At 48.1% G+C, this 57,671-nt stretch carries 52 protein-coding genes and 1 pseudogene; 18 read left to right on the top strand and 35 right to left on the bottom strand.

Annotated elements, in window-relative coordinates; all coding sequences use genetic code 11:
• Positions 1 to 18 precede the first annotated feature (18 nt).
• The 7 genes from PTE_RS12945 to PTE_RS12915 all read right to left on the bottom strand — a co-directional run bounded on the left by PTE_RS12945 (position 19) and on the right by PTE_RS12915 (position 4,180).
• Positions 19 to 930 carry a DUF1190 domain-containing protein gene (locus PTE_RS12945; RefSeq protein WP_036847153.1) on the bottom strand — a complete coding sequence of 304 codons (912 nt, stop codon included), beginning with the start codon at positions 928 to 930 and terminating at the stop codon, positions 19 to 21.
• 12 nt (positions 931 to 942) lie between these two features.
• Positions 943 to 1,380, bottom strand: a complete 438-nt coding sequence (locus PTE_RS12940; protein WP_036847152.1) for a DUF350 domain-containing protein — start codon at positions 1,378 to 1,380, stop codon at positions 943 to 945.
• Positions 1,381 to 2,043 carry a YjfK family protein gene (locus PTE_RS12935; RefSeq protein ID WP_071992981.1) on the bottom strand — a complete coding sequence of 221 codons (663 nt, stop codon included), beginning with the start codon at positions 2,041 to 2,043 and terminating at the stop codon, positions 1,381 to 1,383.
• Between the two features lie 72 nt (positions 2,044 to 2,115).
• A complete protein-coding gene (locus PTE_RS12930) occupies positions 2,116 to 2,802 on the bottom strand; it encodes a PspA/IM30 family protein (protein ID WP_036847151.1) in 687 nt (228 codons plus the stop codon).
• 19 nt (positions 2,803 to 2,821) lie between these two features.
• On the bottom strand, positions 2,822 to 3,208 hold the full coding sequence (locus PTE_RS12925) for a DUF2170 family protein (RefSeq protein WP_081738223.1): 387 nt from the start codon (positions 3,206 to 3,208) through the stop codon (positions 2,822 to 2,824).
• 176 nt (positions 3,209 to 3,384) lie between these two features.
• Complete coding sequence (locus PTE_RS12920) at positions 3,385 to 4,002, bottom strand: LysE/ArgO family amino acid transporter (protein WP_036847150.1); 618 nt, start codon at positions 4,000 to 4,002, stop codon at positions 3,385 to 3,387.
• Complete coding sequence (locus PTE_RS12915; RefSeq protein WP_036847149.1) at positions 3,986 to 4,180, bottom strand: hypothetical protein; 195 nt, start codon at positions 4,178 to 4,180, stop codon at positions 3,986 to 3,988. The genes PTE_RS12920 and PTE_RS12915 overlap by 17 nt, the downstream gene beginning before the upstream one ends.
• A 238-nt stretch (positions 4,181 to 4,418) precedes the next feature.
• Here PTE_RS12915 and tus point away from each other — a divergent pair, with 238 nt between their 5' ends.
• From tus to PTE_RS12900, 3 genes are all read left to right on the top strand, one after another.
• Positions 4,419 to 5,345, top strand: a complete 927-nt coding sequence (gene tus / locus PTE_RS12910) for a DNA replication terminus site-binding protein (protein WP_036848305.1) — start codon at positions 4,419 to 4,421, stop codon at positions 5,343 to 5,345.
• Positions 5,346 to 5,580: 235 nt separating this feature from the next.
• Positions 5,581 to 5,826, top strand: coding sequence for a type II toxin-antitoxin system Phd/YefM family antitoxin (locus PTE_RS12905; RefSeq protein ID WP_036847148.1), 246 nt, complete (start codon positions 5,581 to 5,583; stop codon positions 5,824 to 5,826).
• Positions 5,826 to 6,227 carry a type II toxin-antitoxin system VapC family toxin gene (locus PTE_RS12900; RefSeq protein ID WP_036847147.1) on the top strand — a complete coding sequence of 134 codons (402 nt, stop codon included), beginning with the start codon at positions 5,826 to 5,828 and terminating at the stop codon, positions 6,225 to 6,227. The genes PTE_RS12905 and PTE_RS12900 overlap by 1 nt, the downstream gene beginning before the upstream one ends.
• Positions 6,228 to 6,570: 343 nt before the next feature.
• Here the strand turns inward: PTE_RS12900 and fumC are convergent, their stop codons facing one another.
• Positions 6,571 to 7,965 carry a class II fumarate hydratase gene (fumC, locus tag PTE_RS12895; RefSeq protein WP_036848302.1) on the bottom strand — a complete coding sequence of 465 codons (1,395 nt, stop codon included), beginning with the start codon at positions 7,963 to 7,965 and terminating at the stop codon, positions 6,571 to 6,573.
• A gap of 179 nt (positions 7,966 to 8,144) precedes the next feature.
• On the opposite strand from fumC, the gene manA reads away from it, so the two are divergent.
• The 5 genes from manA (at position 8,145) to PTE_RS12870 (ending at position 13,330) form a co-directional block, all read left to right on the top strand.
• Positions 8,145 to 9,320 (top strand): mannose-6-phosphate isomerase, encoded by a 1,176-nt coding sequence (gene manA / locus PTE_RS12890; protein WP_036847146.1) that lies wholly within the window; start codon positions 8,145 to 8,147, stop codon positions 9,318 to 9,320.
• 137 nt (positions 9,321 to 9,457) lie between these two features.
• Positions 9,458 to 11,008 (top strand): YdgA family protein, encoded by a 1,551-nt coding sequence (locus PTE_RS12885; RefSeq protein WP_036847145.1) that lies wholly within the window; start codon positions 9,458 to 9,460, stop codon positions 11,006 to 11,008.
• Positions 11,009 to 11,085: 77 nt separating this feature from the next.
• A complete protein-coding gene (gene add, locus PTE_RS12880; RefSeq protein ID WP_036847144.1) occupies positions 11,086 to 12,087 on the top strand; it encodes an adenosine deaminase in 1,002 nt (333 codons plus the stop codon).
• A 382-nt stretch (positions 12,088 to 12,469) separates the two neighbouring features.
• Positions 12,470 to 12,739 (top strand): CCDC90 family protein, encoded by a 270-nt coding sequence (locus tag PTE_RS12875; protein ID WP_036847143.1) that lies wholly within the window; start codon positions 12,470 to 12,472, stop codon positions 12,737 to 12,739.
• Between the two features lie 123 nt (positions 12,740 to 12,862).
• On the top strand, positions 12,863 to 13,330 hold the full coding sequence (locus PTE_RS12870) for a hypothetical protein (RefSeq protein WP_131601502.1): 468 nt from the start codon (positions 12,863 to 12,865) through the stop codon (positions 13,328 to 13,330).
• A 164-nt stretch (positions 13,331 to 13,494) separates the two neighbouring features.
• Here the strand turns inward: PTE_RS12870 and PTE_RS12865 are convergent, their stop codons facing one another.
• From PTE_RS12865 to PTE_RS12855, 3 genes are read right to left on the bottom strand one after another with little or no spacing between them, the layout of a single operon-like run.
• Entirely contained in the window at positions 13,495 to 13,935 is a 441-nt protein-coding gene (locus PTE_RS12865; protein WP_071992980.1) for a VasL domain-containing protein, read from the bottom strand.
• 3 nt (positions 13,936 to 13,938) lie between these two features.
• A complete protein-coding gene (locus PTE_RS12860) occupies positions 13,939 to 16,860 on the bottom strand; it encodes a Tn3 family transposase (RefSeq protein WP_036847141.1) in 2,922 nt (973 codons plus the stop codon).
• On the bottom strand, positions 16,857 to 17,432 hold the full coding sequence (locus PTE_RS12855; RefSeq protein WP_036847139.1) for a recombinase family protein: 576 nt from the start codon (positions 17,430 to 17,432) through the stop codon (positions 16,857 to 16,859). Before PTE_RS12855 ends, PTE_RS12860 begins: the two co-directional genes overlap by 4 nt.
• Positions 17,433 to 17,673: 241 nt before the next feature.
• On the opposite strand from PTE_RS12855, the gene PTE_RS12850 reads away from it, so the two are divergent.
• Both PTE_RS12850 and PTE_RS12845 read left to right on the top strand, forming a co-directional pair.
• Positions 17,674 to 17,952, top strand: coding sequence for a type II toxin-antitoxin system TacA family antitoxin (locus PTE_RS12850; RefSeq protein ID WP_036847138.1), 279 nt, complete (start codon positions 17,674 to 17,676; stop codon positions 17,950 to 17,952).
• Positions 17,949 to 18,473, top strand: coding sequence for an N-acetyltransferase (locus PTE_RS12845; RefSeq protein WP_036847137.1), 525 nt, complete (start codon positions 17,949 to 17,951; stop codon positions 18,471 to 18,473). Before PTE_RS12850 ends, PTE_RS12845 begins: the two co-directional genes overlap by 4 nt.
• A gap of 72 nt (positions 18,474 to 18,545) precedes the next feature.
• On the opposite strand, the gene PTE_RS12840 is transcribed toward PTE_RS12845, so the two are convergent.
• The 22 genes from PTE_RS12840 to tssB all read right to left on the bottom strand — a co-directional run bounded on the left by PTE_RS12840 (position 18,546) and on the right by tssB (position 48,178).
• A complete protein-coding gene (locus PTE_RS12840; protein WP_081738222.1) occupies positions 18,546 to 19,541 on the bottom strand; it encodes a type VI secretion system ImpA family N-terminal domain-containing protein in 996 nt (331 codons plus the stop codon).
• Between the two features lie 72 nt (positions 19,542 to 19,613).
• Positions 19,614 to 20,048: a type VI secretion system baseplate subunit TssE gene (gene tssE, locus PTE_RS12835; protein WP_036847136.1), complete on the bottom strand. Its 435-nt coding sequence runs from the start codon at positions 20,046 to 20,048 to the stop codon at positions 19,614 to 19,616.
• A gap of 3 nt (positions 20,049 to 20,051) precedes the next feature.
• Entirely contained in the window at positions 20,052 to 20,588 is a 537-nt protein-coding gene (gene tssJ / locus PTE_RS12830; protein ID WP_036847135.1) for a type VI secretion system lipoprotein TssJ, read from the bottom strand.
• Positions 20,569 to 21,645, bottom strand: a complete 1,077-nt coding sequence (tssG, locus tag PTE_RS12825; RefSeq protein ID WP_036847134.1) for a type VI secretion system baseplate subunit TssG — start codon at positions 21,643 to 21,645, stop codon at positions 20,569 to 20,571. Before tssG ends, tssJ begins: the two co-directional genes overlap by 20 nt.
• The gene (tssF, locus tag PTE_RS12820) at positions 21,609 to 23,369 is read right to left on the bottom strand and encodes a type VI secretion system baseplate subunit TssF (RefSeq protein WP_036847132.1); all 1,761 of its coding nucleotides are present in this window, start codon (positions 23,367 to 23,369) and stop codon (positions 21,609 to 21,611) included. The genes tssG and tssF overlap by 37 nt, the downstream gene beginning before the upstream one ends.
• Positions 23,370 to 23,427: 58 nt before the next feature.
• Entirely contained in the window at positions 23,428 to 25,032 is a 1,605-nt protein-coding gene (gene tssA, locus PTE_RS12815) for a type VI secretion system protein TssA (protein ID WP_036847130.1), read from the bottom strand.
• Between the two features lie 3 nt (positions 25,033 to 25,035).
• Complete coding sequence (locus PTE_RS12810; protein WP_051477396.1) at positions 25,036 to 28,362, bottom strand: ImcF-related family protein; 3,327 nt, start codon at positions 28,360 to 28,362, stop codon at positions 25,036 to 25,038.
• Positions 28,359 to 29,612, bottom strand: a complete 1,254-nt coding sequence (locus PTE_RS12805) for a hypothetical protein (RefSeq protein WP_070974662.1) — start codon at positions 29,610 to 29,612, stop codon at positions 28,359 to 28,361. The genes PTE_RS12810 and PTE_RS12805 overlap by 4 nt, the downstream gene beginning before the upstream one ends.
• 3 nt (positions 29,613 to 29,615) lie before the next feature.
• Positions 29,616 to 29,873, bottom strand: a complete 258-nt coding sequence (locus PTE_RS12800) for a PAAR domain-containing protein (protein ID WP_036847123.1) — start codon at positions 29,871 to 29,873, stop codon at positions 29,616 to 29,618.
• A gap of 1 nt (position 29,874) precedes the next feature.
• Positions 29,875 to 30,489 carry a hypothetical protein gene (locus PTE_RS12795; protein WP_036847121.1) on the bottom strand — a complete coding sequence of 205 codons (615 nt, stop codon included), beginning with the start codon at positions 30,487 to 30,489 and terminating at the stop codon, positions 29,875 to 29,877.
• Positions 30,490 to 30,851: 362 nt separating this feature from the next.
• Positions 30,852 to 31,922, bottom strand: coding sequence for a DUF6708 domain-containing protein (locus PTE_RS12790; RefSeq protein ID WP_036847118.1), 1,071 nt, complete (start codon positions 31,920 to 31,922; stop codon positions 30,852 to 30,854).
• 2 nt (positions 31,923 to 31,924) lie between these two features.
• Positions 31,925 to 32,986, bottom strand: coding sequence for a DUF6708 domain-containing protein (locus PTE_RS22880; protein ID WP_051477395.1), 1,062 nt, complete (start codon positions 32,984 to 32,986; stop codon positions 31,925 to 31,927).
• Between the two features lie 2 nt (positions 32,987 to 32,988).
• Positions 32,989 to 35,547, bottom strand: coding sequence for a T6SS effector BTH_I2691 family protein (locus PTE_RS12780; RefSeq protein ID WP_036847115.1), 2,559 nt, complete (start codon positions 35,545 to 35,547; stop codon positions 32,989 to 32,991).
• Positions 35,548 to 35,698: 151 nt separating this feature from the next.
• Entirely contained in the window at positions 35,699 to 36,550 is an 852-nt protein-coding gene (locus PTE_RS12775) for a DUF4123 domain-containing protein (RefSeq protein ID WP_036847113.1), read from the bottom strand.
• 10 nt (positions 36,551 to 36,560) lie between these two features.
• A complete protein-coding gene (locus tag PTE_RS12770) occupies positions 36,561 to 38,939 on the bottom strand; it encodes a type VI secretion system Vgr family protein (protein WP_051477394.1) in 2,379 nt (792 codons plus the stop codon).
• A gap of 12 nt (positions 38,940 to 38,951) precedes the next feature.
• The gene (gene tssH, locus PTE_RS12765) at positions 38,952 to 41,615 is read right to left on the bottom strand and encodes a type VI secretion system ATPase TssH (protein ID WP_036847111.1); all 2,664 of its coding nucleotides are present in this window, start codon (positions 41,613 to 41,615) and stop codon (positions 38,952 to 38,954) included.
• A gap of 238 nt (positions 41,616 to 41,853) precedes the next feature.
• Positions 41,854 to 42,345 (bottom strand): Hcp family type VI secretion system effector, encoded by a 492-nt coding sequence (locus PTE_RS12760; protein ID WP_036847109.1) that lies wholly within the window; start codon positions 42,343 to 42,345, stop codon positions 41,854 to 41,856.
• Between the two features lie 81 nt (positions 42,346 to 42,426).
• The gene (locus PTE_RS12755; protein WP_036847107.1) at positions 42,427 to 44,085 is read right to left on the bottom strand and encodes an OmpA family protein; all 1,659 of its coding nucleotides are present in this window, start codon (positions 44,083 to 44,085) and stop codon (positions 42,427 to 42,429) included.
• 16 nt (positions 44,086 to 44,101) lie between these two features.
• The gene (tssL, locus tag PTE_RS12750) at positions 44,102 to 44,734 is read right to left on the bottom strand and encodes a type VI secretion system protein TssL, short form (RefSeq protein ID WP_239002284.1); all 633 of its coding nucleotides are present in this window, start codon (positions 44,732 to 44,734) and stop codon (positions 44,102 to 44,104) included.
• Positions 44,735 to 44,742: 8 nt separating this feature from the next.
• Positions 44,743 to 46,101, bottom strand: a complete 1,359-nt coding sequence (gene tssK, locus PTE_RS12745; RefSeq protein WP_036847103.1) for a type VI secretion system baseplate subunit TssK — start codon at positions 46,099 to 46,101, stop codon at positions 44,743 to 44,745.
• 5 nt (positions 46,102 to 46,106) lie between these two features.
• Positions 46,107 to 47,639 carry a type VI secretion system contractile sheath large subunit gene (gene tssC, locus PTE_RS12740; protein WP_036847102.1) on the bottom strand — a complete coding sequence of 511 codons (1,533 nt, stop codon included), beginning with the start codon at positions 47,637 to 47,639 and terminating at the stop codon, positions 46,107 to 46,109.
• 41 nt (positions 47,640 to 47,680) lie between these two features.
• Positions 47,681 to 48,178, bottom strand: a complete 498-nt coding sequence (tssB, locus tag PTE_RS12735) for a type VI secretion system contractile sheath small subunit (RefSeq protein ID WP_036847100.1) — start codon at positions 48,176 to 48,178, stop codon at positions 47,681 to 47,683.
• A 933-nt stretch (positions 48,179 to 49,111) separates the two neighbouring features.
• Here tssB and PTE_RS12730 point away from each other — a divergent pair.
• The 4 genes and pseudogenes from PTE_RS12730 to PTE_RS12715 form a co-directional block, all read left to right on the top strand.
• A pseudogene (locus PTE_RS12730) lies at positions 49,112 to 49,423 on the top strand (adenosine deaminase); the annotation flags it as partial.
• Positions 49,424 to 49,765: 342 nt separating this feature from the next.
• Complete coding sequence (locus PTE_RS12725) at positions 49,766 to 50,209, top strand: hypothetical protein (RefSeq protein WP_036847097.1); 444 nt, start codon at positions 49,766 to 49,768, stop codon at positions 50,207 to 50,209.
• Positions 50,210 to 50,224: 15 nt separating this feature from the next.
• Positions 50,225 to 50,782, top strand: a complete 558-nt coding sequence (locus PTE_RS12720; RefSeq protein ID WP_051477393.1) for a hypothetical protein — start codon at positions 50,225 to 50,227, stop codon at positions 50,780 to 50,782.
• 83 nt (positions 50,783 to 50,865) lie between these two features.
• Entirely contained in the window at positions 50,866 to 51,444 is a 579-nt protein-coding gene (locus PTE_RS12715) for a C39 family peptidase (protein WP_036847095.1), read from the top strand.
• 276 nt (positions 51,445 to 51,720) lie between these two features.
• On the opposite strand, the gene PTE_RS12710 is transcribed toward PTE_RS12715, so the two are convergent.
• Both PTE_RS12710 and PTE_RS12705 read right to left on the bottom strand, forming a co-directional pair.
• A complete protein-coding gene (locus tag PTE_RS12710) occupies positions 51,721 to 52,698 on the bottom strand; it encodes a bile acid:sodium symporter family protein (RefSeq protein WP_036847092.1) in 978 nt (325 codons plus the stop codon).
• Positions 52,699 to 52,763: 65 nt separating this feature from the next.
• Entirely contained in the window at positions 52,764 to 53,801 is a 1,038-nt protein-coding gene (locus PTE_RS12705; protein ID WP_036847089.1) for an oxidoreductase, read from the bottom strand.
• 161 nt (positions 53,802 to 53,962) lie between these two features.
• On the opposite strand from PTE_RS12705, the gene PTE_RS12700 reads away from it, so the two are divergent.
• The 4 genes from PTE_RS12700 to rsxC all read left to right on the top strand — a co-directional run.
• Entirely contained in the window at positions 53,963 to 54,403 is a 441-nt protein-coding gene (locus PTE_RS12700; protein ID WP_036847087.1) for a DUF2569 domain-containing protein, read from the top strand.
• Between the two features lie 106 nt (positions 54,404 to 54,509).
• Positions 54,510 to 55,091, top strand: a complete 582-nt coding sequence (gene rsxA, locus PTE_RS12695) for an electron transport complex subunit RsxA (protein WP_011146612.1) — start codon at positions 54,510 to 54,512, stop codon at positions 55,089 to 55,091.
• Positions 55,091 to 55,723, top strand: coding sequence for an electron transport complex subunit RsxB (gene rsxB / locus PTE_RS12690; RefSeq protein ID WP_036847084.1), 633 nt, complete (start codon positions 55,091 to 55,093; stop codon positions 55,721 to 55,723). Before rsxA ends, rsxB begins: the two co-directional genes overlap by 1 nt.
• A partial coding sequence (gene rsxC / locus PTE_RS12685; RefSeq protein ID WP_036847081.1) for an electron transport complex subunit RsxC occupies positions 55,716 to 57,671 on the top strand: 1,956 nt, incomplete at its 3' end. The genes rsxB and rsxC, both read left to right, overlap by 8 nt.

The following is a 57,671-nucleotide window of genomic DNA, read 5'->3' as shown; positions in this document are numbered from 1 at the left end:
ATTAGATGTCAAAGCTGATTAACCACCCCAGCTTGATCTGGCTGAGGATGTTGAGCCAAAACCACCTTTAGACTTGGTGGTTGCAATGGGTTTATTGTAGTCAGGGAACCGGATGAAACCGTCCTTAGAGCGAGTTGAAGAGCTGATACCAGCGCCACCGTAATAGCCTGTTTCAGATTGCTGTTCCCTCTCACGATTTAGGCGTTCTCTATACATTCTTTCCCTATACACATTATCTCTGTTCTTGAGCAATTCAGATGCAATATAAGCAGTCCCTATAGTGCCTAGCGTCGAGTTCATACCCGCAGAGGCATTTGCTGTTCCCGGAGAGATTTCTTGCTTAGTTGGCAAGCGGACGGTTGCCAATGGATGCAAATAACGCGGGTTCATTTCGAACTGGATATTGTCCATATCTGAGTAAGAGCCAATCACCTTACCATCAGCGAAAAACAGATTGCCGTACAGGTCGCTATAGCTTGATGTTGAAGTGAATATGGGTTGGTAGAATACATTGCGATATTTGTCAGAAATGTTGTGCTCATTGAAATGCTCAGGCTTTACATCCGCCATCATGAAGGCAGCCATCTTTGGCCGGTAACCAAGCTTGCCCGGCATTTCTTCACACTCGCCGTACTCAAGTTTGCACATGGCTTCTTGTCTGAACTTCTGCGATGTCCGATCTGCTTCACGCAATGCGGCTTTATACGTGGTTTCACATTCAGCAACAATCGTATTCTGTGGATCGTTTTGACAAGCTGCCAGGTCCTTGTAGAGCTTGATTGACAGTTCATCCGTCGATTGACCACAGCCCACTATCGAACCAACACTGAGCGCTAGCGAAGTAAGTGAAAAAGTACGCCAATATTTACGCTTACTTTCAATGTTGATGCCGGTGCTGCGCATTCTGCGCTTTTTATTCTCGTTCGTCATACAACCTCTGAATTAGTAAGTCATACAAGCTGCGTTTAGAAGGCCAACAGAGATTGAAACTGAGGCCAGAACGACAGCGGCAGGGATCTCATTGTTTTCAATGCGAGATACAATTTTTGGCATCATAAATATACGAACGATGAAGAAACCAGCAATTTGCGCCAGTAGTGCAACAACACCCCACATCACGAAATCAGTCACGCCTACCGAATTGCTTGCTGCACTTGCAATTGCGATGGTATAACCTACCATAGCGCCACCTAGCGATACTGCGGCTGCCATGTTCTTTTCTTCCTTGATCAACTTCCATTCATCCTGTGGAGTAACCATTACATAGATGAATTTGAATACAATGAAGAAAACAAGCGCCAGACCAAAACACAATCCAAAGTTGGTTATGCTGTTAATAAATTGAGTTAAAGCCTGTTCTTCATTTGCGAGTGTAATCATTTATGCCACCACTTTAAAATCTGTTTGGTTAAGTTGAATACCGGTGCTTTTTACCATCAGCCTGTCTAAGCTGCTGCCTACAATCTTCTCTTCACCTACAATCAACAGCTCTTCTGTTCTGTTATCTGAAACCTGGCGAGTGTAAAGCATCATGAATTGGTCAGTTTCAGTAACGGTACCGTTCTGATGGTAGGTTTTCTCAGTAACAACGACGGGTTTCGTGTTGTCCCACAACCGGGAAAACTTGGTACCGTCGAGGTCATATTGCCCGTTTGGTGTAACGATACCGCTTTCAATCAGCGCATCCCACTGAGTTTGGACGTCGATCGGTTTGGTTTCGTAGAAGTACCAAAGACTCACCTCTCTCACCCCATCATCACTCGCGTTTTCTTGAAGCACCTGGAGGTAACCTTCATCATCGGTGTAGTAGCGAACCAAACGTACGTTATCGCCAAGATCGACAACACCGACGGAGCATATAAGCTGAGTTGAAGCAGCGTTTTCGATGGTAAGGTCAGACTCGATCAGTTTTAGTATAAGCGGGTCTATCTCAAGTGCACCGCCAATACGCAAACCCAATACTTCCGGTACCTTCGGACCCATTGGCATCACTTCCTTGCCGTTAAATGCTCTCTTAAACGCCTTAGCGATTTTGGAAAACATAGAAATATCCTTTGAATTTATAGAAGAAGATCCTGCTTAAGAAGCAGGATCTTGATTTAACAATCAGGAGGATTACTTGCCAAGAATACGGGCAAGTTCATCTTCTGCGGACGCGGAATTTGAGGTAATGCCCGCCTCTTTAAGCTTTCTGTCCAAGTCGCTTGAAGTAGCGCTATCGTGAAGCTCTTGTTGAGCCTCAAACTGAGCCGCTTTCTCGGCCTGACGCGCTTTAATGCGTTCAAGCGAATCAAGAGCAGTAGATGTTTTTGACGACGCGCCGATTACAGAGTTATGGGTTGCAGCCTGTGCTTTCTGTACTTGTTCTGTCGCCTTAACAAGGTCAACCTGATTCTCAAGCTGAGACACTTTTTCTTTAGCTTCTTGCACAGTACGGCGGTGGGTAGCTTCAGTCGCCTTGAAAGCGTCCAGCTGTGATTGTCCTGTTTCCAGTTCGCCACGTAGGTTCGCAACTTTCTGAGCACATTCCAGAGCAAGCCCATTGTCACCTTTATTAGCAGCGGAGCGAGCGTGCCCTTCGTATTCAACGATGCTGGTTTTGAGAGCTGAAACCTTTTGCTCTGCCATTTTGCGTTTAGCGATAATACTAATCAGGCTGTCATCAGCACGGCGGATTTCTGTTTTGGCTTCACGAATTTCCTGATCAAGAATCGTCAATGCATTCCCGTCAGCCACCGTTTCTACCGCATTATTCACAGTACCTTTGATTGCTTTGAAAAGCTTCTTCCATACACTACTCATTGATATTTACCTTATACTGTTATTTCAGAAACTCAGAATATGCATCAAGAAGTTCATTGATATTAGCGAATAACATAGAGACTTCGATAACAACACTCTCTACTTTTGATTCCGAAGACAGGGCACCAAAAGCGGTATAGTAAGATTGACCATCTACTTCGGTAATTCCAACAGAGGTCAGAGGGATCATCTTATGCGTTTCTAAAATGAACTTATTTAAGGCAGAAGTATCCGAAACATGTTTTTCCGAAAATATTAACGCTTCTACTGTGATTTGTTTTCCACAAATTGCCAGATGCGCCTTAACACCATCTTCATTAGTAATGACAAGACACTCACCTGTTTGCTCTACAGTCCAGTTGTTGTCAGACTTTTTAAGAGCGGTAATTACTTGATTTAATTCCAAGCTATCTACTCCAATAATTTGCGGGGTTTCCAGTAACAATCCATATGTTACGTTCAAGTGATTATAAATTTAGCACTTATTCACTTTAATTTTAACAATTATTGCGTTTAAATAAATAGTAGATCACTTAAGGAATTCAATTTAGTTTGGTTTGAGAGATTTGAACTTTTGTCAACTCAACCACTGAAAGTACGCAATACCAGCCAACAAGCCGTAATGAACAGGATGACAGCAACAACACATTCCATAATGCAACGCTGCCAGGGTTTCGATATGCAGGCCGAAAACCAACGTGAGCTATAAGCCAGGCCGTAGAACCATATGGCCGAGGCCGCAAGCGCGCCCGCCACAAACAAAATCCGATGATTGGCCGGGTAAGGCGCTGCCGTTGATCCCAAGATGACAACAGTTTCCAGCAGCGCTAAAGGATTTAGGAAAGAAAGACCAAGCCCCCGTTTCACCATGTTGAAGGGACGGGTATTTTGTTGCTCGCCAAGGGAAACAATCGCCCCACCCTCGTTCATAGCCCGGCGCCCCGCCTGGAACGTCAGAAATAGCAGGAACATTACGGTGAGTAACGTCAAAGACACCGTAATTCCCCGATTTAATGCAATGATACTTCCAACACCCAACGCACCTGTGATAATCAGGATTACATCGCAAATCACGAAAACTGAAGCGAGCAAACCAACCCGGTCGTTCAACAAGCCAACCCTGAGGATTTCCATGTTTTGAGGGCCAATCGAAACAACAAGCCCTAAGCAAAGAAGAAAACCATTAACTAATGCTAACATAATCTTTCCAAAGTCGTGTTTCGATATTACCCGGTATGCCAAGATTTGCATTGCTGGGTGCATCATCAGGCAGGTTTTCACGAACATCGATAAAACCGGATAATTGTTCATTAATTTTTAACTGTTTCGTCGAGCTTGTTCGTAAATGCTCAGTATCCTCAATTATCAGACTGTTCATAATATTGGCCTTAAAAACACGTTGATACAGTAAATTAACTTGCGGGCAAGTCGCGATGGTACTCCTAAGCATAGGATAAGGAATGTGATTGCACTACTAATGTCATCACAATTATTAAGTAAATTTTTAGTGTTGTAAGGATATTCAGATGTAGACCTTGGAATACGACTGAGGAGCTTGATGTTTGTGTTTTTTGTTCTATAATCAAAAGTATGTTGTAACTAATTTTGTTATTTATATGAGTAAATACTTATCAATTGAAGATTTGAATCGTTGTTTTCACCAGCAAGAAAACAAATTGAGACAGCTACGTGAACTCCTTCACAGCTATTCTTTACTGGCCGCTCATGTGTTTGTTCTGCCTGATGTGGAAAAAGGCAGCGAACATGATCCAATAACAGAAATAACCGTTAATGGAATTTCAGGTAATGAAGCATTAGATTTAGGTTTAAGCCATTATCAGAGGCTGTTTATACACCACAATAATCAAAATATTAGCAGCAAAGCGGCTGTTCGCTTGCCCGGTGTATTATGTTTTTCTGTGGATCAACCGCAATATCACGCTGCTTTAAATTTGATTGAGGAGGTTAATAAGTTAAAAGCAGAACTTGAACACATCGTCACGGTGCAATCAGGTGTGAATAAAGAGCAGCGGTTTGAGTTTGTTCATAATCAATTACATGGGTTGATTACACTAAACGCTTACAGAACAATCACTCCCCTTCTCAATCCTGATTCAGTTCGTTTTGGTTGGGCAAATAAAAACATCATTAATAAAGTCACAAAAAATCAAATTTTGGCGCGTTTGGAGAAAAGCTACAATTCAGGGCGTGCTGTTTCCCCCTATTCCCGGGAACAATGGGCAGAATTTATTGCCAAAGAAATTACCGATATAAAAAAATTGCCGGATGATGTGATTTTAAAAATAAAACGTCCAGTAAAAGTACAACCTATTGCACGGGTCTGGTATACAGAGCAGCAAAAGCAAGTGCAATATGCCTGCCCTCTTCCATTAATTGCGTTTTATGTTAACTGTGGCGGAAACCCGCCAAAGCTCGGCGAATTACCTGATTATGACACCAATGCAATAGTACATCGCTATAAACCCAAAGCTAAACCCTTGGAATTGGTTATTCCAAGACTGCATTTATATCGTGAGATTTAGTACATGACTGTTATTTGACCTATATAGGGGTTTGTGGCGTAACGGAACAGTAAACGCCGTTAAGTAGTCAATTTAAATAGCCAAAACTGGTAAAATTAAACTGTTACTCCTGATTGAATTATTTGTTCTCACCCTCCGAGGCTGACTATGGTAAGCATCAATAATTAGTCTAACCAAATTGACCAGACCAACAAAAATGGTATACTTAAAAGTGTGTATAACAAGAGGTCATTTTATGGAAAAGATTAACATCTACGACGCGAAAACTAACCTGTCCAAAATTGTCCAGGAAGTCGCTCGCACTGGTGAACCAGTGATGATCGCTAAGAATGGTCATACACTGGTTAAAGTCATTGCATACAGAGAAGATAAACCGAAGCGCAAGCTGGGGTTCCTCAAAGGCAAAGGTAGCATTCCCGCCAATTTTGACGATATGAACAGCACCGAAATTGTTGATATGTTTGAAGGAAAATACTCTTAATGGATTTGCTGTTAGATACCAATATTTTGCTGTTCATGGCATATGAACCGCAAAAACTGAAAGGCGATATTGTTGATCTGCTTGAAGATACTGACAAAACTCTTTATTTTAGTGCGGCGTCAATATGGGAAGTGGTCATTAAACGCAATCTGAACAAAGCTGATTTTTCTGTCGATCCCGAACAGTTCAGGGACGGACTGTTTGAGGCTGGTTTGATTGAAATCCCCATAAAAAGCGAGCATACGCTTGTTGTAAGCGATTTACCTGAAAAACTACATAAAGACCCGTTTGATCGGTTAATTGTCGCTCAGGCGAAGCATATCAAAATTCCACTAATCACAAGTGATAGAAAGCTGATAGATTTTGTCAGTGATTACATAACCGTGATCCCTAACAAATAGCCAAAATAAGTATAGCCAACTTGGCCACCGTAAATGAGGTGGCTAAGAATGCAAATCCACGATGTAACTTAGCCGCTTGATTTTTGGCTATTTAAAATGACCGCTTAACGGCGTTTACTGTTCCGTTACTCCTCAACCCCTAGCATGGCGTTATATCGTGATCCTATACCGGCTCATACGTTCGAAATATGTAGAATCAGCGTGAATACACGGGCACGATCAAACGCCTTGATTTTGGTATTGATTCCCGACTGGCAAAAACAAAAGTTACCTAGGGCTACCTTAAAGATGAATAAAGTAAAAACCGGAACACAAGGCTCCGGTTCAAATAGCTAAACAGCGATTACTTCAAGCTGCCAACCATATCTTCAGGACGAACCCACTCATCAAACTCAGCTTCTGTCAGATAACCCAGTTTCATTGCAGATTGTTTCAAAGTCAGCCCTTCTTTATGCGCTTTCTTGGCAATTTCTGCGGCTTTGTCATAACCGATATGGGTATTCAGCGCCGTGACCAGCATCAGCGATTCATTCAGCAACTGCGTAATACGATCGCGGTTAGGCTCAATACCTACAGCGCAATGCCCATTGAAGCTGCGCATACCATCAGCCAGCAGGCGAACAGATTGCAGGAAGTTATCAATAACCATCGGACGGAACACGTTCAACTCAAAGTTGCCAGACGCACCACCAATATTGATAGCAACATCATTACCCATCACTTGGGCGCAAAGCATAGTGACCGCTTCACACTGAGTCGGGTTAACTTTGCCCGGCATGATTGAGCTGCCTGGCTCGTTTTCAGGAATTGAAATTTCACCGATGCCACAACGAGGGCCAGAAGCCAACCAGCGAACGTCGTTGGCAATTTTCATCATGGATGCAGCCAGACCTTTCAATGCACCGTGAGAATGAACCAGAGCATCACAGGTAGCCAGTGCTTCAAATTTATTTGGTGCGGTAACAAATGGATGGCGGGTAAATTCAGCCAGCTTTTTAGCAACACGCACAGCATATTCAGGATGGGTATTCAGACCAGTACCAACAGCCGTTCCGCCCAATGCCAGTTCACAAACATGTGGAATACTGTCTTCGATGTGTTTCAGGTTATGCGTCAACATAGCCACCCAACCCGAAATTTCCTGACCAAGGGTCAATGGCGTCGCGTCTTGCAGGTGAGTACGACCAATTTTAACAATATCCTTATAAGCTTCAGCTTTATCAGCCAATGTTTTTTGTAATACTTTCAGCTCAGGGATAAGGTGCTCACGCAGTGCGATAACGGCGGCAACATGCATTGCTGTTGGGAAAACGTCGTTCGAACTCTGGCTCTTATTCACATCATCATTAGGATGGATAAGGCGTTCACCGCCCCGCACCCCGCCAAGGATCTCGCTACCACGGTTCGCCAACACTTCGTTCATATTCATGTTACTTTGTGTTCCGGAACCGGTCTGCCAGATAGCAAGAGGAAATTCTGTTGGATGTTTACCTTCCAGCACTTCTTTCGCGGCAGCGATAATTGCGTCACCACGTTCTTTCGGCAGAAGGCCCAAATCCATATTCACACTGGCCGCAGCCTGTTTGGTCAACGCAAGAGCATGGATCAATGCAACAGGCATTTTCTCCTGCGAAATGCGGAAATGCTCCAGTGAACGTTGAGTTTGCGCTCCCCATAATTGGTCAGCAGGTACTTCGATAGGCCCCATTGAGTCTTTTTCAATGCGAGTGGCTGCCATTATTACTATCTCCTTAACACACAGAATAATCGAATATGCATAACCAGCCTTTGCAGATAAACTGATTGGCATTCCACTATCATGCCACATATTAGTTCCTGATTATGCCGACCAAGTCGTGTTTATCGTATTGTGGCATGAAGGAAATAGATTGATTTTTTAAAAAGAGAGCAACGACCATGTTGAAGATGATAAATCAAATCCAACACTATTCATGGGGGAGTAAAACCGCCCTGACTCATATTTATGGTGTTGAAAATCCAGATGATCTGCCAATGGCTGAATTATGGATGGGTGCCCATCCTAAAAGCAGTTCGATTGTGGTAGATCCCGAAACGGGAAAACCAGTTGCTTTAAATGAATTAATAGCCAGTGATCCGGAAAAATATCTGGGGAAAAAGGTTTCGGATAGATTTCACCGTTTACCGTTCTTATTTAAAGTGTTGTGCGCAGCTCAACCTCTCTCTATTCAGGTTCACCCTGATAAAATATCCGCCGAAGAAGGTTTTACCAAAGAGAATAGCGCCGGTATTCCACTGGACTCACCTGAAAGAAATTACAAAGATGATAACCATAAGCCCGAATTGGTTTATGCCCTGACGCCTTTTCGGGCAATGAATGGGTTCCGTCCATTAAACGAAATCACGCAATTATTGGAAGTGGTTACCGCTGCGCATCCCAAGATTCAGTTTTTCATTCAGAAACCAGACGAACAGAATCTTGCATTTTTATTTTCCCAATTACTCCATATGAGAGGTAAACAAAAACAGCTGGCGCTTGGTGTATTAAAATCAGCATTAAACAGCCGTATTGGCGAACCGTGGGATACCATTAAAAAAATGACGGAGTTTTATCCTGACGACAATGGCCTGTTTACCCCACTTTTACTCAATGTTATTGAACTTGAACCCGGCCAGGCGATGTTTTTATGCGCCCGTACACCTCACGCTTATCTGGAAGGTGTTGCCCTTGAGGTTATGGCAAATTCAGATAATGTCCTGCGGGCGGGTTTGACCAATAAACATATGGATATTCCTGAGTTAATGGCAAACCTTGATTTTGTATCAAAACCAATAAACACATTATTAACCCTGCCAAAACAACAAAAAACAGTGCAAAACTTCCCTGTTCCTGTCAATGATTTCGCATTTTCTGTTTATTCTTTATCAGAACAGCCAATTATTCTTGAAAATGATTCAGCATCGATTGTTTTTTGTATTGAAGGTCAAACAGTTATACAATCTGGAGAACACCAATTAAACATTTTCCCAGGTGAATCAGTATTTATCTCTGCGGCAGAAAAAGTTGTGATTATTCACGGTGATGGTTTTACCGCCCGGGTTTTTAATCAATAATGCGGATCTGGGTTTAAAGCTTAATTCATAGGCTGTTAAAACGCGACGTAAATTCCAAGCGGTGTTAACGGCCATTTTTATAGGAAGAGAGTGCATATTTACCTGCTAGATATGCACTAAGAGGATAGATTTACATTATGAAAAAATCGTTAGTGGCAGTAGGCGTTATTGTTGCCTTGAGTGCAGCCTGGACTGGGGCTTCATGGTATACAGGTAAACAAATCGAACAACGTATCGGCCAATCAGTTTCCCACGCAACTGCTGAATTGGAAAAAGCATTCCCTGAAACGGGTCTGGTACTACAGAGTAAAGATTTCCATCGCGGGATATTCAGTTCTGATGTGCGGCTTGTCTTGACGGTTAAAGATGGCGTTAAAAACGCAGAAATCAAGCCAGGTGAAGAGATTTCAATTAAGTCTGTGATTGATCACGGTCCTTTCCCGCTGGCACAAGTGAAGAAATTGACACTTATTCCTAGCATGGCTTCCGTTCATTCCGAACTGGAAAATAACAAAGCGTTAAAACCACTATTCGAAGTGACTAAGGGAAAATCCCTGTTCGCTGCTGATTCCCGTGTTAGTTACAGCGGTTCTGTTATTTCCGATGTGGATATCATCCCCGTCGATTTTGAACAAAATGGTGCTAAATTCAATTTTTCCGGTGCCAAATTGACTTCAGATCTCAGTCGTGATCTGAAAGAGGTATTACTGGCAATAAAGAGTGACCAACTGACCATCAATAAAAACAACGAAAATTTCGTTGTTAAAGGAATTGATTTAAACCTGTCCAACAAAAAAGGCAAATTTGATATCTATATTGGTGATCAAAACATCAACATTCGGGAAATCAGCCTGAAAGGGATCGGCAATGAAGATATGGTTCTTTCCGGTGTTAAGATAAATTCAAACATCGGTGAAGACGAAACTAATCTGAAAGGGAAAGTCACTTATAGCTTAGACAGCCTCAAACTGAAAAATACCGATTTCGGTTCAGGGAAATTTGCTATTACAGCGGATCGTCTGGATGGTGAATCTGTTCGTAAGTTTACCCAAGCATATAATGATGCTACCGCTAAATCCCTCGCGTCCGGTGATCTCTCTTCCGATGCTACAAACGCGGCCATTATTGACGCCGTTTTTTCTAACTTTCCTATCCTGCTGAAAAACAATCCACAATTTGGTATCGAGCCACTGACCTGGAAAAATACCAAAGGTGAAAGTAGCATCAATTACAAAGTAAGCCTGAAAAACTTACCAAAAGATAAAAGCAATCTGTCTTCAATGAAAACAGAAGACGCTATCCGCACTTTAATTCAGGATATGTCTTTGAATGTCACCTTACCAAAACCCATGATGACTGAGTTCGCAACCCAGGCAAGGATGATGAATGGTATGGATAAAGCGAAAGCTGAAGATGATGCGGCAAAACAGATAGAACAGTTTGAACAATTCGGCCAACTGTTTAAAATCACCACTGTTGATAAAGATGCCATCAGCATTAAATTTAACTATGCAGACGGTAATGTCGAAATGAACGGTAAGAAAATGCCCTTACATCAGTTCATGTCTGAATATAATTTAGCCGACTCTTCTGATGATGAGGCAACGCCAGAGCAAATAATGCCAGAAAGCGATACTCACAATAGTAAAAAGGTACAAATAGAAGGTACTGTGAAGCCTGCGCAATAAAACGGCTATAAACGCTTTTGTTAAATTGCCAGTCAACCAATTTGACTGGCTTTTTTATATAAAAAAGGACCTGGAATATGATTGACATACAGCTCCCGCTGACAGATTTACACCGCCATCTTGACGGAAATATCCGGCCAGAGACCATTTTAGATCTTGCCCGCCAGCATAATATCCAACTTCCGGCTAATAACCTGGAATCACTGCTTCCCCACGTGCAAATTATTGGCCATGAACCCGATCTCGTCAGCTTTTTGCAAAAATTGGATTGGGGAGTGGCGGTGCTGGCTGATTTGGATGCCTGTCGTCGTGTTGCCATCGAGAATGTTGAAGATGCTGTCAATGCCGGGTTAGATTATGCCGAGTTACGTTTCTCCCCTTATTACATGGCAATGAAGCATCAATTGCCGGTTGAGGGAGTTGTTGAGGCTGTTATTGATGGTATCCATTCTGCCCGTCAAAATAACGATATTGATATTCGTCTTATCGGTATTCTGAGCAGAACGTTTGGTGAACAAGCCTGTACTCAAGAATTGGCGGGTTTGCTGGCTCATCACCAGCATATTACCGCACTGGATCTGGCGGGTGATGAATTAGGCTTCCCCGGCCATCTTTTCCAGTCTCATTTTACCAAAGCCCGTGATACCGGCTGGCAAATAACCGTCCATGCCGGTGAAGCAGCTGGCGCTGAAAGTATCTGGCAGGCTATTCGTGAATTAGGAGCAACGCGGATTGGTCATGGTGTAAAAGCGATTACCGATCCGGCTCTGATGGATTATTTGGTTGAAAACCGTATCGGTATTGAATCCTGTTTAACCTCAAACCTTCAGACCAGTACCGTTAATTCTTTATTGGACCATCCACTGAAACAATTCCTGGAAAAAGGTATTCTTGCTTCTATTAATACAGATGATCCAGCCGTTGAAGGTATCGAAATTCGCCATGAATATGAAGTTGCCGCCCCTGCCGCAGGATTATCTATTGCTCAAATTCGCCAAGCTCAAATTAATGGGCTGGAAATCGCTTTTATCAGTGATGCAGAAAAACAGGAATTAAGAATGAAAGCAGCAAACCGTTAAACATATAAACAGTTCAGGAATGGGGTTTCCATTCCTGATTAGGGTTATTGACTTGGAGTAATCTAACGCTCAATAAAATCAGGTACCAGACTGAATGTACAAGCGATAAACTTTTTCTCATTATTCATTTTAGAATCTTAGAAAATATATCGAATTATTTAAATACAACTTTAACCAACTTATTTGTCATATTTTTAGCATAAATCATATTAATACCCAAACCCTCTAAAGCTAAAATACTAAACAAAACACCCTGCCAACGTTCTCTTCACCGGGTGATGGTGAATCTCATTTACTATCGTGTTGCATTTGTGTCCTTATGGTCTTATTCTTATCTTTAGAGGTAATCAATCGACTGTCTTATGTTTTAGAGGATGAAATAATGACTTCACTTGCAATGAATACACTTACAGCAGTTAAAGCACTCAAAGCATCGGGTTTTAACGATGAGCAGTCTGAAAAAATCGTTGAAGTTATTGCAGAACTGCAAAACACAAGCGCCGCCACCAAAGCAGATCTGACAGCTGCTACCGAAAGCATTAAAACCGATATTAATACTATAAAAACAGATTTAGATTGGATGAAAAAACTGATATTAGCCGTTGGTATTGCTGTTGTCATCGCGGCATTGAAATATATCTTTATCGGTTAAAGATGGCAAGAGTATGCGAATAGTGTAGTAATAGAAAAATTTCAGCACAACGACTATTTAGTGCTCATTATGTAGAATCCGTCGGGGCTAAAAACTACATACGCTACAGGCCTAAGTGGTTGCATGATCCATAGAGGAGGAGCAAGAGTGGGGCTATATATGGTTTTTAAATATGACAGGTTCGAAACTATGAAAAATCTATTTGTTATTATGATGCTCCTCTCCGCAATAGCCGGATGTTCCGATAAAAACAATCAAAACAGGCTAATTCAAACGAAAGAAGGGTTAAAGTATGAATTTTTATCCGGTGACAAATTTATCTTAACTCAAGCGTGTACAGATCAAATTGATTATTTAGGATCACATAATGGAATGAATAATGAGTTATCAGTCGTAATGAAAAAAGATAAACCCTGTTTTCCTCGATTTAATGCTCTAATCAATAAAAACATTGGAACCCAAATGACAGTATCATTCAACGGTATTCCTATGTTCACAACGACTATTCAAACCTCTTTATCTCCTTCGTTTAGAATGGGGGCAAATGATAAAAAACAAGCCATTAGTATTGTGAACACATTAAAAAATTAGATTGGTTGCTCTAATCTGACAGAGAGGTTTCCTGATAGTTGAGGCGTTACAACCATCCCCTACAGGAAGGATATCTTGTAACACCCGGCATTCCATTTCCGAGCCAAACAAAATGGGCAGTCATCAGCCCACTCATACAGTTTGCGTGTTCATTTTATCACCAATTAATAAAGTGCCCCCCGGTTTTTTATGCTCTCCATGAGCAGTGCATAACGATTGAGTAATTGATTAAAACGGGTGTTAATTTGCTGACACAATGACGGGGAGACCGTGCCACTTTTTTGTTGTTCGGCCAGTTGACGCAGCAACTCTTCCAAGGGCGGTGTACTGAGCAACGGCTGCCGGATGCCAAACACCATCGATTTCAGTTCAGAACCGGTGAGATAACGACCACGTTTTTCATCCAAAGCGTCGAGTCGTTCAGCCAGTTGTTGCAGACGTAATTTCGCCAGATGGTAATTTTCCAGCGCCTGCATCGGTAATGCATTGGCTTCACGCTGGTGTAACCACCCATTGTTCATCTCCTGCACCGTTTGGCTGGCCGGCCATAATGTTCGCAGTTGATGTAATAGGGGTAGTGACCGGGTAGCTGCGATAACCGCCAACTTTTAAGCGGCCACTTCAATGGGCAGTCTCGTATTCATATCCAGCTCAAATATCCCATAAGGATTCACATGGGAGTAGATCAACGGCGTCAATGCCCTAAAATCCTCCCGTTTCATCCGTGACAGCCAGTTTGGCTCGTTAAGTACCTGCTGGATCATTAAGGTGTTCACGTATACCAGAGAGATCTGCAATAAATGTAGTGCCAGCACCGATAGTTCTTGATCTTCCAGCCGGTTGGTTGCGACTTCACCGCCTTTGCCGTAGAAGATGAAAGAATTTGCACTGTTCCAGTTTTCGACGACATTCAGACCTTCGTGGATCTCCTGACGAAGTTCTTCGGAGCCAACATATCGACACAGAAAAATGGTTTTGATCACTTTGCCCAGTTCGGCAAGCGCCTTGTACGTGGGATGTTGGACATTGTTTCGAGTGAAGCGGCGTAGTAGGGCTTCTGGATCGGCGGTACCCTGCTTGAGCGCGGTCGCATATTTGATCATCTCGTCGTATTGCTGGATGATCAGTTCCCAGTTGATGGGACGTGTCAGTATTGGCTCAAGGTTTGGGTAATCACTGGGTTTATCATCGCCGGGCCGATAGAGTTTTTGGCTGGCAATGGCCTTGAGGCGTGGCAACAAATCGAATCCCAGCAAGTGAGAGAAGGCAAAGGCGACCTCACTTTGGCCATGACTATCGACATACTGCCGGTCAATCTCCATGTCCGTGCAGTGACGTAAAACGCCCTCGATCATGGCGGCCACTTCCGAAGAAGAACAACGCTTGAGCTGGGAGTAGATGCAGGTTGATTTCTTTTCCACATGCCAGTAAATCATGACGCCACGGCCACCGTAACGAATGTGCCATTCGGTCATCAAGTTTTGATCCCAGGAGCCAAACTTCTTGGAGTCCGAGGCACAGGATGTTGTGCCTTCGCCCCATATCGAGGGATTGCGGGCAGTAAAAATCGCGTTGGCAACCTGGCCAATGGCGTTGCGCAATGCGGCTTTGTGAATAAAGCGGCGACGCACATTAAGCAGTTCTTTGTAGCTGATCCCATGACGGCTGCCACTGACCCGTTTTAATCCGGTGTTGGTGCCCATACCATAGAGGCAGAGCAATATCCGCTGCTGTAAACTTTGACGGTCGAGGTTTTCCCTGTCGGCCACGGTCTTGAAATGGTCGCTGAACCCGATCCGCAAATCGGCTTCCTTCAGGACATCGAGCAGGCTGGTCATGGGCCATCGACCGGTAATCTCGCGTTTCAGGTAGGCCAGATTCATAGGCTCCTGTTGCGGGGTGAGCGGCGTAATGGATATCCGGTTTTTACCCTGGGATAAGATCCGAACCTTGCGATTTTTCGGCATCTCCCGGTCAAGGATTTCCAGTGCTGTACCCATTTCGCTACGCAGTTGCTCAACAAAGGCGGTTGCGTCGGTAGTCTGGCCGAGGTCCTGGTAATAGTTTTCGCGGTTAGTATCGAAGTCCAGCGGGAGATCGTCATCAGGGTTACGGTAACGGTCGGCATCCACCACCCAGATTTCCTTGCAGCGCAAGCGCTTCCGCAACGCCTGCAAGACGCAGATTTCGTAGTTGATCCGGTTGATGCGCTTTTCGCCCTGGTTGTCCTCAATGACAATATCGCGCCATTTGGGCTGGATAACCCCGTCCACCGGAATTGTGTCATCGAGCTTGATATACCGCTGGTTGCTGGCCTGATTTTGTTTCAGCCAATCCAGGGCATCCAGAACCGGGCGATGCTGGGTGTTGTTGGAGCAGAAGGTCAGCGCCGCCAGAATCCTGGGTAACATGCGCCGGTAATGATTGCTGTAGGATGAACGGAGGATCTTATGCACCTGCTGCTGATAAGCGGGCCCAGATGACTTGTACTCTTTCAGCAGGCTTTTCAGCGTATCTTCCCCGGCAACGGGATATACCACTTCTTTCACCAGACCGTTGGGATTATCCAGTACCGCTTCCGCTATGCGAAATAGCAGCGCTGTTTTGCCGTGTACTTTCTGAAAATCACTGAGCAATGTTTTGACCAGTTTGCGCTCGGCGCGAGCTGAGAGGCGGTGGACGATCTGAATAAACAGCTCAATCAAGTCGTCGATGATTTCCCGTTGCCGCCAATACAGGAAGATTGCGTAAAGTCCGTAGCGGATGGTTTCAGGGTGCTGCTTCACCTCCCAGGCGCTCTCGCTGTTGACGCGCTGCCGGTAGCGTTGCAGCACTTTGGCATTGAAAGCGGCGAAGGTATCGATAGGCAAGTGCAGTGATCGAATAAAGGAAAGCTTTTCGACTTCCTTCAACACACTATCCAGCCCTACGTGCCCCGGATCAGCTTTGATATCGCCGAAATTCACCGTGTCTTCAACGCCATCCAGGGATTGCTCCATTAGCATCTTGCTTGCTGGTGACAGGCAACCAGCGAAGTGCTCATACAGCTTGAGTTCAAACTGCTGATAGGCCGAGCGCACCAAGCGATCAAGCTCTTTGCCTGCCGGACATTCCACCTGGTGTTTCTGGAACCACTCGAAAGCGGATTCAGTGGCATCGGCAATATCCGCTCCATGCGGATAGAGGCTGTCGATCAGCCAGTCTGAAAAAGCGGTCTTGTCAGCGGCAGACACGCGCCGGATACCCAAGAATTCGAGAATTTCTCGCCGGTGTCGCGTACCGGAGCGTCCCAGCCAGTCGTACTCATGGGTCTGATCCACGGTGATTTCCAACTGGTCAGCCAGGTAATGCAGGGGCGTTTCCGGGATGTCGTTGGTTGAGAAAGGGAAACGTCCGGTGTTCTGGTAATACTTGAGTTGCGCAACAAACGCCAGGTGGTTCCTGGCCGGTTTGGTCTTGAGCAACTGGGTTTCCTCGAACTTTAAACTCCAATGCTCTGCAAGTTCATCGACATCCCAAATTCGTTTCATTGGCCATCATTCTCGTTATTATCGGACTTTAAATAGCGGTAAAAGGTGGAGCGGGAAATATCCAGCGTCTTGCAAATATCGCCTATTGAGTAACTTGGATCGGCGTGCATCTGCTTAAGCAACTTAATGTTTTTTGGCTGATCCAATGACTTGGGACGACCACCTTTCTTGCCTCGGGCGCGTGCCGCTTCCAATCCGGCGTTTGTCCGTTCCCGGATCAGATCACGCTCAAATTCAGCCAAGGCACTGAAAATATGAAACACCAGTTTGCCGCCGCTGGTTTGCGTGTCGATGGCTTCCTGGAGGCTGCGAAAGCCAATACCTTTTTCTTTGAGGTCGTTAATGGACTCGATCAGGTGCTGGATGGATCGGCCCAGGCGATCCAATTTCCAGACCACCAAGGCATCACCTTCCCGCAAAACCATTTCGGCATCTTTGAGACCGGGTCGCGCTGTCTTGGCACCGTTGGCGATATCCGTGAAGATTTTGTCGCAGCCAGCTTCTTTCAACGCCTTAATTTGCAGATCCAGGTTTTGAGACGGGGTTGAGACGCGAGCATAGCCAACTAGCACAAAAATTGCTCCTGAAAATGTGTCATAATCCGTTCGGAGAGATAAATATTGACATTTTGTTTTTGAGATGAGTATTGAAACACAAAAACACTTGGTTTCACAGAAAAATTAGCGGCGGTCGCAACTGTGCAAAAAACGTTCGTATTTGACATTATTAATGTACGCCTTCATTGTGTACACTTTGCTAACAGGCACACCTTGATGTACAATTTTAGTGTGTACAAATTAGGAGAGCTTAACCATGCCTCAAATCCCTGTAGAAACTAATGACCGTATGTCGCTACGTATAGCTTCAGACGAAAAGTCGCTGTTAATGCGTGCAGCTGTTTTACAGCACACCAACTTGACTGAGTTTGTGCTCCGCAATGTGATGTCAGTAGCACGGAAGATTATCGACGAGAATGAGCGACTGGCGCTGACCGAAAGAGACAGTCTGCATGTTCTGGATCTGTTAGATAATCCGCCAGCCCCCAATGATAAATTAATGGCCGCAGCATTTGCCATGCCGAAACAATCATGAAACAACCAATCTGGCACGAAGAACCCATTGGCAAACATCATGATCGCGGTGCTTTCGATTGTGGAGATGGGGCATTGAATCAATTTCTATATCGACACGCCCGGCAGAGCCATGAAAAANGTGGGGCAAGAACCTACCTTGCTATTAGCGAGCACAATGAAAAGATATTGGGTTACTACAGCCTAAGTCCCGCCTCCATTGCCTATGAACGAGCACCGGAGGTGATTAAGCGCGGCCTGGCTCGACATGATGTGCCGGTATTTCGGCTTGGCCGTCTGGCTGTAGATCTTTCAGTACAGAGTCAAGGACTCGGTGGTCAGTTATTGCTTGCAGCTGGGCGGCGTTGCTTGTTGGTGGCTGCTCAGGCAGGCGGCGTAGCATTGTTGATTGATGCCAAGAATGAACGTGTTGCCGAATGGTATGCCAGCTATGGTGCTGTTCCNCTATTGGATGCCNGTCTATCTTTACTGTTNCCATTCAAAACAATACATGCCGCGCTGACTACTGCGGGGAAACTGTAACCTATGATTGGTATCAACCACCAAATGATACCCTTAAAGTTGGCGGCTATCGCAGCTACCCGGTCACTACCCCTAATAGCTGCGCCCCATACTCAATCGCCACAACACAGGCAAGGCATCCAAACTTGCCAGTTGTGCCCGACTGGCCGCCAATGTTTCCTCCTGCAACTGATTCAGCAACACTGCGTTGTCCGGGTGGCGTAACTCGGCAAGTTGTGCGGGGAGCAAGGTCCGCGGCAAAGGCTGCGTGGTTACTTGCAATGCCTGCGCCAGCGGCGGTGCCTGTCGCATACCTTTTACCCACCCAATACCGGTCACTGTCAGCGCGCATAACACGACACCCGCCACAAAACCGTGCCCGACTTTCCAACGAGAGGAGGTTAAAGCCCGGACCACTTTAATCTGCGGTTGTACGGACGACATGGTTTCCTGTGCCACATACATCAGTTGTGGCTGAGATTGTTCTGCGGACACCAAAATAGTCGTGTCCTCAATAGACGATACAGAGGCAGGAGACAGGGATACCACCCCCTTTTCCTGCGCCAGACTCTCCAATCGCCGCGCACTGTTGTGAAACTGTACCCGGAGGTTGTCGAGTTTACTCACATGTTTCAGTTCCAGACGTTGAAGGACTTCGCTCAGATGCGCCAGCCGCTTTTCTGTACGATAAATCAGCGGCAGGTCGATATAAGAGAAAACACAGGTCCGCAATACCTGTTGCAGACGTACAACCAACCAGGCAAATATCTCAACCCGCACATGAGTCGGTTGAGGCCAGAATTGTGACCACTGATGGCTCACTAACCCGTCAATCAGTGCCAATCCTTCATCAATACCGGCTAATCCGGCACGCTGTGCGCGGGCCAATGTGTACCAGGCCGCACTTTGCAACTCGACGCCATTTAAGCGAAATAATGTTAGACACAGCTGCTCAACCCTGGCCCAGTCAACATCTGGCCGGGCCGGATGGCTCAGTTTGCTCATTTCTTCTTTCAGTGCACTAAATTCAGGCAGTGCACGCGGGTCATCCCCCGTATGTACGGTGTAACCGGATGAGATTGCGGCCATAACATGTAGCCTCTGTTGCGTGATTAATACAGGCCAGAAAGGCAACCCCAAATAGCCTGATGAAACAAAAAATTAATCTATCCGCCCTTGCTGACGTAAATGGCGGATCAAGACTTGCCCTTCCGGCACAAACTCCGTGCTAAAACGCACCAATCCCACGCCTTTCAATTCCGCCTTGATGTCATAACGCAGATGTGCCGGTTCAAGCTGCGGCAGTAATGTCACCCTGATCTGCTTCAAACGCGGTTCATAAGTCAACAGCGTCTGTTCGATAGTCGTGACCAAACGCTGTGATGAGGCCGGTAACGCTTGCAGGATGGTGTTGAGATCAGGCAGGCCATAATCCGGTAAATGGGCGAGCGAACCCGCACGACTGTTGAGGATGCGTTGCATATTGTTCAACACCGATAAAATCACCTGATCCCGCGGGCTAATCTGATCGATATCCAGCCCCCCGTTAAAGTGACGTGTCAACATTTCGTAAAGTGAGGGTCTCAACTGTTTCATCGGTTACTCCTTCATCGGATCCAGTGTCAATGTGCCGTTACCCAATTCGATAGTGCGCGGTTTATCTGCCACCAGTTCATCACGCCTGATCACCCGTCGCCAATCATTATTAGTGACATCCGGTGTATGGAACATGCCCACCACCGCCACAAACCGCGCCGCCTTTTCCATCGGCATATCCAGCGCCACACTGCCCCCCGGTGCCACTCGGATATCCCGCTGGGCCAGCCTGTCCGCCTTGAGTGCCTCACTGTCACCACTCAACAGGTCGGCGTAACTGGCGCGTTCAAAGGCTTTGTTGTCTTTCAACTGATAGACACGCACCACCGTACTGAGCGGGGTTTGCGCATCATTGGTGTTGAGCGCACTGCGAGCATTAAAATCCAGATGCAGTGTCTTCACCTGCTTATAGAAAATGGATTGAGTCATGGCGACCGTGCCGTCGGTCATCGTCTGTGTCAGACCACACCCCGCTAACCCTGCGGCCGCCAGCCACACCATGCTCCCCATCAGGACGGATTTAAAATTGATAACCGCCATTTTCGGCCTCCCGATATTGATACTCAGACAATAACCCCTGATAGTGACCCAGATTGATTGTCACCCTGCCTGAAACAGCCTGTCCGCCCGGTTTTAACCCCAGTACACCTGTGCGCCCTAACCGAACACGCTGTTTTCCCAACTGAGCCGGCGGCAATAACCGTTTAGGTAACGTAAGATGTAATCGCACACCGCAACGCCAGCCCAGATAAACCCGCAATAGCACCAACAGATCGGTATGCAGTTCTCTCTGCGGTAACCAACCCTGAGCCTCTTCAGCATCATCAGTATAAAGCGCCAGTACCATCTGACTGTTAACATCCGTCCCCATCTTCCCCAACACCGGACGTTGAGAGAGCTGAACCGGATGGTGACGGTTCAAACGAGCCGGTTGCATCAGCCGCACCCGTCGGCGATCATGCGGAGTGACTTTCGCCTGCGTCAACGGTGCCAACAGCCTGACCAACTCAATCACCCCTTCGGCGGTCCGGGTTGGCAACCGCATGGTGCCGAGCAGGGCAAGAAAGCGAGAAACCGGTGTCGCAACCTGTTGCTGACTCCCCGGTATGCCTAAACCAATCAGTCCAAGCAAGCACTGTGATGTCTCATCTTTTCCCCCGGGCTGATAAGTGGCCGGATAGGAATATTTACGCCAGATGCGGTAATACTGGGTCATCATCCGATGATTAAAAATATCCAAAAAGTCTGTCACACCTTCATAGCCTTCACACCGCAGGACAATATCGTCCAGATAAACCGTCGGGAGCGGTGAATCCACACCGTACAGGCCCAGAAACGTGGTACGCACTGTCGGGGGCTGCTCCTGTTGTGTCTCATCCCATTCGGCATTTCTCAGCTCACTGGCGGGAAAATCCGTCCCGGGATGCGGCCGGAAACGGACCGGATCATCATCAGGGAAAAGGGTACTGCCCAGAGGCGGACGCTCATCCCGCCGACTTTCCAGCAACTGGCAGAAACGATAAAAGTTAAAACCAGAAATGTCTGGCGCCAGTTGCTGGACTAACCGGGAATACGCGGACTGTGATTCTCTTTCCATCGCAAACATGTCTCCGAAGGTTGCAGGATCAGGGTCAACTGATTAAACAGATGAATATCGCTATACAGCGAAAAGAAACGGTTCAGCATCTCACCGAACAAAAAAATATCGCCCTCGCCGGAAAAACCGCTACGGTTAAGGACAATCTCAATATCAACACCCCGGAGCAAAAAGCCTTTCTCAAAACGCTGGATCATGCTGTGTTTCACCCCAACAATGGCATCCAGACGACGGCAGTTCATCTCGTCATCAGTCCAGTTATAAAGCCCCAACGTCCCGCGCAGCACTTCCGGGTTATCCATCATACTGAGAAAGTTGGAGCCGAGATGACTGAGTATCCGCCAGTGGAAACGGTCGTTCGCCGGGGGATAACAAGGCAGCGTGGGTGAGCAAAGGTTTCTTACCCGCAGTTTGCCACCGGGGGATTGCAAGGTCTGTTCGAGTTGCGCATCCCGCAATGCCTGGCGGGGTAACTGGCCGTTGGTGCCCGTGATACGCAGCGATAACGTTTCATCATTAATCTCCGGATCATTTTCAAACGATTCACCGCCGAGGATCAGCCAGGTATCATGCAAACCGGAAGGACTCGCACTGACACGCGTGTGATAGTAACGTTCCGGCGCGGTGCTGCGCATGATCCCGCCCCGATGGCGAAAGCTGCTAAACGGCACAAAACGTTGGGCTTCACCCCGCCCGGAAGAGAGCACGTCATCCACTGAGTAAATTTCGGTGTGACCATCCTGAATACGCATCGGACGCAGTAAATACTCCTGTTGCAGCCGCGAAATGGGCATCGGATCCGCTTCAACATTAAACAGGTTGATCACCGGGACACAATGCAACCGGATATTCTCCGCCGAAAAGGGCAACTCAAACGGCCACAGTTCACTCAGTACGATATCCAGTTCAAACCACGGCGTACCGGCAGGAATATGCAATGTTTCTAGTCCATTGAGGGCCACAAACATAAACTTTTCACGGAAAGTAAAATATTCCATCAACAATTGATAACCACTGAACGCATTTTCCCCTTTGGGCCATAGCACATCGTCGTTATCAAACCCCATCGGTGAGAAAAAGCCCTCAAAATAGCGACGCTCCATCCCGGACAAACGTACATACATGTGCTGAGTTTGCCGGGTCAGCGCCAGATGCAGTGCAAAACTCACCGGACTGCCCGCTTTGAGGTACAAGGGCAGTCGCGTCAAATCAACTTTATTCCAATCCGCCAGTTGACCGCAGTCAAAACGCAGACGGATCACTGAACGTCCATCGATTTCATTTTGCAACGTGGCCGAAGTGATGTGCAGCGGCGTGATGCACATATCACGGGTAGTACGGTAGTAGCATCGTGTCTGACTCGGTCCCACAGGCTGCGATACCACCTCAAACCCTTTGGCAATATTTTCACTTCTTGGCAAATCCTGATAATCCGGTGCCAGTTCCACAATGGAAAGTGAGGGAATAGTGCGCATATAATGCGGCCACAACAGGCTGACCAGCCCTTCCGTCAACTCCGGCAAACTGTCGTCGAGTTTCTGACGCATCCGGCCCATCAGAAAAGCGAAGCCTTCGAGTAACCGCTCCACATAGGGATCGAGATCCCGTTCGTCATCCAGATTAAGCATGGCGGCCCGATCCGGGTGCGCTGATGCAAACTCTTTACCTGCCTCACGCAGATAACGCATTTCCGCCTCGTAATAGCGGAGAATTAAATCATCCATCGCATTGTTCTCTTGATTGTTACAAAAATTCGGAAGAAGGGAGCCTATACCCGTAAAATCAGCCACATAGCACAACCGCCCGGACCGGATCAATCGCCACCAAGCCCGCAAACAGAGTCTCCATGCGCTGGGCCATCCGCCCCTTATCGTGTTCACTGCGCTGGGCTTTCATCCGCAGCAACTTCAGCAGGCACGCTTTCACCTCAAACATCAGTTCCGGCTCCCATTCATCAAGACGGAGTGGCTCATCGGCATTCAGCCCGGTCAACAGATGCAGAGCGATTTCATTTTTACCGTACTGCTCCGCCACGCGCGCCATCAACAGACGCTGTAACCAACGGTGACGTGCCCCATTGATGCCCGGCAGTTGCCCCAACCACGACAACGCGGCATCAATGCCTTCGCTGTCCGCCAGTTGCAGCGCTTCCGGCTCCAACGCTAAAATGTCATCATCGCGCCGGGGTTGGGCCGGCGAATGCGCAAACGACCAGTCCTCCTTAACATTATGAATCTGTTGGGTTATCCAGCCGGCAGTCACTTCATCAGCAAACGGGCTCCCATCGTCATATGCCAGGTTTTCCAGCCCCGGTAACCGTTCAAGCAATATTCTCAGGTCCTGTTTAATGATCTCTCCCCAACCTTCATAGCCGCCGCCTGGCTGACTCAAGGCCTGACAGAGATACCACTGTAAATCGAGCCAAAAATGATTAACCCCTTCCGCAAACATCCGCTCGGCCTGTTCCAACAGTTCATGCCAGCTTTGTTGCCGGTAGAGCCGTTTTAACAAGGCCCGATATTCCTTACGGGGCGATAGCAGACGGGTACGCCCATCGCCATCCTGTGGCGGTAACTGATGCACGGTATCCCAGCGCACACTGCGCATCAGCCGAGCGGAAGAGAGCCAGCCCTGAGGCTGTTCACGCAGATAACGCGCCAGTTCACGTGTCCGTTCCAGCAAGTCACGCCCGGATTGCACCGGATTCCATACCGGCGATCCCCTCGGGGTCGAGATGGACGGGTTGCTTTGCATCAACGGTAACGGTGTCTGAGCGGTCGTTTGTGGCACCACCGCTGCCATCCCCCCCGACTGCGCCAGCCGGGTTTCCAGTATGCCCGCCAATCCGGTCAGCGAGGGACGAACATCCTCATCCCAGGTAGCAAACACCTGTTCCAGTAACGCCAGCGACGCCAGAATGTGTTCGAAATCAATCCGATTGACTTCAGGATAAAGCGACAGACTGTCCTGCATTTTTCCTCCCGTCAGCCACTCCAGCGCGGCTTTACGACTGCCCGCCCGACAAGGTAGCAACGCTTCACCAAAACGTTCGACCAATGCAGCCAACAACGCCAGCCCTTCTGCCAAACCACGTTCGCCCTCCTGGTGCAGACGCGCCCACACATAATAAGTCGCCACGCGGACATCTTTACATTCCGTGGTCAGCAGCTTTTGCGCCAGTTCACCGATAAGTGCGGTATCAATACCACTGAGTTTATTGACCTCTTCACGCATACGTTGAAAATCGTCGTTATAGGCCGGATCATCACCCGTGGGCGCTTCTGGACTGATGGGGAATAACCAGTTTTCCCACAATGCCGTACTTTCTCGCGCTTCGGCCAACACATCACGCCCGGCAAAGCCGTTTGCTATCAGTTGTTGCAGCATGGTTTATTCCTCTTTCACACTGAATATCTGGGTCGGCAACCGGAACCCTTTCAGGGCCAGCAACGCCAGCGGACCTTTCCCGACTTCGGTACGTAATACCCAGGTCAGCGGCAATCCGTCCGCCCCAGTCAATGTCAGCCGGTAACGACTGCTGTCCAGCGCAGTCACCTTCGCCTGCGCTAACCACCGCATTAACCCCCACGTCCCCGGATAATCACCGTACACTCTCGCCCCGGTGTTCACACTCGTCCACGTCAGCACCACGCCGGGGTTATCACTGTCCCCCGGCCAGCGCAAACGCTGCCAGCTCTCCCTCTGGTTAAAGTAACGCAACCTTTGCCCGTCTATCGTCAGGTCCGTTTCCGCCACATCCCGCGCCGGTTTCGCCCGCAATTCAAATCGTATCCCCTCGCTGCCGTTAGCAAACAGCACATCCGAGACCTGACTCAGTTGATTTATCGCGGTTAAAAACGCCGGGTTAATATGCAGCCCCTGACTGTTCACTTCATCCACCCCCCAGTGTTTACCCTCTTTATACAGCACGCCCCCTAACTGACTGCGCAGAAACTGTTCTATCCGTCCGCTATCCGCCTGAATAAACTGCCCCAGCATCGGCAACGAGGCTTCGTTTGGTTCCTCGACAAACGGGTAACGTCCATCAAAAGCAGCCTGCCAGTCCGCCACCACCGACGACTGCCACTGCGCATTGAGACTGGCCGCTGACGGTTGCAGCACGGTTTGCCAGGCCTGGGTTAACGGCTGCACGAACACCGCCTGCCCAAAACCCTGCCATTCCGCCCCCAGACTGGCCGCCATCAAACTGCCATACGACTGCGTGTCGGTCAGGTCCACACTTTTCCCCTGAAACACTGTCTGCGCCAATGCCTGCATCCTCTCCTGCGGGTCATCGGTATTGGCAATTTGTTGCAGTTTCAGCCGCACCCGCGTCACCCGCGTCAGGAAGGTTTGCAGACTGAGTGACGGGTCCGCCGTCATCCCGTTTTCCGCCGTACTTTTGCCCATCAGCGCTAATAACGGACCAAACGCGTTATCCAGTGGCCCCGATGGAAGACGCGTCGGGTCAATCACCGGCCGCTTATTTTTCTGGAACAGGTTTTGTGCCGACTTCACCAGCGAATCCGTTAACGCCGTCCCCTGCTGGCCGGTTTCGCCCTGATAAGCCAGCGTGTCCATCAGGGCAATCAACGGCGACTGACGCACATCCGCCATGACGGTTAACTGGTCAATGGTATCAGCAAGGTTATGCACTTTATTCCAGCGCAGACTGTTGAGGAAGTTCAGCCACGCCCCGGCGAAATCGGTGAAATAACGTTCCGTCAATCGGGCTTTCAACTCCGCCGGTGAAACCGCCTTCAATACGGGTTGACGACCGTCACTCAGTACCCAGTCAATCTCTTCCTGCCGGGAAGCCACCACCGCTTCTATCGCTTTCTGCACCTGCCCTTCCCACGCCTGACGGGTAAACATCCCCGGCACCACCTTATCGGTGGTCAACAGACGGCTCGCATCAGTAGCCCCGGCCATCTGTGCCAGCCTTAAATCGCCGTAACTGTGCGCCACCTGTTGCAATATTTTCTGGTACAGCACCGTTTCCGCCTGACGCTGCCCGAGCTGATTGAGCAATATCTGACGCACTTCACTGACCAGCCCTTTATCCACGCTGGTTTTCCACTCCGGGTGGCGTGGCAAATTCTCCGCATAAAAAGTCACTAATGCCTCCCCGGTGTTGTGCCACAGGCCTTCGGTCACCCCGGCCCGCTGCGGCCAGTTTTCCATCAACACCCGGCGCATAAAGGCGGCCTGGGCTTTTTCCGGCTGAGCCATCATCAGATACGCTTTCAACTGATTGTAAGCCGGTTTTATCAACCTGCGGCGCTGCGGGCTACCGGGCGGCAGATTGACCAGTTCGGTCAGGCGCTGATGCAAACGCTGAGCGGCTTCATCACGTATCAACTGCGCATTGTTGTGCTGGTAAACCGGCCACAACGCCCTGAGCTGGGCCGCATTCTGATTCAATCCGAAACGGCTGTACCAGGGTGCCCCGGTCTCTGCCCGGTATTGCAACCGGTCAATCTCCTGTTGCAACGCCTGCTGGCTTAACAGACGGGCCGATAAGGACTGTTGCGAGTCACCGGCCTGACTGGCCCGCTCACGACTGACCGCTATCTGATGACGGTTAACCCCAAAGGCGGTCACACTGCCCACACCCCACAATGCTGCCAGCGCTATCACCCCCCACTGCGCGCTTTTCTCCCACGGGAAACCCGCGGCCTGACCTCGGATATCACGCACATCGGCCAGTACCCCGTCCCAGCTCGCTTCCACCAACCAGCCATGCTCAGTCACCCCCGGCTGCGCCGACTGCGGGGAACCGAACATCACCCCCGCCAGCCATATCGGCGACCGGTTTAACAACGGTGTCAACTGGTGAACCAGACGGTCCACACCGCCGGCCAACAGATGCTGGGCCAGCCGTAACAAAAAATCGTGACGGATTTCTGCTAACGCCTGCGCCATCCCTCGGGTGGCCAGTTGGGGCGGCAGGGTATTCAGGCTCTCAGCCAGCATTTGCGGGGTTCCTTCTGCCGGCAGGAAACAGCCGACCGTCTGCGTCGGGCGGTCACGCTGGTCCCAGAGGCTGTGACGCACATTCCACACATACAGCGGTGCCTGCCAGCCCAGCTGTCGCCCCTGTTTCTCTAACATGCGCACAGCGGTATCTATCTGAGCTTGCTGGCCGAGTTGGTCTTCAGTCATCACCCACACCACACCATCCAAAGGGCGACGGCGGCGCAGTTTACACAACGCCTTTAACTGGGCTTTATCCGACTGCGTCTGTAAACTGCCTCCCCACAATAACAGGTTATGCTCGCCCTCTTGCCAGTGTTGTGCTGTCAGCCCAGGGGCAATGGCTTCCACCTGCTCCGGTTCACCGGTAACCATTAAAATACGCACCTTAAACCGCCAGAAAAAACCATAACGACAGCGCAAATGGCGGGTCAATTCTCTGAATATCGGGTCAGGCTCAGGCGATACAGATACGGCTTCAGGCCCCTTATTTTGTTGCCGCCAGTAATGAAAAGCGATACGGGCATCATGGATAAACAAGCGAGTTATCAGAACAAAAATCAGAAAAAACAGCACACTGGCAACCAATACATAGCACTGAAATGCCAGTTGTTTTTCTAATAACGGCTGCCCCTGTATGTTTAACCACTCCGGCTTGAACCATATCACCAGGCTACAGACAGTGATCAGCACTAACGGCAATCCCACCATCCCCCAGAATAACGTCATATATTTCTTCATGCCGCCTCCTGTATTTCTGCCGGCTTAATCACCATAAACCAGGTGATCAGCACATCGGGAGCTGGCGTACTCATGACCAATTGCGCCTGCTTTTGAGTCGTTACGGCATCAATAGCAACGGCAGCCGCTAACCAAGGGGAAGCTATTCCGGTGAAACCGGTTTGAACGTCAATATCACACTGCCTTTCAGTCTGTTGCCCCACATTGGGCAGTTGATCAATTAATGGCGTAAATACCGCCTGAGATTGGTTATCGCAGCCCATGCCCGAGAACCACAGTTGGTGAATTGCGTCGGCCGGAATATCAGCCCATAGCAACGCCTGCAACAATGCATATTTCATGTCATCATCCCGGGTAGGTTCAGGCCGGTGTATGATGGCTTGTACCGCAGAGATAGGTTCAAGTTGTGGTATGAACAGGGTAGATTGGCGAGTGGGTGTTGAATTCAGCAATAACCCAACGGCAGCATCACCTTGCCCGTCCATCACTTCTGTCGCAAGCCGAATAGCGACTATCAGCAAAACTGCATTATGGCGGGAGGTATCCAGCCAGCTATCAATAATAGCCAGCCCCGTTCCCGGTAATATTGATAACGGAGTACTGATGCCCGAAGCTTCCCAGACTGACTGCCAGACCGCTTCATATTCCGCCGCATCTAAACCCGCATCAATCTGTAACGACGAGAAAACCGTATAATGAACAGGTAACTGACGCAACGCAGCGGTCAGTGTCTCATCAGCTAACAGCGCTGCCATTTTTTCGTAAAGCCGCTCACGGCTCAGACGTTCTGGCATGTCGAAACGTGTCTGACGCACGACCTGACCATCAGCCATATCCACCCATGAAGGTAATACCGCCTTTTGTGCCATTAACTGTGTCGCCAGTGAACCGGTCATCACTGTTTGCGGGAGATCAACCACATGAGCCAGCACATTTAAATGTCGCTGACCTCGCTGCGTCTCCTGATATAAACAGATCTCGCGCTCATAATCCCAACTATCAGCCCCTATCTGGCCGATTTGGTAAATCAAACATCTGACACCAAAGACACCGGCCCAGGCCAGAAATGGAAAAACCAGAAAACAGCACCAGAACCAAGGGGTATGAATTGGCATACCGGCGGGCCAGTACATCACGGTGGCGCAACCACCCAATGATATGAATATCATCAGTGCAATTAGCCAGCGTTTTATTATCGGCCCCGGCTTACGCTCTGCTGGTATGGGAATAGCACTCATATCTACGGACATACATTAACTCACTGTCGCAGTGTTTAAAGAGGTGATCAGTGTGCAGCCGCAGCCACAGCGATGACCATGAAAGGCCACCGGCAAGCCGTGATCTTTTATCGTGGGATGACCTTCAATAATCGTGGTATTACCGTGTTCCGGGCAGGAAACCGGATCGGTTTTACGTGCAACCCCAAGACCGCCAAATTTCATTTTCTGCGAACCACTCAGTACCTGACCGCCATGAGTGGTTTTATCGTGAATACGGATAATACCTTTCATTCTATAGCCCCTTGTAATCCAGCTGATACGTTTTGCTAAATATAGAAGGTGTAATCACCAATTGATTTTCATAAATCCCTAACACAGGTCGAAAAGCAAGGAGAATACCGTTAACGGCAGATACGATTGCAGCAACCACTAATAATACTCCCATTGAAGCTGTAATACTGAATATACTGAATTGCACAACAGCAGCCACACCTAATATGACCGCAACGATATAAAAACGTTCCTGACGAAAATGAAGGTAAGGAGAAAGTTGCTTTTTATTTGCTGAATTAAATAACTGTAACTCAGCAAAGCGTAATTTATTATAACTCATAAGAAAACCGATTATATACACACATCCCACCGGAAGCATTATAAAGCCAGACAACATAGCCAAAAAGAGCGCCAGCTTTTTATGAACGAAAAACAATAATACACTGACCACCTGTATCGCAATAGCAATAGCTATCAGTTGAGTAATAGGGTAAAGCTCTTTAAAAGCCTCTTGCTCCTGATAATCTAAACCATTTGGAGTTGCCTGTTGCAACTGTAAATAATAAAAAAACCCTCCGATAGCTATCAAATCAATAATCAAACCTAACCAAAGGACCATACTAAGCTTTTTCATAAAAATTCCAACCAATCATTTTAACCAAACTTACGGTTTCTCTTGTATTACACAATACTTTCTCTCAGGCGAGCGGGAGCCATTAACTCATTGTTAATTTCAATTTTCCCTTCTTGGGATAACTTAATGATTATTCCTTTCGCTTTTTACTTTCTTACTTTTAACCTCACGCTATCGAACTACTTTTACCTGAGTTCTATTCAGTGATTGAGGAATGAGTTCTGCTTTTAGACTCAAGCAGAAGTAAAAAACAGGAATATTCCAAAGTAACACTATATTCGCCATTATATTACCTCACTTTCAACATAACAAAAATAAAAGCCAGTAGCAATAAAGGATATACAATCCTTTTAATTGCATAATTACGCCTCCGCCGAAGTTGAGTGAGCCATTGCAATTTTCTCTTGCAAACGCTTATGTGCTGATGACGGACGATCATTTATCGCCTGATATTCTTCCAGCGTCTGGTTCGCTAGAATATGGTGCCATAAATGCACGGGATTATTCGCAGCACTGACATTAATCGGGTCGTCGGGATCAACCTGACAAGCCTCTTCTACTTCCTGAGGCCATTGCGGCATTTTGCTGGTCTGCATAGCAATATAACGGGCAACACTGGTAATTAGATCAAATGGCAGCTTCACGATTCCAAAAAACCATTCCAAACGAGCATTCATCCGCATAATATACTGTAATCCAAAAATATAGCTTTCTTTCTGTTTCTCAATAGGAGGGCATAAAATGATAATATCCGCCTGCTCCTGTAAACCATCTTCCTCCATATAACAACGGATAAACTCCCAATAACCCGGCATCAACTCCAAATCACCAGAAAGTCCCAGACTAAACGTCTCTAATACCGTTTCCTGATCGTCTGCCAGAATATGACCTTCGATACTCCATTCCGGCCACTTACCTTTTCCTATTGTCCGGGTAAAAAACACCTCTTTCCAGGGAACCGATAATATCGTGCCATTAAAACGGTAAACATGGATCATCTGGGTTTTACGGTTAAATCGAATTGGGTAGTGTGCCGCGGAAAACCACTCTTTTAAGATAAGTTTGCCACTGAAATATAAAATAAACACAGTTACAGGGATCGTAATCATAAATCCTATTAATATATTCTCTTTAATTGCTCCATTCAAAATAGATAGATAGATCGTTTTTCCAGTAAAATATAAAGCCATTCCTAAGAAACAACAAAATACCACTGCATTAAGAGAACTAACAAATCCCTGCTCTCTATAATACTTATCTACCGTTTCCATATAAGTAGAATTCATGCGGATCACCGTATCGTGATCAACAATATACAAACCATATTTACCGGTTATCTGAGTTGGTTTTCCTTGATAAAGTTGAGCATGTCTTTCTACCCAAGTCAAAGGGCGATTCAATTTATAAGGATTATACAAGCCATTCCCTTGCATAATTACGCCTCCGCCGAAGTTGAGTGAGCCATGGCGATTTTTTCTTGCAAACGGGTATATGCCGATAACTGGCGATCATGTAATGCCCGACGTTCTTCCCGCGTCTGATTCGCCAAAACATAACGCCATAAATGTACGGGATTATTCGCTGCACTGACATTAATCGGGTCGTCGGGATCAACCTGACAAGACTCTTCTACTTCCTGAGGCCATTGCGGCATTTTACTGGTCTGCATAGCAATATAACGGGCAACACTGGTAATGGGAACAAATGGCAGCATTATACATCCAGAAAACCAGTCCAAACGAGAACCCATCCGCATCAGATACTGTAATCCAAAAATATAACTTTCTTTCTGTTTCTCAATGGGGGGGCATAAAGCGATAATATCCGCCTGCTCCTGTAAACACACCTCCTCCATATAACAACGAATAAACTCCCAATAACCCGGCATCACTTCCAACCTACCAGAAAGTCCCAGACTAAATGTCTCTAATACCGTTTCCTGATCATCTGCCAGAATATGACCGTCGATACTCCATTCCGGCCACTTACCTTTTCCTATTGTCCGGGTAAAAAACACCTCTCTCCAGGGAACTGATAATACCGTGCCATTAAAACGGCAAACATGGATCATCTGGGTTTTGCGGTTAAAACGAATAGGATAATGTGTCGTAGTAAACCACTCTTTTAAGATAAATTTGCCACTGAAATATAATAAAAACATGGCAACAGGTAAAAAAATCAAAAGACTTAGCAGTATTTCATAATCTCCTTTTATATATTGGCAAACTGTGTACCCAATAGAAAACAAGGTCATTCCTAAGTAACAAAAAAATACCGTTGCATTAAGAGAACTAGCAAGTCCCTTTTCTCTATAATACTTATCTACCGTTTCCATATAAGTGGAATTCATCCGGATCACCGTATCGTGATCAACAATATACTGACCATATTTACCGATTATCTGAGTCGGTTTTCCCTGATAAAGCTGATCGTATCTTTCTTCCCTAGTCAAAGGGCGATTCAATTTATAGGGACTATACAAGCCATTTCCTTGCATAATTACGCCTCCGCCGAAGTCATTAATTTATTAAAAGCGTCCATTTCCATTCCGCTATCAGGCCAAATAGCAGGAATATCCTCTTCACCCGCTGGAATTTTGTGCCACAAGCAGGCTGCCAACCATTTCTGGATCTCATCTTTCTTCTTCATCGCCAGATAAATATTGGTGCCAAAGTACAGCACCAAGGCAATAAAAATACCTAATGGGCTTAAGGCAACAACAACCAATAAAAATCCGCTCACTGCTGAAACCAGATAGGCAATTCCCAGGCTCCTATTTTTTCTAAAAAAGAGCTCATCTATTGCATGATACCCATCCCATACTACGCCAATGATTCCAGCCCGAGATCCAATAAATTTCATCACCTCAAAACCCTGCATCATCTTGGTCAGCGCTCCCTCCCCCAAGACAGAGCCCAGCAGAGGCTTTAATCTGAGTACCTGAAAATCATTCAACAGCCGCTCACAGGTATCAGCAATTGCCCCCATTGCAGCGACCAGATCCGCCGCAAACCGGGTACACGCCTCAGTCTTGCCCTCTGTCCACCCAGCCGCGCGCAATGCGGAAATCTGCAACACCAGAGAGAAGGTACAACCAACAAAGGGCGGGACATGTGCCAACTGCTTGGCAACACTCTCGGCAGAACTGCCCTGTAACTGCGCCAGTTTTGTGCGTAACGTCCCCGGAAACAGCGCCACACGGATCTCATCGACAGAATGCAAGGTTTTCACTAAAGACTTAGCCCGTTCCGCCTCCGGTAAGGCTCGGGTCTTTTCCGCTTCACCTACATTTGCCAGCGTAATAAAGTTGAATTCCTGCCTGCCCTCCATTGGTAAGCCCTCAATCTTCAAACGACGCATTTCAATGTCAACGTAGTGACGAAGCTGATCTGAGGAAGAGCGCTGGGTCAAATCCCCTATCAGGCTCATTTGCGTGACCACCGCGCTGATAAAATGTTTACGCTCTCCGACGAACTTGATGACTTTTAATTCCTTACCATGCAATTTAGCCAGTAAGACCAGTGAGGGGAGTGGCGCTTTTTCCACCGCTTTATTCATCACCGCAAACAAAGTGCTACTCAGTTCATTCAGGTATTTTTCCATCGTGATGGAAACGGGGGCATGAAAGTGCTCAGCGATGTCTTTCAGCCCATCGGGGATTTTATCCCAGGCGAGAGCGCCGTAGTTTCCACCGGTCTTCAGGACCCCGTGAGTTTGCGCTATTTTTTTATCGCTGTTCATCACCAGCGCCCGTAAAAGCAGATTCTCCGGCGTGATGGTGGTGCTCATCATCTGCGCTTGAAAATAATGCGAAGCCCCCAGTTTGTCCTGCATCCCGTAAATGCAATCATGAACCGACTGGACAAACAGCGCACCGCTGTAATCGTCCGTGCTGTCAAAGTTATGATCAAAATAGTCCAGCAGGGTCTGACTTTTTAGCCAGTCCAGATACATCTCGGTCATCGGGGCGATAATCGTATTGTCGTACCGCGTCAGGTCAGTGGTGAACCGGTCCATAAACGCGTTTTCTTTATCACGGTCGATGTACTTCTCATAATCCGCCCAATGTTTTTGTACCAGCGGCTTTAATGCCGCATCATTTAAGTCATGCGCGGTGTCCGCTCGTTTTTCAGAGCCAGGAATGTAATATTCACCCTCAAAACTGCCGTACCGAGCTTCATTCTCTTCCGTTTCATCTTGAGTTAGCTGAGCACGCTCAAACTGTCGACATACCGCCTCTTTCAACGTGCTCAGAGAAGCCGAAAGCGCAATCCCCCGGGTATAGTGTGGATTGTCATGAAACTGCGTCTTTAACCGGTAATTCATCAGGGCGGTAACGTCCTGCACCATCGCAACCGGATCAGGCAAGAACAGGATGACCCCTTTGTCAGGCATTAATTCTTTAGCGGCCCACCATAGACTGTCCGGATCAAATAAACCTTTCCCATTCCAATGAGAGCGGGTGTAATCGGCAATACGCCGATGGGTATCTATCCTCGAGTAATATTCCGCTACGGTATCCGTCAGTGACGAGAACAGCAGCGCATTCTCCCCCTGCCCACTGTTTAGCCATTTTTCCATCTCAAAACGCTGCATATATCGCGCGCGGTAGGCCGGATCTTCGTGCTTTTTACGTACCGCATCCGTCCATTCCACCGCAGACCAGGCAAACCAAAAAGCACTGTTTGTAAAACCGGGCGGCAACACCGGTAATGTCACCAGCGAAGCCCGTGCCAACTCATTTGGATTATCAATGCAAGGTTTCATTTCACCGCTGGCTAAACGGGGAGGCACTTTGCCATTTTCCGGCAGGGGATAGTAATACCCCTCGTCGGTCACGTAATAATTGATCCAACCCTTGACCAGCTCATCCCAGATATACACAAAACCTTCACGCAACAGACGGGTGGTATAGCCGGTTTCGCCTTTTCTCTCTACCGGCATCTGTATGTTCTCAGGCAAATCCGGCACTCCATCACCCTGCGCCTTGATGGCAGGACGGACCAGTAAAACAGGCAGTCCCTTGCGGGTACAAAAATTACAGCCAGAGTTAATCACAATAAAATCTCCTGTATTCATCAAAGCTGGACTGGATAACCTTTTCTATTTGATTGGTCCGCAGTGCGCTGTCGCAGCCGGTTAACGCCATGCTGAAAACAACAAGGCTAAAAATGTGTTTCTTAAGGTTCATCGTTCATCATTCCATCGATTAAAGTTGCAGGTAACGAACTTTACTGGTCATTTCCCGCCACTGTTCATCAGTCCAGCTACGGGTGATACGCTGGTAACACCCCGTGACAGGTTGGCACCGGCCCAACAGCGCCTTCATTCTCGGTGCTTGATGAAATTCGTCATTGAGGGTGACGCCATGTAACGCAAAAGCCGTCAGATCCTGCTTATCGGTTAATGACCATTGCGTCATGGCGATATCAAGTAGCGCATCAATACGACGGCTAAGTGTCTGCCGCTGCGCAATATCAGGCGTCGTTGGCAACCGGGCCAATACCTGATTAATCAAGCCAATACGCTGAATTTGAGCAAATGACCCCGGCGTTTCCCCTTGCTGGTAACGGACTTTCTCCGGGAAGGCCAGCGTATGCCAGTCCCCCGCCAGCCAGAATGTCCAGTGAGTAATGTCATCTGAGGCAATCCGGCGTGAAAAGGCCCAGGGTTCCATCATCCAGTGCAAATGAAACAGGACACGGGGATCGTAATAACGCAGGATATACCCCTGCTGTTTCTCCTTGAGATACAGGGCATTAACCAACACGTTCTTGATTGCTGTCGGAGACAAATCACTTTTAAGCAATAAGGTGAAAAATGGCGGAGAATTAAGAGCTGTATTTAGACGCGCTTCATTGAGAAGACGGGACCAAACCTCAGACGGTAACTCACGCAACGGTAACAGCCAGGGATAAAAATGTGCCTGAGGAGCAAGCAGCGGTGAAACCACCTCAATCACCGGCAATGCTTCCGGCAGCTGTGATACAGCCCGGCGATCAATCAGTGCATATTGGTGCTCAGAAAACGCCAGAGGCTGAGTTAAATAATGTGTCATCATCGCCGGTTCCTTAGCCTAATGGCACCATAGCGTCACCCTGATCGGTCGCTTCGGCAACCATCGTGTCACAGGCGATAAAATTGGGATAAGGCACATCCAGCTCTGCCGGCTCGGTATAATCGAAATTGGCGCTTTTAACGTTAAAATCGCCCGGAGAACCCTGTTCAATCTTGCCGGGCTCAAGCGTCAGATAGGAGCCACCACACTGCAACGTGATTTTCTTTTTAGCTGAGATCAGGATTTCGTCATCACTACTGGTGATAGTCACGCCTTTCCTTGCCACGACTTCAATCTCATCCGTTTGGGCTTGCACCTGAATCTTCCCGGCAGCCGCAACCAGTTTCATCCCCAGCTCATGCACAAAAACCACCATGGATTTTTTTGCTGCCAGTACCATACGTTTCAACGACGAGATTTCGGTATTGCCACCGGCAGTCATCATCAGGTTTTTACTGGCACTGTGCTGAATATGCTGCGGTGTTGACAGCGCAATCCCACCTGACGCCCCCGCGACAATCACCGGTTCCCGCAATTGCGCCACATTTTGTTGTAGAAAACGCTGTTGGGTATCATGATCCAGTGGATCAATCTGGGCCGTTTGCAGCAGATCAGAGAGTGATTCTGCCAATGACAACGCATCGGCAAGTTGACGTTTGATTTCATCCATGTCCAGTTGTTTACCACTGGCTTTAGGCTGTGCATGCGTACTCAACAACAACCCCTTACCGGCACGGATCGACCCCCAGTCGTCGGTGCGCAGTTCAAACCCTTCACCGCGCTGATTAGGATGCGGTCGCTGTCCATCCACCAGATGGCCCAGATTCAGCTGACTCTTACCGCCGTATTCAGTACTCAGCTTGATATGTTCTTTGCCGCGTTCGTCGTCCATCCGCAGTTTGTTGTTCGCCGGGGTACGCAGGACATTACGTCTGGCGTTGTCGAGGGTCACATGATCTTCGTGACGCGAGTCATGCAACGCATGGGCGATATAAGGCCGGTCGGGGTTGCCCTGTTCAAACGCCACCGCCACCTCGGTCCCCTGGAGCAGCGGCCAGTGGAAGCCGTAGGTGTTACCGGCATACGGTCGGGCTAAACGCACCCACAGGCTTTCGCCTCCCAGCGGCCATTCATCCAAATCAAAATCAAACTTGATGCGGTAACGCCCCATTTTGTCGATATGGCTGTAGGTGTCGTTCGGCCAGTCGCTGGTCACCCGCGCCGGCACCGTGCCGGATATCACCGGTCGTTCCCGCAGTGCCGGCCGGTAGCTCATGATTTCGCTGTAAGGGATACCGCTAAAACTGACCAGATAGTTGCTGTCACGCCGGGCACTGCTTCGCATGGAGACAATCAGTACCCCCGCTTTTCCCACCCCTGCCGGTCTCTCCCCTTCAAGCTCCAGCACTAAACCGGGGACTAACATGGGGGAAGAGCTTTGACCCCGGATCAGGTGCTGCCGGTACAAATCGCGCTCGTGATGCAAACGGGCATAAAATCCTGCCGTTTCCGGCTGGGGCTGGATCGGTTCTCCCCGTGCCAGAATGTTATCGCCATAACGGTAAATTTCACCGACTACGGTAGTATCCCGATCCTGGCTGACCTGATATTGCAGGTCATTGCCCGCTTCCCGGTAGTTGTAGTCCCGCACCTTCACCCTTTGCGTGACCACCTGATGTTCAACATGCAAATCCCACACCGAATCACGGTCGTTGTGATTCATGCCCGCCGGGTCACGTAACGGTAAACGCACGTCGTACTGATAATTACGCTGGTTATCCCCAAACCGCACCACGTCAATCCCCAGACGGCTGTCCATCTCGAAGCGATACCCAATCCCCACTTCCGCTAAAATACGCTGGATAAAATCCAGATCACTCTCCTGCCACTGCACCCCCAGTTCCCGCCGGGGATATTCCCGCACCAGGGTGAACAGAAAATCCTGGCCCCGAAAACCGTGGCAGTCACGCAGGATCTTTTCCACCGTTTCCGGGACTGACTGGTTCTGGTAAATCGCACAGCGTCGGGTATGGTGCAGCAACGCCAGACGCGGCTCCAGACAGACCTGATAGTGGGTTTCATCCACCGAGGTGGCAAGCCGGTTAAACCGGGTGATGACGCCGTGTACTTTACGCACCTGTTCCCGGTTTTCCGGTGCCTGCAAGATAAACGTGGCCGGTTTGTTCAACATCACCGCCGGGTCGATATCCCTGTTCGGGCTGGTGAAATCAATGGTGTAGCAATAAGGGGCGCACAGGCGCTCTTCGCCGGTGAAGCTGAACACCTCCAGCACTGCGTCACAGCGCCGCACTTCAAGCCGGTAACGGGCATGGCCCGGCAGTGCGGCTTTACCCGCCTGGCGCTGACGGGCGCGAAGCATTTTTCTATCCATCAATCGTTTTCCTCAGATATCAGATACCGCAGTTTGCTCGGTGAAAGAGAGGGTGATCCCCTCTTCCTGATCGAAACCTAACGTCACCTCGGCAGGTTTATAATGGTGTGCCAGACGTTCCAACAACGCCTGCGATAACACCGGTAAAATTTGCTGGCTGAGCAGGCTGTCAATATTGCGGGCGCCACTGTCCGGTAGCAGGCAGGCATTTACCAATGTGTCACAAAGGCCACTTCCCACCGTGCAGGTCAGGCCATAATGGGTATGCAGACGCCGGGTGACCTGCCCCAGTTTGATGTCCACAATGCGCCTGAGTGCCTCCGCCGATAACGGACGGTAAATGACGGTCTGGAAACGCGCCAGCAGGGCCGGCTGGAAGTGGTCGCGCAGAATGGGATGTAACAACTCATGTAACAGAGCGGGCGGGGCATCGGGCTGTTGGGCCAATAGCGCCATCAGCGGATCACTGCCCAGGTTGGCAGTCATCAATATCACCGTGTGACGAAAATCAATCTCGCGCCCTTCACCGTCCCGCATAAAACCGCGATCAAACACCTGATAGAACAGGTTCAGCACGTCACGGTGGGCTTTTTCCACTTCATCCAACAACACAACACTGTAAGGACGCTGGCGTACCGCTTCCGTCAGGATACCCCCCTGCCCGTAACCCACATACCCCGGGGGAGAACCTTTCAACTGGGAAACCGTGTGTGCCTCCTGGTATTCCGACAGGTTAATGGTGATCAGTGAACGCTCGCCACCAAACAGGCTATCCGCTAAGGCCAGCGCGGTTTCGGTTTTCCCGACCCCACTCGGCCCAACCAGCAGAAACACCCCCAACGGCCCCTGTTCCGGAGTCAGACCGGTTTTCGCCGCCCGGAGACGTTGGGCAATGGCCCGCAACGCGGGGGCCTGACCAATAACCCGTTCCGCTAAATGCGATTCCAGATGCAACAGGCCGGTTTGTTCGTCTTTCAGCAAACTGCTTAAGGGGATGCCTGTCCAGTCAGCGACTACCGTCGCTACGGTGCGCACATCCACATCCAGTGATAGCAACGGTTGCCCCTGTTGACAGGCTGCCAGCCGCTGTTGTAATGCGGCTAACTCCCCCTGCCGGCTGATGTCCTGGCGAATAGCCAGTAACTGTTGCGTGAGCTGTTTTTCCTGTTGGTACTGCTCCTCCCGTTGTTGCTGTTGCCGGCACAGTTCACCGCGCTGCACCGCAATCTGGGCCAGACGATCAGAACAAGCAGGCTGCCCCAACGCCATATCTTCCACTATCGCCTGTTGCTCCACCTCCAGTGCAGTCAATTGAGCCCGGAGCAGCGTCAACGCTTCCGGTACAGTGTCCAAACTCATCCGCACCCGCGCACTGGCGGTATCGAGCAGATCCACCGCTTTATCCGGCAGCTGGCGCCCGGTCAGGTAACGGCGGGATAAGGTGACCGCCGCTTTAACCGCGGCGTCCTGAATATGGACACCATGATGACGGGCATAATGCGCTTTCAGGCCCCGCAGCATCAGGCAGGCGGTTTCATCGTCCGGTTCGTCCACTTTGATCATCTGGAAACGCCGTTCCAGTGCCGCATCCCGTTCAAAATACTGTTTGTATTCCGACCAGGTGGTGGCGGCAAGGGTGCGTAAGGTTCCCCGCGCCAGCGCCGGTTTTAACAGGTTAGCGGCATCCGCGCCGCCCGCCTGATTACCGGTACCAATCAGCGTATGGGCTTCATCAATAAACAGTAAAATCGGGGTCGGTGACTGTTGTACCGCCGCCATCACGTTTTTCAGCCGCTGTTCAAATTCGCCTTTTACCCCGGCTCCTGCCTGCAACAACCCCAGATCCAGCGCCCGCACGCTGACGGTTTTCAGGCTGGCGGGGACATGGCCTTCGGCAATACGCAGGGCCAGTCCTTCCACCAGAGCCGTTTTTCCCACCCCCGGTTCACCGACCAGGATCGGGTTGTTTTTACGCCGGCGCGACAGAATGTCGATCATCTGGCGGATTTCACTGTCACGGCCAAACACCGGATCGATATGGCCTTCTGCCGCTCGGGCCGTGATATCCTGCGTGAATTGGTCCAGAGCGCCCTGTAATGCCGGGGGTAAGGAGGCAGTCTGTCGGGCTGATCCCCCGGTGCCCATTTCCGCTCCGGCAAATTCGGCACCGCTCTCGGTCAGACAAGCCGTGGCCTGTCTTTCCGGACGTTCCTCTGATTGTTGATCCAGCAACGGACGCAGGCGTTGCAGCTGGGTCTCACTCAGACTGAGTAACGGCCAGGTATCCTGAGCACGCCACCATACCGGCTGATTGCACAGCGCCTGCAACAGGTGCACTGAGCGAATAGATACCGGATCTTCTTCCCGCGACGCAATCAGCCAGGCCGCCTGTAACCAATGACACAGGGCTGTCGACAACCGTGGACGCTGATGAAGGCGATGAGGCAGCCGCTCAATCGTTGTGAGCAGCGATTGCCACAGCGCGTCCATCGGCCATTCATAACGCCGGGCAATCACGACCATATCGCCTTCACCAGTTTCAAACAGTTTGAGCAGCCAGTGTTCTACCGTGATCTCAGCCTGTGCCCGTGTCTGGCAAAGCGCCGCCGCCGCGTCCAACGCCCGAGCACAATAGGGATTTAAGCGACGCAATAATGCAGTAGAGACTGTATCCATATCAAGTTCCGGTCATATCATGAGGTCAGGCCACTTCAAGCAGGGGATCACGTTTCGCCATAGCGACCGCACGGCTGAGACGCCTCCGTGATTTCTTGCCCAAACTGTGCCCGTTCCCGGGTAAAAAGTTGTCTGGTGGGGTCTCCCACCGGATTTTGTATTGAACAGGCACCGCAATAACGCCGCGCCTGTTAGGTTAAATGGCGGCTATCCCATCGGCATAGCCGCCGTCAGGGCATTACGCCTGATTGCGCTCATTCCACGCATCGGAGTGAATGATGTTGCCGTCCTTGTACGTCCAGGTAATTTTTTCGTAGCGGAACTCCACACGTTCCAGATGGTTGTGCTTCTCTTTGGCCGGATCTTTGATGTCATGCATCAGCGGTGCCACTTTCACCACCTTCACGTTGTCCAGTTTAGTGGTGAAATATTCTTTCTCCTGACCGGCGTCATCAATTTGGTACCACTTAATTTCCGCCGATTTCAGAGTCTGGCCGGAGGTGACCGCTTTATACAAATACGGGGTGGACGCATCGACTTCTTTAGTGAACACGAGCGGCGCGTGCACCCGGGTTCCGGTCAACTTGCCGGTGTTGTTGTCCGTCGGAATATGCAGCGCATGTTCCAGCGCCACGATTTCAATGCTGCCTTCCCGGTTCTGCACATCGACAGACCCTTTGATGTCGGCACCGCCGTCATCTTTCAACCATAAATAAGCGGGGATCGCCATAATAGGACTCCTGTTGTTGCTATGTAATGTCGCCTGCACCGGCGACGTTGTTGTTGATAAAAAGCCTGGCACTTGTTGCCGTCACCGGCAGGCGACGGCGCCCGGCACCAGACGGATTTCAACTCTGCGGTTGGCTGTACGCCCCGCAGGTGTTGAATTGGTGGTGATCGGCTGCGTTGCGCCCTCGCCTTGTACGACGACACACGCGGGTGGTATATCACTGGTGTGTAAGATCCAGTCGCGTACCGCGTCTGCCCGCGCCAGTGACAGCGCCTGATTTTTCGCGGCATCGCCGGTAGAGTCGGTATGGCCGGTGATCATAATCAGCCAGCCCGGTTTAGCGCGGATGTGGATCAGCGCGTTGATTAATACTTTGGTCGAACCGGCCTTAAGGCGAGACTGGCCAACATCAAACAGTGACAGACTGTTAAGGCTCAATGTCTGCGGCCGTGTTTTATCTCTCTGCGGCAAAACCGGCGGTGATACCGGTAACACTGTGCGGTTGATAGCCGCCATCAGTGGCGCATAAAGCTGATCGCCCACGTAAAGCCCCAACCCCAAACGCACCGGTTCGCCATCACGACGGTATTTTTCCAGCAATGCCGCGTTAAGCTTGAGTTGATGGTAAGCCTGCCGCCGAGCGCCAGCCTCTTTCATGCCCATCGCGTGATATTGTTGTAAGTCACTGCGTATTTGGCGCCACAAGCGATAGTTATTCCAGGCGCTGGCGATCAATGCCAGACAAACAAACCCGGTCAGCAAGCCCATCCCCCAAGCCACCGCCCGCCGGCGCGGTGTATCCCCCCCATAACGTGGCAGCAAGCGCAGCAGGGCATCGGGAAAAGGCGAGACACTCACCGCACCCGCAGTACTGTGGCTGATACGGGATAAGGTAGTACGGGCGATCAGCCATTTCGTCCACAGGTTGTTTACCTGCGGGGTTTGGGGCAAAAACATCAATGCCATCGCGAGGGGATAACACGGCGGGCTGGCCTGCTCCGGTGATTGGCACTCGCTCAGCACGTTTTCCCCCATCCAACGTTGCCAGGCCGCAACCGCAACCGCCTGTTGTAAACGGTCGGCGCGTTGCTGTGCCTCCCCTTCGGTCAACCAGGTATTCATTCCGATGGCGGAATGTTTTTCACTCCATACCGTCATCATCGGGTGGCCTGCCTGCAATTCAAACCACGGGCTGATATCCCCATCAAGATAGCCCGCAATGAACGCCGGTGTATGACAAGCGGTGAGTTGGGCCACACTCGCCACCTGATAACGAAACGCCCGGATCTGGGCCGTCATAACCGCCTGATCCCGTTGCTGTTCAGGGAAGAGGGTTAATAACACACTGATCTGAGGGGACCAGTCCGGTCTGGCCGCCATAATCGCTTCCGCCAGCGCACTCATCTCACTTTGCCGCCGTACACAGATAAAACAGCCCTGTGACGTGACGCGCAGCGGTTCTCCGGCAAACAGGCTGGCCACATTCTCCCCGCAAGTCAGCACCACAGGCTGACGCCATGAGGGCGCAGGCAGTGCCGCCAGCAAACGACCCACACGGTCCTGACAGGACATTTCCCGCACAGCGCTGCCAGTCTGCCACCAGGCAATTATCGTGACCATCAGGATCACCCCCAGCCACACGGCAACCGATACCTTGCTCAGCGGGAAGAAAAACCGGCACAGCACCGCCGCCAAAACGCCAGCCAAAAGCCAGAGTGCTCTTCTTAATGCGCCACTCAATGTGTTCTCCTTAGCCTTACCCAACAGACAGGCATTGCTGAAGATAGAGATGCAAACCCCACCACATCAAAACCACCGCGAGCACAGCCTGACACCCCCAGAACCCCAGGGAGCGTGAACGCCAGAATCGCCCCTGACGACGGCGCGCATGGGTTCGGATCGCCTGATGCGGCTGCACCACCATTTCCCCCGCACGTTCAGTCAATGCCGCCAGTAAGGACTGGCGTTCCTGGGCAATCTGTACGCTATCACCGCCCTGAAAACCCAGTGCCAATACGCGCTGGAAGCCCGTCAGGACCAGCGGAGAGGGGTGTGATTGATTCAGCACCTGACGGATACGTTCAAACAGCCGCTCCCCGGCATGGTGGGTATTAAAAAATCGCGTCTGCAACAACGTCTTCGACCAGGTTTCATGCCCATCATCCCGGTCAGGACGGCTCAGGACGGTTTCATCCAGCAAAGCACATAAGGCATAGATCACCTGGGTGACGTCATCTTCGCTCACCTCATGGTCTCTTAATTGCTGCTGTGTCGTTTCTATCAATGCAATCCCTTTTTGATATAACGCCTCACCCTGCACTGACTTATCCCCGTTTTTCAGCGCAATCACCACTATCCCGATATCGAGTATCAGGGGGTCAATTGACATCACTTTGTTCATGAGCGTAATACCGCAAACAGTTCTAACTGAACACCCGACAAGGTTCCCGGGACGTAGAAAGCACAGCTCCCCGCCGCCAGCATGGCTTTAGCCTGCGGATTATTCAGATCGAAAGCAAAATACTGGTTTTCCAACCGCAGCGGGACGGCCGCCGGCACATGGCTCAGCGGGCGCAAAGGCACACCGCTCAATGAGCGGTTAATCAGCCGGTCAATATCATCAGGTGCCCCCACTTTACATAATTGCGGAAACTGGGTTTGCAACTGGTGTGCCGGTATCGACGATCGCACGGAGAGATAGAAATCGGCCTCTTCGCACAGGCGTCTATCATGAAACGAGGCTTTCCACTGATTCTCGCGCACCACCACCAGTTCAATGGCAACGACCCGGGATGGCAAGCTGGCTTCAAGCAGGGTGCTGATAAGCTGCATCAGCGGCGGGAAAACCGCACTCAACTGACGGTGTTGATAACGGGGGATCGCGTCGAGATCATGATCCAACGAGAAGGTCAACAACGCACCCGCCAGCTTGACCAGCTCACGGTAGATGATCTCCGGATGCAACGCCGGGGCCGCTTTAAAATCATTCAACACCGGTTCATAACTGTTGAGCGCATTTAACAGCCAGAACAGCGACACATCAGCCACGGCGAAATCGGCCATCCGTTGATTACTCTCACGGCGCATCCCCATGAGACGAGTACGCTTAGCCCGTAGCTGAGTCAGCAAGAGATCGAGCTGTTCCAACAGGGGCGGATGCGCAGCAAAAGAGAGCAACGGAGGAATAAAGTCGTTATCCATCGTCCAGCCTGCTTGCCCGTCACGTACCAGACGCGCCAGCGGACAGGTCAGATAAGCCCCATTTTCATCCTGCTCAAAACGCAGGGAAAAGGCGTAACGCTCAACCGCCATGGACTCACAGAGACTGCCGTACCTATCCTGTACTTCAACCCACTCCTGTTGATAACGCAGCGGCGGTTGCCCCGGCGCGACGTCTTCACTATGCTGACGGCAATTCCCGCCGTTGGCGTGTTCCAGCGGTAATGCCAGTAATACCTCAACCGTTCGCAAATCCGCCGGCACAACGTGCTGCAAATCACAGGCCGCAGGCAGATTGTCAGCATGATCCGTGTCAATCAACGTTCCGTCCGGTAAACGGACTCTAAGATGCTGAATTTTGAGCCGATTGAAGCGCAGGGCATCCTGATCAAACTGTATATCCAGCACCCCCCAGGGATGGATCAACCCCAGGTGTGCAATACAATTGTTGGTCAGCGCTTCCCAGTTCGCTTGTTGCTGAAATTGTTGAGGGGTCAAAAAGGCGTCCTCAATCCAGAGCGGGCGTGAAATTTTCATGAGGTTTACCCTTTGGCTTTCGGCATCTGAGAAACCAGAGACAGATTGACGTCCAGTCCTTCGACCTGGAAATGCGGCACCGCATACAGCCTGACCCGGAAGAACCCCGGATTGTCATCAATATCTTCAACAATCACCCGCGCTTCACGTAGCGGATGAGAGGCCTGCAAATCGTCAGACGGATCGGTCATCTCCGTCACCAGCGTGTTGATCCAGTGGTTCAATTCAATTTCAAGCAGACGCCGGTCCTTGGTGGTGCCGATGTTCTCCCGCTGAATCAGCTTCAGGTAATGGGCAATGCGGGACAGCAGGAAGATATACGGCAGACGGGCATTGATACGGCTGTTGGCCGTGGCTTCACCTGTGTCGTACACCGCCGGTTTCTGCGTTGAGTTAGCCGAAAAGAAACAGGCGTAATCGCGGTTTTTGTAGTAAGAGAGCGGAATAAAGCCCAGATTAGCGAATTCAAACTCGCGGGTTTCCGGGATCATCACTTCCGAGGGAATTTTAACCTGACTGCCGGTCCCCAGATCGTAGAGGTGGATCGGCAAGTCAGTCACCGCACCACCGGCCTTTGGCCCGCGGATCTGCACACACCAGCCATTGTTGACAAAGCTTTTCATCATGTTGGCTGCAAACGCAAACGCGGCATTGGTCCACAAATATTTGTTGTGATCCGGCCCTTTCACCTGTTCGACATAATTAAACGTTCGCACCGGCACGGTATCCGGGCCATACGGCAGACGCCCCAGCACCCGCGGTAATGTCAGGCCGATATAACGGGCATCGTCGCTGTCACGGAAGGATTTCCACTTGATGTATTCGGCCCGGTCAAAGTAGTTACCGATGTCTTTAATGGCCGCGACTTCCGCCATTGTGTCTTTGCCGAAGAACGCCGGACCGGCGGCGGCAATAAAGGGCATATGCGCCGCCGCAGCCACTTTAGCAATGTTCCGTAACAGGGCAATATCCTGCGCCCCTGCGCCAAATTCATAATTGGCAATCACCGATCCGACAGGTTCGCCACCCGGTGTATCGTATTCCTGAATGTAAGTATGGCGATAGAAACCGCTTTGGATAATTTCCGGCGCGTCGTCAAAATCCTGCTGCAAATCCGCCTTAGCCACATCCAGCACTTCAATTCTGACGTTTTGGCGAAAATCGGTCCGATCAACCAGAAATTTCAGGCCCCGCCAGGCCGATTCCACTTGCTGGAATGCCGGGTGATGTAGCACCACATCCAGTTGACGACTGATTTGACTGTCCAGCGCACCGATATGATGATCCAACAAGGTTTTGTCGAGCCGCTTAACTTTTTGAGCCGATGCTTTCAGCAGCGTCAGAAAAACACTGACCGCCGCGGTCACGCGCTCATCCGTCGTCACATCGGCCAGGGCATCGTTGTTTTGAAAGCGGTCGATGTCGCCCAGTTGTTCGACCGGCTGTAAATTAATTTTTTCAAACAACGCGGAATAAATCCCGCCTTCACTGTGGGTTGTGGTAGTCACAGCCGCAGTAGTTTGCTCTTGTACCGTCATTCGTCTCTCCTGACTTAAAGTTTATGAAAACAGGCTGATAATCAGTCTGCCTGCGGGGCCAGCGCCGCCAGTTCTGCCCGTAATTCATCACTCAGCAGGTCATCCTGGAGGATATGTTCTAACTCCCGGCGAAAAGTGGCATTGTCGAGCAGGTTAGATTTCAGGTCGCGTAACAAATTACGCATCGCCAGCAATGCCCGCAGTGGGGGAATTTGGCGGGCGACGTGCTCCGGCTCGAAATCTTTTATTTGTCGGAAAGCCAGCGCGATATTCGTCTCACTTCCGTCGCCGGCCAGGGTATTTTCAACCGTCAGATTCATCGTGGGGCTAAATTCAGCCAATACCCGGTCAAAATTGTTTTTGTTTATATCCACCTTTTCTCTTTCCGAAAGGGGACGCTGTTCCTGACCATGGCTGTAATCGCCCATCACTAATAATTTCAGCGGTAACTCGACTTTTTTCTGTGCCCCCCCGGTATGTAAATCCAATTTAATATTAATCCGCGCTTTGGGGATTTCGTTTTGAAAGCTCTGTGCCACAAGCGGCTCCTCAATAATAAAAAAGAACTCTATAACCTGAGTCAGGCCATAATGAATTTCAGGAAGATAAAACCGGTTTCAGGTATTTCAGGACAGGCAGTTAACCGAGCAGAAAATAAGAGAACACCGACGAGCCCCCCCCATAAATAAATATATTTATCGGACAGGCCATTTCCTAACCAGGGTGATTTTCTAAACTGTCTTTTAAAAAAGCAAGATATTTTTTTAAAAAAAGCACTTTTTGTTTAGCGCTTATCAGAGAAAAAACTCGCCAAAGTAGATAAACAACAGACAATATATTAACAAAACCTAAACGAGATGATATTTTTTGCAAAAAAGATAGTATTTATTTTCATAAGGTGATAGCGACTTATCTGTTTTGTTGTCATTAGGGTAATTCAGTGCGATAGAGATCGGTTATATTTTTTAAATTTATACTATGTTTTCAATTAACTAAATAATCAATACATCAGGCTTGATGGGATGGGTAAAAAGAGAATGGTTATCAGTCATATTATGCGAATGAGAATAAATTTAATTAAGCCGCATCATATCGATTATATTATGGGATAACTCGTTTATTCATTATAGCTTTTATAGAATAGATAAGTATGGAGATGAAAAAGTCCTATCCTGTGAGATAAAACCGGAATACTTTTTTGCTATTTTTGATGATGGATACGATGATTTATTTTCGGGTACACAATTATAATAACGCTCTCTTGTTTTCCTATCCGGAAATCATTTTGCTGTGTTAAGCTCAACTTTCCTTAGTGCGCCCGATACAGAGTGGGCGCACTAAGGAAAGTTAATGGGTGTTTTTCGTCACATTATGGGGTTTATAACACCTGTTTCACGTACTCTCGTCCTCTACTACAGTTGTACTTATCAGTCGTAGAAGGTGACTTATTACCCAAGTCTCTTGATCTCTGAGGTGCAACTCGTATTGGTCATGGTGTAAAAGCGATTACCGATCCGGCTCTGATGGATTATTTGGTTGAAAACCGTATTGGTATTGAATCTTGTTTGACATCTAACCTTCAAACAAGCACTGTTAATTCTTTATTGAACCCCCCACTGAAACAATTCTTGGAAAAAGGTATTCTTGCTTCCATTAATACAGATGATCCAGCCGTTGAAGGTATCGAAATTCGCCATGAATATGAAGTAGCTGTACCTGCCGCGGGTTTATCTGCCGTTCAAATCCGTCAAACTCAAATTAATGGGCTGGAAACAAGGTGTTGACGGAAACACAAATGGACTAATTCTCCAATACTTTTCAAAGAGAACCGATTTTTCGTCAGTGACAGAACAAGAAATAAGATTCGTCATAAATACACTGAATAACCGTCCACGTAAGACATTGGGATAAGAAATACTTAATGAGTCATTTTAAAATAAAAAAATTTATTTTATAGTACAGATAAAGTCATTTTCATTGATTATTCGAACAATCATATATATTATACAATCATCTTTAACTGTGAAATATATCACATAACCTCAAGCAATACATTATATATTTTAAAAAATAGCTATACTTATTACAACAATTCTCCTCATTAAAACTGGGTTTAGGAGATTTATATGGGACAAACTAACTCAATTGACGACTGTACTGTTCAAATCCTCATTTATATAGACGAAAATATTGCTCGTGTTGATCAACAATTAAATACAAAAGGTATTTACCTTATCGATAATCAGCTGGGTACAAAAAATGCCCATCCTGCACTTCCTATAACTCCTGGTTATGTAACGACCGTAGCAAGGAACGATAAAATTTATTGGCGAATATTCTTGGTAGACCCAAATTCAAAAGGATCTGTAGAAATTACGTCAATAGGTAATTGTAAAGCATGGGGATTTAACGGACAACCAGAAAAAGCTTATGATAGTTTAACTGCATACAGTGGGAGGGCCGAGGAACCAGGGAATCATACCTATAATATATCAATTAACCTTATCACCAATGATGGAAATGGGATGACTCTAGACTTTAATCACTCATTGCATGTTCTTAATTCATGATAAGTGCAACTATAAATGAACGAGAAAAAGACAATGAATAATAAAAACACACAAGAAGATATAGAAAAGAATATAAAACCGGAGTTAATCCAGCTCGAAAATCAGAATGCGAATAAACCACAAACTATCATACGAATTTTTGTAGATACTGCCAGTGTATCCGCTTATGCAAGGAATGGTATTATAAATAAAGGAGTGTATATCATAGATAACAGGGCAAACATTGGTAGCACCTCACAGGGTACTATGGCAGCAAATACTTTTGTACGTCTACGAGACTATATTGGTTTTTATATCATGCCAATAGATCCAACATTAAACGATACTGTTTCTATTGAAGGGTTTCAAATAATAACAGGTAATATATTTGGCACTGACGGGTATCCAGAATTTATTAGCAATACAAAAGAATATCCAGAAGGGTCATTCTGGATTGGTCGAGCGGAGAGTGCTCCCACCCCAAATATAGCAACAACATATAAGATAAAATGCAAGTTAAAAACCGGCGGTCTAAAAGCTCGTACCATTTATTTCGAATGGGACCAGAACACAAGCATCACTGTAGCTGGGTAAAAGAATTAGAATAACACTGTATTTATCTGTTAATTATTAAGAAGAGTAAAAATCATCACCAATAATAAAGGAGTAGATATAACATGACCACAAATCATCTTGCTTTTCCCCAGAGTTATCCAAGAACCTATGAAATTCCTGGGTTCCGGGAATCCTTTCAAAAACAGCAGAAAAGCAACTGGTGTTGGATAGCAACTACAGCCGCTGTAACTAACTATTACACGACCACTATGGGACTAAAGGATAAAATCTATTGGAAGCAGTGCGAGCTGTACGATCAATGTGTTAGCAACAGCTATAATAATAGTTCTTGCTATTCTCTTGAGGATAACTCAATCCATAATCGTACAGGGAATCCAGCAGTAGCAATGAGCCATACCTTTATATTTAGGGAAAAATTCCGATATATTGCAACTGGTCCTGTATTAGATGCGGTGGATAGAAACACTCCGCCAATTGTTGGCTTTAATTTTTACCCAACAGATTCTACGAGAGTAATTGGTAAGCATGTAGTAACAATCTTTGGATATCAAGAGGATGGCAAATGGCTTATAGCCGACCCTAATCTAGATGAGGTTCAGTTCTTCACTCCTGAGCAATTACAAAAAATGGGGATTTTTCTTGCAGAAGTTTTCTACTCAATGCCTCCACCCTTTCAATAAGGGAAAAAACCATCTAAATCAGCAGCTGATACAAAGCTGCTGATCTGCAACAGATGAAACAACTGTTCGTTTCAGCCCATTGAGGGCGGCGGTTGAGTGCCATATAAATTTTTGGTGACAATAAAAGATGGCGGGAGTATGCGAAGGGCAGCCCTAAGGCTATGGATGTGTTCAAATTAAGAAAAGTATCTAAAATGTAAAATTACATTCATTGGACTAATGGAGAAATTTAAACAGAAACTTATAATTTAAGCTCCACAGCCCAATATTACATATCTATTTCCGCCTTAACCTCCGCGCATAACGTTGCGCTAACACCGCACACACCATCAACTGAATTTGATGAAAAATCATCAATGGCAACAACATTACGCCAACCGTCGCAGCCGGGAATAAAACATTTGCCATTGGCACACCATTAGCCAGACTCTTTTTCGAACCACAAAAAACAATTGTAATTTCGTCTTCTTTATTAAAACCCAACCAGCGGGCAGTATAAGTATTAATAACCAACACAACCGCCAGCACAATACAGCAAACAACCCCAATCATCAGGAGTGAATAACCATCAATCTTGTGCCAAATGCCTTCTACCACTGCCTCACTGAAAGCCACATAAACCACTAAAAGAATTGATGACCGGTCCGTCATATTAACCAGTTTTTTATGTCTCTCCACCCAACGTGCAATCAATGGCCGTGACAGATGCCCGATAATAAAGGGAACCATCAATTGAAGCACAATGGATTTTATTGCTTCCAATGTATCAGCGCTGTCTTCACCTTGTGTATGGATCATCAACCCAACTAATATTGGCGATAAAAATACCCCCAAAATACTGGATGCCGAAGCGCTGCAAATGGCAGCAGCAACATTACCACCCGCAACAGAGGTAAAAGCAATAGCTGACTGAACTGTAGCTGGTAATGCACAAAGGTAAAGAAATCCCCAATAAACTGTCGATGTCATGATCTCAGGGACCAGCAGGTTCAACCCTAATCCTATAATGGGAAATAAGACAAAGGTACTGAGAAAGACCACTAAATGAAGCCGCCAATGCCCCATACCGGCAATAATGGCTTGGCGGGATAATTTAGCCCCATGCATAAAGAACAGCAAAGCAATAGCCGCCGTCGTTAGCCGTTGAAACCAGACTTTAATTTCCCCCTCACAAGGCAAGAATGTCGCAATAACAACTACCGTCACTAATATCATCAAAAAAGGATCTATTCTTAACTTTTGCCACCAAGTCATCAGTTATTTTCCTTGCTTTGCAAATAGTTAGCCCGGCAAGCCGGACTAATCAATAAAAGTCACGATTAAACTGCCACTGTTCGTTGTTGTTTTGCTGATTCGGTACCGGCTTCAATTAATTTCATGATTTGAATGGCTTCACTTGCCGTTACCGGATTGGGTTTATCTATCGTAATTGCATCACGGATCGCAGCATAATAAGCAGAATAATTACCGGGCAACGTCGGGATATATTCCGTCACTAATTCATCTTCACGTGACAACGTCACAATTCCATCACGGATATCATATCCCCAATCGGCATGTGGCGGCCTTTCCCCGACTTTCAATCGTTCTTCCTGAGGATCAAGACCATATTTCACGTAACTGCCTTCCATACCATGCAGTGTATAAACCGCAGATTCAGCCGCCGCCAGTGTTGTTGCGTGAAGAACCACTTTGATATCCGGGTAATTCAGCAATACATGAAAATAATCCACCGCTTCAGCTTGTGGGCGGATCATCCCCAAATCAGCGGTAATGGATTGCGGTTTACCAAACAATTGAACCGCCTGATCAAGTAAATGGGGACCTAAATCATACCAAATACCGCTTCCTTCTCCTGCCGCCTCACGCCATCTTTGACGTACAACAGGACGATAACGGTCAAAATGGGATTCGAAATATCTCAATTTGCCCAATCGATTTTCTTTAATCAAAGATTTTATCGTCAAAAAACCAGAATCCCAGCGGCGGTTATGAAATACGGAAAGTAATAACCCCGCCTGTTCTGCTTGTTGCTTTAAAGATTCGGCCTGTTCAACCGTAATAGTAAAAGGTTTATCCACCACAACATGTTTACCGGCTGCTAGCGCCTGCTGTGCCAGAGGATAATGAGTATCATTAGGCGTGGGAATAACGATCAAATCAATTTCAGGATCATTGAAAAGATCTTCAGGGTGGGATACGACCGCAATATTTGGCCAGTCTGATTTCACTTTTTCAGCGTTACTACTGGAAATGGCAACCAATTTAACACCGGCAGTCCCGGCAATTAATGGTGCATGGAAGGTTTTGCTGGCATAACCATATCCCACCAACCCAACCTTTAACAGATCACTCATAACAGGCCCTCAAACTTACTATTAATATGCTGCAATTCAACATCAGTAAAAAATATCATCGGTGATTACCGTTTCGCAAATTATCTCTGAATCAATCTATTCACTAACCAGGTAGAATCGCCTACTATTTCTTTTTCACATAGCTTTAGTGGGAATAGCTTATGTATAAAACTAATGATTACCACAGAATTAATGGCTGGATTCTGGCCCCAGCTGCTTATCTGATCATGACCTTTCTTAGTGCCAGTGTCATGCTCGCTTTATATATCATGACTTTTTTCAGTCAGAACCATTCGTTGAACATCGGGAATAATCACTTTACTTTAATGTGGTTTTTTTCCGTTGCTATCACTGCGGTAATGTGGTGTTTTACCCTGTGGGTATTAAAATTGCTTTTCCGCCGGTCAAAAAGATTCCCGCAAATTTTTATTATCTGGCTTATTGTTACCGTATTAATCGCATTGAAAACGTTCACCTTCTCCCCCGTTCCTGATCAAATTGCTTTACGGGCATTGGCATGGCCACTATTAGCCGCCGCTATTTTTGTTCCCTACATTAAGCGTTCTCACCGGGTCAAAATGACTTTCACACAAGATCGATAACCGCAATTTTCTTCGGTTGTTATCATAACAATAGATTGCCCCACAGTAAGGTGCGGGCATTTTTATAATCTTATAAAAAGTAAACGACTTTATTTCAGGCACAGCAATGACTGACTACTTTCTTTTATTTGTCGGAACCGTATTGGTTAACAATTTCGTCTTGGTGAAATTTCTCGGCTTATGCCCTTTTATGGGCGTCTCTAAAAAGCTGGAAACCGCCATCGGGATGGGCTTTGCTACCACATTTGTTATGACACTGGCCTCAGTATGTTCATGGCTGGTGAATACCTTTATTTTGCTACCCCTGGATTTAATCTATCTGCGTACCCTGAGTTTCATTCTTGTCATTGCCGTTGTGGTGCAATTTACAGAACTTGTTGTACGTAAAACCAGCCCGACGTTATACCGGTTACTGGGTATTTTCCTGCCGTTGATTACCACTAACTGTGCCGTACTGGGTGTAGCACTCCTGAACATTAATCAATCACACGATTTTCTGCAATCCGCTATTTATGGTTTCGGGGCCGCTGCCGGTTTCTCTCTGGTGATGGTCCTGTTTGCCGCTATTCGTGAACGCCTGGCCGTTGCCGATGTACCCGCCCCTTTCAAAGGTTCATCTATCGGCCTGATTACCGCAGGATTAATGTCCCTGGCTTTTATGGGTTTTAGTGGTTTGGTGAAGTTCTGATGATATCGTTATGGATTGCTATTGGTGCACTAAGTGCACTAGGGTTAATTTTTGGGTTAATCCTGGGTTTTGCTGCTCGTCGTTTTCAGGTGGAAGAAGATCCTATCGTTGAAAACATTGATGATATTTTACCGCAAAGCCAGTGCGGGCAATGTGGTTATCCTGGCTGCCGCCCTTATGCTGAAGCTGTGGCGAATAATGGTGAAATGATTAACAAATGTGCGCCTGGTGGTGAACAAGTCATGCTGAAAATCTCCGAGCTGCTTGGGGTCGATCCACAACCACTGGATGGTGATGAAAGCATAAAAAACCCGGTCCGCAAAGTCGCATTTGTTGATGAAGAAAATTGCATTGGCTGCACTAAATGTATTCAGGCATGTCCTGTGGACGCTATCGTTGGTGCAACCCGCGCCATGCATACCGTTGTTGAAGATTTATGTACCGGATGCGACTTGTGCGTTGCTCCTTGCCCAACAGACTGTATTACGATGATCCCTGTGGCAACAACGACTGCGAACTGGAAGTGGGATTTAAAAACCATTCCGGTAAAGAATATCACTGTTCAGCCATCCCAGGCAGCTTCCGTTAACCGTATCCCGGTTAAAAACATTGAGGCTGAACACCATGCTTAATTTGTTCAATTTACTCAACAAAAACAAAATCTGGGATTTTAAAGGTGGTATTCACCCACCTGAAATGAAGCTGCAATCCAGCCAAACACCATTGCGCATTGCGCCACTGCCGGAAGAGCTAATCATCCCGTTGCAACAACATTTGGGTACCGAAGGCGAATTGCTGGTTAAAGCCGGTGATAAAGTGCTTAAAGGCCAGCCTCTGACGTTTGGCACTGGCCGTACCGTACCGGTTCACGCATCAACTTCCGGCACTATCATTGCCATTGAACCGTGCATAACAGCGCACCCATCCGGGTTGAAAGAGTTGTGTGTCCGTTTGCTCCCTGATGGTACAGATCAATGGTGTGAACGCGTTCAGGCACCTGATTATCAATCACTTGATGCAGACACGATGCTTAACCGCATCCATCAGGCAGGTATCGCCGGTTTAGGTGGCGCTGGCTTTCCTACTGCCTCCAAACTGCAAAGTGGCCGGCATGGTATTAAGACGTTGATCATCAATGCCGCAGAATGTGAACCTTATATTACCGCTGATGACCGCCTGATGCAGGAACATGCGGACGAACTCATTGAAGGCATTCGTATTCTGGAACATCTGCTTAAACCGGAACAGATCCTGATTGGTATCGAAGATAATAAACCAGAAGCAATAAAAGCACTGAAAACCGCTCTAAACGGCGATAAATCTATCATCGTCCGGGTTATTCCGACCAAATACCCTTCCGGTGGCGCGAAACAGCTGACCAAGATTTTGACCGGTAAAGAAGTGCCTTCCGGCGGCCGCTCCTCTGCTATCGGTGTTCTGATGCAAAACGTCGGGACTGTGGTTGCGATCAAACGTGCCATTATTGATGGCGAACCTTTGATTGAACGTGTCGTCACCCTTACCGGCGAAGCAGTCGCTTCACCGGGGAACTTCTGGACGCGACTCGGTACACCGGTACAATTTCTTCTCCAATTAGCCGGTTTTGAACCACAATCAGAACAGATGGTGATTATGGGTGGTCCTCTCATGGGATTCACTTTACCTGACTTAAATGTCCCTGTGGTTAAAATCAGTAACTGCATTCTGGCACCATTACATCAGGAAATGGACTCAAATACAGCGGAAGAGGCTTGTATCCGTTGTGGATTATGTGTGGAAGCCTGCCCTGCCAATTTATTGCCGCAACAGCTCTATTGGTTCAGCCGTGGACAAGAGCATGAGAAAGCCAGAGATCACAACCTGTTCGATTGTATTGAATGTGGTGCCTGTGCTTATGTCTGCCCGAGTAATATTCCTCTGGTGCAATATTACCGCCAGGAGAAAGCTGAAATTCAGGCGTTGGATCAGGAAAACCTCCGTTCAGCGGAAGCCAAAATTCGTTTCGAAGCTAAACAAGCTCGTATGGAACGGGAGAAACTGGCTCGCGAGGAACGACATAAAAAAGCCGCTGTCCAGATCGATAATACAGATAAAAATGCTGTGCAAGCCGCGCTCTCCCGTGTGAAGGAAAAACAGGCTGACGCTGGCAAAATTGTTTCTATAGAACCGGGACAAGCACCAGACAATTCAGCAGTCATCGCCGCTCGTCAGGCAAGAAAAGAGCAGCTTCGTACTCGTCAGGCAGAAAAACAGGCTACTGAAAATATCAATACTGTTACACCTGAACCAACAGGTTCAGAAGATCCTCGCAAAACCGCATTGGCAGCCGCGATTGCCAGAGCTAAAGCAAAGAAAACTGCCCAAAGTCAGGAAGTGACACCGTCACTGGAAACAATAGAACCAGAATCTACCGCTGATGAAAAGCAAGATCCGCGTAAAGATGCAGTCGCGGCTGCCATTGCCCGAGTTAAAGCTAAAAAGGCTCAGATACAGCAAGTAGCTGAAACTCAGGAAGAAGCACCACCAGCAGAAGAATCAGATCCACGCAAAGCTGCCGTTGCCGCCGCTATTGCTCGTGTC

The organism is Photorhabdus khanii NC19 (assembly GCF_000517265.1).
Lineage (GTDB): Bacteria > Pseudomonadota > Gammaproteobacteria > Enterobacterales > Enterobacteriaceae > Photorhabdus > Photorhabdus khanii.
Note: the sequence above shows the minus strand (reverse complement) of the source record. Positions and strands in the feature narration are given on the sequence as shown.

What these genes read in the sequence shown, in the direction of transcription:
- PTE_RS12725 (WP_036847097.1), top strand. Translation starts at nt 49,766, where the DNA reads ATGGGACAAACTAACTCAATTGACGACTGTACTGTTCAAATCCTCATT.
- PTE_RS12885 (WP_036847145.1), top strand. Translation starts at nt 9,458, where the DNA reads ATGAAAAAATCGTTAGTGGCAGTAGGCGTTATTGTTGCCTTGAGTGCA.
- PTE_RS12760 (WP_036847109.1), bottom strand. Translation starts at nt 42,345, where the DNA reads ATGGCGATCCCCGCTTATTTATGGTTGAAAGATGACGGCGGTGCCGAC.
- PTE_RS12945 (WP_036847153.1), bottom strand. Translation starts at nt 930, where the DNA reads ATGACGAACGAGAATAAAAAGCGCAGAATGCGCAGCACCGGCATCAAC.
- tssE (WP_036847136.1), bottom strand. Translation starts at nt 20,048, where the DNA reads ATGAAACAGTTGAGACCCTCACTTTACGAAATGTTGACACGTCACTTT.
- tus (WP_036848305.1), top strand. Translation starts at nt 4,419, where the DNA reads ATGAGTAAATACTTATCAATTGAAGATTTGAATCGTTGTTTTCACCAG.
- PTE_RS12860 (WP_036847141.1), bottom strand. Translation starts at nt 16,860, where the DNA reads ATGAAACGAATTTGGGATGTCGATGAACTTGCAGAGCATTGGAGTTTA.
- manA (WP_036847146.1), top strand. Translation starts at nt 8,145, where the DNA reads ATGTTGAAGATGATAAATCAAATCCAACACTATTCATGGGGGAGTAAA.
- PTE_RS12810 (WP_051477396.1), bottom strand. Translation starts at nt 28,362, where the DNA reads ATGAAGAAATATATGACGTTATTCTGGGGGATGGTGGGATTGCCGTTA.
- PTE_RS12805 (WP_070974662.1), bottom strand. Translation starts at nt 29,612, where the DNA reads ATGTCCGTAGATATGAGTGCTATTCCCATACCAGCAGAGCGTAAGCCG.
- PTE_RS12720 (WP_051477393.1), top strand. Translation starts at nt 50,225, where the DNA reads ATGAACGAGAAAAAGACAATGAATAATAAAAACACACAAGAAGATATA.
- PTE_RS12850 (WP_036847138.1), top strand. Translation starts at nt 17,674, where the DNA reads ATGCCTCAAATCCCTGTAGAAACTAATGACCGTATGTCGCTACGTATA.
- PTE_RS12790 (WP_036847118.1), bottom strand. Translation starts at nt 31,922, where the DNA reads ATGCAAGGGAATGGCTTGTATAATCCTTATAAATTGAATCGCCCTTTG.
- fumC (WP_036848302.1), bottom strand. Translation starts at nt 7,965, where the DNA reads ATGGCAGCCACTCGCATTGAAAAAGACTCAATGGGGCCTATCGAAGTA.
- tssG (WP_036847134.1), bottom strand. Translation starts at nt 21,645, where the DNA reads ATGGAAAGAGAATCACAGTCCGCGTATTCCCGGTTAGTCCAGCAACTG.
- PTE_RS12920 (WP_036847150.1), bottom strand. Translation starts at nt 4,002, where the DNA reads ATGTTAGCATTAGTTAATGGTTTTCTTCTTTGCTTAGGGCTTGTTGTT.
- tssJ (WP_036847135.1), bottom strand. Translation starts at nt 20,588, where the DNA reads ATGGCGGTTATCAATTTTAAATCCGTCCTGATGGGGAGCATGGTGTGG.
- tssA (WP_036847130.1), bottom strand. Translation starts at nt 25,032, where the DNA reads ATGCTGCAACAACTGATAGCAAACGGCTTTGCCGGGCGTGATGTGTTG.
- PTE_RS12700 (WP_036847087.1), top strand. Translation starts at nt 53,963, where the DNA reads ATGTATAAAACTAATGATTACCACAGAATTAATGGCTGGATTCTGGCC.
- rsxA (WP_011146612.1), top strand. Translation starts at nt 54,510, where the DNA reads ATGACTGACTACTTTCTTTTATTTGTCGGAACCGTATTGGTTAACAAT.
- PTE_RS12875 (WP_036847143.1), top strand. Translation starts at nt 12,470, where the DNA reads ATGACTTCACTTGCAATGAATACACTTACAGCAGTTAAAGCACTCAAA.
- tssK (WP_036847103.1), bottom strand. Translation starts at nt 46,101, where the DNA reads ATGAAAATTTCACGCCCGCTCTGGATTGAGGACGCCTTTTTGACCCCT.
- PTE_RS12870 (WP_131601502.1), top strand. Translation starts at nt 12,863, where the DNA reads ATGATCCATAGAGGAGGAGCAAGAGTGGGGCTATATATGGTTTTTAAA.
- tssC (WP_036847102.1), bottom strand. Translation starts at nt 47,639, where the DNA reads ATGACGGTACAAGAGCAAACTACTGCGGCTGTGACTACCACAACCCAC.
- PTE_RS12770 (WP_051477394.1), bottom strand. Translation starts at nt 38,939, where the DNA reads ATGGATAGAAAAATGCTTCGCGCCCGTCAGCGCCAGGCGGGTAAAGCC.
- PTE_RS12930 (WP_036847151.1), bottom strand. Translation starts at nt 2,802, where the DNA reads ATGAGTAGTGTATGGAAGAAGCTTTTCAAAGCAATCAAAGGTACTGTG.
- PTE_RS12800 (WP_036847123.1), bottom strand. Translation starts at nt 29,873, where the DNA reads ATGAAAGGTATTATCCGTATTCACGATAAAACCACTCATGGCGGTCAG.
- rsxB (WP_036847084.1), top strand. Translation starts at nt 55,091, where the DNA reads ATGATATCGTTATGGATTGCTATTGGTGCACTAAGTGCACTAGGGTTA.
- PTE_RS12715 (WP_036847095.1), top strand. Translation starts at nt 50,866, where the DNA reads ATGACCACAAATCATCTTGCTTTTCCCCAGAGTTATCCAAGAACCTAT.
- add (WP_036847144.1), top strand. Translation starts at nt 11,086, where the DNA reads ATGATTGACATACAGCTCCCGCTGACAGATTTACACCGCCATCTTGAC.
- PTE_RS12710 (WP_036847092.1), bottom strand. Translation starts at nt 52,698, where the DNA reads ATGACTTGGTGGCAAAAGTTAAGAATAGATCCTTTTTTGATGATATTA.
- PTE_RS12775 (WP_036847113.1), bottom strand. Translation starts at nt 36,550, where the DNA reads ATGATGACACATTATTTAACTCAGCCTCTGGCGTTTTCTGAGCACCAA.
- PTE_RS12905 (WP_036847148.1), top strand. Translation starts at nt 5,581, where the DNA reads ATGGAAAAGATTAACATCTACGACGCGAAAACTAACCTGTCCAAAATT.
- PTE_RS12840 (WP_081738222.1), bottom strand. Translation starts at nt 19,541, where the DNA reads ATGGCCGCAATCTCATCCGGTTACACCGTACATACGGGGGATGACCCG.
- PTE_RS12935 (WP_071992981.1), bottom strand. Translation starts at nt 2,043, where the DNA reads ATGTTTTCCAAAATCGCTAAGGCGTTTAAGAGAGCATTTAACGGCAAG.
- tssH (WP_036847111.1), bottom strand. Translation starts at nt 41,615, where the DNA reads ATGGATACAGTCTCTACTGCATTATTGCGTCGCTTAAATCCCTATTGT.
- PTE_RS12940 (WP_036847152.1), bottom strand. Translation starts at nt 1,380, where the DNA reads ATGATTACACTCGCAAATGAAGAACAGGCTTTAACTCAATTTATTAAC.
- PTE_RS12915 (WP_036847149.1), bottom strand. Translation starts at nt 4,180, where the DNA reads ATGAACAGTCTGATAATTGAGGATACTGAGCATTTACGAACAAGCTCG.
- PTE_RS22880 (WP_051477395.1), bottom strand. Translation starts at nt 32,986, where the DNA reads ATGCAAGGAAATGGCTTGTATAGTCCCTATAAATTGAATCGCCCTTTG.
- PTE_RS12795 (WP_036847121.1), bottom strand. Translation starts at nt 30,489, where the DNA reads ATGAAAAAGCTTAGTATGGTCCTTTGGTTAGGTTTGATTATTGATTTG.
- PTE_RS12705 (WP_036847089.1), bottom strand. Translation starts at nt 53,801, where the DNA reads ATGAGTGATCTGTTAAAGGTTGGGTTGGTGGGATATGGTTATGCCAGC.
- PTE_RS12900 (WP_036847147.1), top strand. Translation starts at nt 5,826, where the DNA reads ATGGATTTGCTGTTAGATACCAATATTTTGCTGTTCATGGCATATGAA.
- tssF (WP_036847132.1), bottom strand. Translation starts at nt 23,369, where the DNA reads ATGGATGATTTAATTCTCCGCTATTACGAGGCGGAAATGCGTTATCTG.
- tssL (WP_239002284.1), bottom strand. Translation starts at nt 44,734, where the DNA reads ATGTCAATTGACCCCCTGATACTCGATATCGGGATAGTGGTGATTGCG.